A 57,671-nucleotide genomic window follows, 5' to 3' on the forward strand; every position below is an offset into this window, starting at 1 on the left:
AAAATATTGCAGTTAAATCTGGTGACTATACAGAATGTGCAGATGCTAATCTAGTAGTAATCACTGCGGGAATCAACCAAAAACCAGGGCAATCTCGTTTAGATTTAGTTCAAACAAATGCAAGTATCATGCGTGACATTGTGAGACAAATTATGGAGTCTGGATTTGATGGTGTTCTTGTAATTGCTTCAAATCCTGTTGACATTTTGACTTATATTGCTTGGCAAGCCTCAGGATTACCACATAACCGCGTGGTTGGTACTGGAACAACATTAGATACAACACGTTTTAGAAAAGAAATTGCATTAAAATTGGAGATTGATCCAAGAAGTGTTCATGGTTATGTTATGGGAGAACATGGGGATTCAGAAGTTGCTGCTTGGTCACATACAACGGTAGGCGGGAAACCCATTCTTGAAATCGTTGAAGTAGATCACAGATTAACTAAAGATGATCTAACAATTATTGCCGAAAAAGTTAAGAATGCTGCTTATGAAATCATTGATCGCAAAAAAGCGACCTACTATGGAATCGGGATGAGCACTACACGAATTGTAAAAGCAATTTTGAATAATGAACAAGCAGTATTACCAATTTCGGCTTATTTGGCAGGACAATATGGACAAAAAAATATTTTTACTGGAGTACCAGCTATCGTAGATGAAAATGGAGTTCGTGAAATTGTTGAGTTGGCTATCACTGACGAAGAACAACGATTGTTTAATCAGTCTGTATCTGAATTAAAAGAAGTATTAAGTACTGTCGAATAATTGTAAAAAACGGCATGAAGGAAGAGCAATCACTCTTCCTTTTTTTAATTATGGTATTCTTTCAAGAGCCCTTTTTGTAGAAGCTCTTGTTTATCTTTAAGATTCATTACATTTTTTTGAAAGTCCTGTGCGTACATAACTGAATATAGGGTATTCAATACATAATCAAATGCAATCTGCGAGGAAAAAGTAGCAACCTTTGCAAAATCATATTCATCTTGAGAAACGACTAAACTCATTGAGGCTTTTTTAGCCATTTCAGAATGTTCGTTTCCTGTAATAAGTAAAGAAGGGGTACCAACATGATTCAAGTAAGTGAGAATCCGTTCGTAATGATGAATTCGACCACTATAGCTGATAAAGATTGCACAATCGTTTTTCATCAGGTTAGCAGCATTCCATGAAGAATCACTGTACTCTTCAGCAAGGATCAAAAATTTATTGAGCTTGACTAACTTATTTTGAAATTTCCTTGCAGTAATCTGTGAGTCACCTTTTGCAAATAAAAAAATTCTATTTGCTCGATTCAGCATTGTAGCTATCCTATCCAATTCTTGTCCCTCAATTTGCAATTGTGCTTTTTTTATCGTTTGAACAGTAAGATCTGCCATTTTTTTCGCAATCAATTGCGCATTATCTTCATGTGAAAATGGAAAATTTGGATCAATCACATGATTGAACTGAGCAACTAATTGATGGACTTCACGTCCTAATTCAAATCGAAATTCTTTAAATCCAGTGTAACCCATTTTTTTACATAAACGAATGATCGCTGAGTGAGATGTATATGTAGCTTTTGCCAGTTCCTCAATTGTTAAATACACAGCTTCTTCAAAATTTAATCGGATATAATCTGCAATCCGTTTTTCTGTAGTAGTAAATGTCTCTTGTTTGGTTAATTTATCTTCAATCAACATGCCTCCAACCTCCTAACGTCTCTATCATCTTACTAACAAACGGCAATGTTGGCTACTGATTATCATAAATTGGTACTTTTTTTCAAAAAAAGGTTAATTTTTAGCTGAAATTAGGACATTTTTACCAAAATGCGTGTGTACTGAGACTTTAAACACAGTTTTCAGTATACTTGGCGTATCAACTATATAGGAGGATTATTTATGTTAACAATTGCTTATCTAGGAAATGGGAAGAGTACAAATCGTTATCATTTACCTTTTTCTAGAAAACTATCAGACAAAATCAGAATCAAAAAAATCTACTCGCCAAGTGAACCCGTTTGGGAAACTTTTGATGATATCGAATACACTGCAGAGCTAGATGAATTATGGAACGATTCTGAGATTCAGTTAGTCGTTATCACTACGCCTAGTCAATTTCATTATGAGTATGGAAAACTCGCATTAGAGCATGGCAAAAATGTTTTAGTTGAAAAACCTTTTGCAGAAACTTCAAAAGAGGCAAAAGAGCTCTTTTCTTTGGCTAAAGAAAAAGGTCTATTTATTCAGTGCTATCAGAATAGACGTTTTGATTCAGATTTTTTGACTGTACAAAAGGTAATTGAAAGTGGCAAGTTAGGAGATATTTTAGAAATTGAAATGCATTATGACTATTTCCGACCAGAAATCCCCGAAAACGCTACTACTTTTTCTACAGCAAACAGCTATCTTTATGGGCATGCTTGCCACACGGTCGATCAGGTTCTTTCTTACTTTGGTGAACCCGATGATATTCATTATGATGTTCGCCAACTGTTAGGAAAAGGTCGTATGAATGATTATTTTGATCTGGATTTTTTCTACGGATCAATGAAAATCTCAGTAAAATCAAGTTATTTCAGAATCAAAGAACGTCCTAGCTTTACTGTCTATGGGAAAAAAGGAATGTTTGTCAAACAAACGAAGGATCGTCAAGAAGAACATTTGAAAATGTTCTATATGCCAGACAACGCTGATTTTGGGATAGATTTGCCGGAACATTATGGTGTTTTAACCTACATGGATGACAATAATGTTTATCATGAAGAAAAGGTTATTTCAGAGATAGGCGATTATAGCCGTGTATATGCAGGTATTTACGAGACATTAATCAACGGTGAAGAAAAAATCGTTAAAGATGAAGAAACTATTTTACAAATGCAGATTTTAGAAGAAGGTATCCGTTCTATCCAAGAAAACGAAGAGAAAGTATAACAGCTTTATCCCAAAATCAAAATGAAAGTGATCCTTTTTGACAGTCCTTTTATTCTTAGGTAAGATAAATAAGAAAACATGAGAACTTTCTGGAGGGACAAATCTATGACTAATTATGATGGAGAAAAAGGAAAACGACTAAGAGGTTCAATGGCACCAAAAACAGATGATGAAGTAGCTTTAGCTGGTACTAATTCTGGCGAAACAGAAAATAAACAAGAAGCATTATCTGGCACTAACTCTGGAGAAGAAAAAACCGTTGCGTTATCTGGATCAAATGCAGTTGAAGATGACACAAAAGAGGAACCAAACAAACTCGAAGAAGCAGTTGAAGAGGTCATAGCCGACGTAAAAGAAAAATTTGAAGAATTGACATCCAAAGATAATCATTCTAAATAAACGAAAAAGACAAGGACTAAAATCGAGCGCCTTGTCTTTTTTCTTCGTTTCTTACGCTAATAATTAAATTTGATTTCTCTCGCGTTTTGCTAAATAGGGCATAACGAACCCTAAACCAATCAAAACAACAATCCCAACAATGTTGATGATTAATTCATGCCAAAAAAGTGATGAACCAAAAGCGGCATCCTGTGGTAAAACACCAAAAAGAGTGGCAATCATGGTGACAGCAAAACACCAGACACCAACAGTAACAGCAAATCGATCATTTTTGATAAACACGTAATCTGATTGGTATTTTTGACTATTTAAACGGATTTTGATAAAGGCAAAGAAAATCCAACAAGTCACACCTGGAGAGATAATTCCGTTCAAATTTAACAACCAATTAAAAATATCATTCATTTCCGGTAAGAAAACACCTAGTAGTAGAATAAAGGCACTTAATGAAGTCGTCAAAATATAGCCATTAATTGGTAGCCCGTCTTCATTTAATTTCGTTAATTTTTTAGGCATGAATTCTTTTCCTGTATCTGAGATAAGCATCCTTGTCATAGCATCAAGCAAAACAGCAAGAAGAGCACACATATAAATGATTTGTGTCACCGCAAAAATATACATCAGACTATTTCCCAAGTGGAAAAATTCACCCAAACGTTGAAAAGCATAATAAGAACCATTCATCTTCAGATTATTAGGTAGGTGGTGCGCATCAAAGAATACACCCAACGAAAAGGAACCGAAAACGGTCAAGAAAATGGTCATAACAGTTAACATAATCATTGCTTTAGGAAATTCTTTCTTCGGTTTACGCATTCGAGTAACAAAAGGTGCAACTAATTCTGCTCCATTAATTGCATAAATCAGTAACCCGATTGTTGTTAAATAATGTAAATCGAATTTTGGTAAAATTGTTTTAATATTCATTGGTTGTGTTTCAATATGTCCATTTGGCATAAAAAGGGAAGTGAAAGTCATAATAACGAATAGAATCGTCATCACGAACATAGCACCACCACCAATTGTACTTAGAACTTCTAAAGATTTCTTAAAATGTCTTTGCAAGAAGATAAATGTCAAAAAAATGACAAATGTCAATAAAGCAAATAACGAATTAGACATCTTGTCTTCCATTGAATCATCTCCGTTGATCAACCAACCAAAACCAACTACCACTGCGTTTGCCGTATCAACAACGTAGGGGATTGAAGCAGCCCAGTAAGTCCATGCTGTAAAATAGCCCAACTTATCACCACTTGTACCACGAACCCATGAACTCAAACCGCCACCTTCATGATTAAAGACAGACCCTAACTGACCAACCATCAATGAATAGGGAACAACGTATAGTGCTAACAAAATAACCCATGAAGTAATAACACCCATGCCTTGATTAGCAAAATTATAAATAATGTCATCAAATCCAATAACCGTAACAAAAGACATCAATGCCAACACGGGCCACGAAATAAAATTTTTCTTTTCTTCCATACAAACATAACCTCCAACAAGTATTATAATCTTATTTTTCTGAAAATAATATGAAAGACAATCGGTGTTTCACTTAAAATATAGCGAAAGAACACAAAGAGAACTAAAAAAACAATCAATTAGTTTAAAACTAACAAACTCTAGTAACTATTGGTAAGAATAATCTCAAAAATACTTATCAAAAATTTAGATGAAATCAAAAGTTTTTTCAGCATTGAGTAAAGTAACAATATACACAACAAGATTAACCATATAAAATAAAAAGTAATTCTTTTATAGAAACAAGATTACAATACAAAATTATTTTTAGTAGTTGTGTAAATATCAGAAATAATATAAAAATTCATGCAAAATAATTTTTAAATGTTGCATCTGTAATGAATTGCTAAAATTGATACCAAAACAGCAAATATTTGATTAAGAGAGTGGCTCATATTCTCACAATCTACTTTGTATAATATATATTATGTAAACTAAAATAAATTTAAAAATAAGTTCTCTCTATTGTACCTCTCTTTCTTACCAATTAAGTCATTATTCGTATCGATTGATGTTCTTTATCTTTTTATACGCAAAATACAGCAAAAATTATTTTTTTGTAACAATTATTCATCCGTAAAGGTAAATTAGCTTGGAACTAAATATTTTTCTGGAAAATCCACTCAAATCACGGGAATTCGTAGCTAATATTGACATTTATTCGTAAGATAAACACAAGATTCGCTCTACGTAGTTCACAAGTAGCTCATAAATAGGTTAAAACGCTTTGTATAATAGTGAATTTATTTATAAAGTTGTAAAACACATTTAACATATAAATAATATCTAAATTTGAACCTTTATCAATTTTTTTGAGCAATAAACAATCATTTCAGAGGAATCATAGATCAATGATTCCTCTGAAATGTCTAATAAAATTAAATCTTTTTTTAAAAAGTAGCTATCAATTGATGAAAAAGTTGCGTGACTACAGGTAAGAAATAAATTACGCCTGCAGCTCCAAGTACTAAAAATAGCTGCTTTTTTTGCTTTTTATGTTTCAACATACTTGTTGTTTCATGGAAAAAATATAAGATACTTTTTGCTAACGCTGTGACTGTCGATAAAACCAGAGTTGGTGAATAAGCTGTTTGCTTTTCTGGAGTGACAGTTAATAACTTTATCCCATAATTAGATAATTTAGTAATGAATGAATTTTCCGCAAAAATGGTACCTCTTATCTTTATTGGTTTATAAATATTTTGTTTTTCGAATTTTCACTTTTCGGAATAAATAAATTTATTTTGATCGTCATTCTTCTTCTGTCCTTACTTTGTTCATCCATGGAAATTCGAATCCGATTGTTAAGTCTTCCTTCAGCACCAGAACTGCATCAAACTTACCTTTTTTACCAGTAAATCCTTTAATTACTTTACTAGTCTTTCTTTTCGACAAAAGTTCACGAAGATTCGTCTTAGTTAGTTTCTTTTTAGCGACTATTGGCCATAATTTGAAGTCACATTCTGGATTGAGACAACTTGCTACCTTAGGGTACAACATCACAAGTCCATTTTGACACTTTGGACAACGACCTAATTGATCATTTTTCTTCTCCATCGCCTTGATTTGACGTGTACCAGTAATTTCCTTTGATAAATCAACTTGCTGAATTTGTTGAGGAACAGATTCTAGCAAATGTAAAATGAATTTTTTGATATTTTCCAAAAATACTTCTGGCGTTCCTTGATTCTCTCCAATTTTTCGTAAATACCCTTCCCAGCGTGCGGTCATCTCGGCGCTAGTCAAAAGAGGTTCACTTGCGACAGCTTTACATAAAGTTACACCTTTTGAAGTAACAAATAGTTCATTTTTCTTCACTTCAATATAGTGTCGTTGTTTTAAATTTTCGATAATATTTGCACGTGTTGCCTCAGTTCCAATTCCTTCTACTTCTTTCAATATTTCTTGTGCTTCGTTATCGTCCAACGTTTTCCCCGCTGTTTTCATAGCTGTAATCAGCGTTCCTTCATTGTATGGTTTGGGTGGTTGCGTTTCTTTTTCGAGACACTTCAGCTCTACTTCAACAAGATTGCCTTCTTGAAGCACTGGCAATTTTTGCAGATCTTTTTTCTTTTTCTTTCCAGTGTTTAAAATCGCTTGCCAACCTTGTTGGATAGGGACTTTACCAATACTTTTTAACTTCAATTCATTTACAGCTGTCAAAACAGTTGTTTCTTCATAAATATAGTTACTGGCAAACATGGCAATCGTTGTTTGTAAGACCTGCAAATAGACTGCTTGTTGAAGACGCGAAAGTTTACTAAAACGCTCTTTCGTTGGAATTGTTTTAGTCGGAATAATAGCATGATGTTCCTGCACTTTACTAGCATCAACGTAACGTTTCTTTGGAAATAGTTCAGGTGTGTCAATGGTTTCAACACCAAGAAATCCTTTATATTTTTCCAATTGTTGCACTAGGTAGTGATGCTCATTATCAGTGATATATGGCGAATCCGTTCTAGGATAGCTTAAAAACTTACTTTCATATAGCCCTTGAACCGCTTCTAGCGTTGCTTTTGCGCTAGCTTTCATCATCTGGTTCATTTTTGATTGCAAACTAGATAGCGAAAATAAACGTGGACTACGAAGTTGCTTTTCTTTTTTTATTACTTGGTTGATTTGTCCCTCTTGAACACCTAAATGCGCACCTAATTTTTGTAATTCTGCTGTCAAGGCTTCTGGTGTCTTGAAAGATTTTTTTGGTTCCATTTTTCCGATGAATTGTCCATTTTGATGCCGAATCTCTCCTTCACCTTCGAAATATGGTTCCCTTTTGAAATGATTGATTTCTTCTTGTAATTTAAAAATCATATATAACGTAGGCGTCTGTACTCTTCCTAATGAAAAGCTACCATCGATTCCTTTCTTTTGAAGCAATAGACTGTATAAAGGACTACCATTCATCCCAATTAACCAGTCGGCATTTTGCCTTGCTTTTGCTTCTTTATACTTTGGAAAATAGTATTCACCTGGTCTTAAATTTTTAAAGCCATCATAGATTGCTTCTTTTTCTAATGAATTAATCCATAGGCGAAGATATTTTTTTTCTTTAGAAAATGCTTTTGCTTGGCGAATGATTGACCAGGCGATTGCTTCTCCCTCCCGATCTCCATCAGTAGCGACAATAATAGTATCTGCAGATTGTAATTCCTTTTTGACAATTGCAAACTGCACTCTTTTATCCATAGGAACTTCATACTGGAAAGTCTCAGGGAAAATCGGTAAATTTTCTAATGACCATCTCGCCCAACGTTGCTCATATGCACCCGGTGGAACCATATCAACTAAATGACCAAATCCATAAGTAATCGTTACTTCACCTGTAAATAACGGATCTTTGATTTCATAATAACCATCCTGTTTTTTTCGTTGTTGAAAGGCTTCAGCATACGCTTTTGCTTGGGATGGTTTTTCTGCTAAAATAACTGTTTTCATGACTTCTCCTCCGTTATTCAAGCTAATTGCGACTTACCTATTATGGAACAAATTTTTGAATCTGACAACAAAAAAAACCTTATCTTATCAAGAGTCTGATAAGGCAAGGCGAAAGTATGTTTGTAATTGAATAAAAAAGAAAATCTATACATTTAGGACATAAACTCAACCAGTCTTTGATTCCAACTTTTTCATCAAAAAGCAATTATCTCTTACTCACACATAAATGGATTATCGTAAATCGTTGTTAAAGAAGGTAGCAACTTTACTTGATCGCTTGATGATATGTAACTTTGATTGCTGTATCGATACAATATTCTGTTTGTATACCACAGTCTAGTAACGTTGGTTTTTGTTAGCAATCCTACTCTAAAGGTTTCAGTTTGATCGTAACATACACCATGTAAATCGATAACTACTAATGGTTTCCATATCCCCCCTCCCCTTTGTTTTTTCTATAAACGATTTAGCCCAATGTCTGCAGCTGGTAATACGTATTCATACAAAGAGAAATCTTGATTATTATGCACGAGAATTTCCAACGGATTTAATTGTAACAAAGGCGCCAGTTGCCGTTCGAGCATGATTGGTGAATGAGTACTAGTGCTTCCAATATTCAATAAATCAATACACACATCAGGTGACAAATTAGAAGCAAGCTTAGGTATGTCTCGATTCAAGAAATAATCGACTAAAACGATGTCTCCTTGAACTGCATGAATCATGTCTTGATTTTTCGCTAGTTCTACATAAACAAACTTCAGCTTGTTCTTCAAACTACTTGTCTGAATGTTCCGATAAAGTTGCTTGGCAATATACTTTCCAGGTGATTGCTTATGGGTCACCAAAAAGATTGTTTTTTTATTTGACATAGGCTATCTCCTCTCTTTTTCAACACTATAAATCCATTTTCAGAAAAATTACATTTATTTTCACTAAGAAAGATCTATTTTTACTTATTATTAATAATTACAACAATTTTCTCCTGATCAGCTCCATAAAATTGCTTTAAGCTAATTTTAGGATAACTGTGTTAAAATTAATCAGAATGAAAAATGAGGTGAATCAATGATAAAGTTACTCATTGTTGAGGATGAAAAAGTTTTGTCTGACAACATCAAAGAAATTATTAACGATCTTGGAGAAGTCGTCCAAGTTTACGATGGTAGTGAAGGTCTCTTTGAATTGGAAAGTGGTATTTATGATTTAGTTATTCTTGATCTGATGATGCCTGAGATGAATGGATACGAAGTTTTAGCACAAGCAAGAAAAGCAAATATTCATACACCTGTCTTAATTTTAACCGCAAAAGATGGCTTAGAGGATAAAGTCGAAGGATTTGAAAAAGGTGCCGATGACTATTTAACTAAGCCTTTCTATCGCGAAGAGTTGATTATGCGTGTCAAAGCATTGTTAAAGCGTTCATTGGGGCTTTTCAATGAACATTCATTAGAGTACAAAGGTGTCATTTGTGATTTAAACCGTAACGAGGTCACTTTTGAAGGCAAAATTTTATCCATTCAAGGAAAAGAATTTGAACTCTTAACTTACTTTTTACAAAACAAGGGAATTATTTTAACAAAAGAACAGATTTTTGATCGAATTTGGGGATTTGATTCCGATACGACGCTAACTGTCGTTGAAGTTTATATGAGTAATCTGCGAAAACATTTGCGTGAAACGACTCTTGCAAAAGATATCAAGACACTCCGAAACGTTGGCTATATTTTACAGGAAGTGTAACAAAATGAAAAAAATAAAAGACAGATTTCCTAACAAGCAAAAAATTCGTTTCTTTTTAACTAACGTTACAGCTTTTGCTAGTATTTTTATTTTATTAGGTTTCATCACGCTTCAGTTACTTAACCAATCTGCCTATAGAGAAACTGATCTAAGTCTAAAACAAATCGATACAACGTCTCGTGCCGTTCAATTAGAAGTTTCTCGTTACGAACAAGGAAATCCCTTTTTGGAAAATTTCCCCGGCGGACAGCCCTTAAACGAACCAGATAACAATCGTTTCAATACCCAAGTGATTCTATGGTCTGCTTCTGGTGAAATTTTGAATAAAGCCGCTATTGGTGGTCGTTTAAATCAAATTCAAGGCTTGAAGTTAGATACAAAAAACCTTGATGTTATTCAAAGTATCGACTTATCTGAATCAGAAAAAGATCATTCTTTGGCATTTCGCTCTATTACACGCAAGGCTGAAGCAAATCAAAACGAAATTGCTTATATTCAAGTATTAGCAAATACCAATCAGATTAAAGATTCTCTAGCTACCTTTCAAACTGTTATGATTATTTGTATGATTGTCTTCTGGCTGATTTCAATTGGCATTAGTTATTATCTCTCTAACTTAAGTATGCGCCCTATTCTAGCTTCGTGGAAACAGCAAAAAGAGTTTGTTGAGAATGCGTCGCATGAGTTTCGCACACCCTTGTCTATTATCCAGAATAGTTTAGAACATTTATTTACAAAACCAAATCACACTGTTATCGAAGAGTCAGAAAGCATTGCTCAAGCTTTGGCAGAAACACGGCGACTTACCGGACTGACAACCGATTTGTTAACGATTGCGCGAAATGATTCGAATCAAAGACTTTTATCAAAAACAGCTGTAAATATCCAGCCGTTCATCGCCCAATTAGTCAAGCCATTTCAAGAAATGGCTGAAATGGATGGCAAACATTTCCAGATTGCGAATGAGTCCACAGCTACTGTCATCATGGATGAAAAGAAAATCCATCAAGTACTAGTTATCCTGCTTGATAATGCGTTAAAATATACCAGTTCAGGTGACTCTATTTTGATTGAATCACAAATAACCAGCAAAGAATGGCAAATTGACGTTACGAATACTGGACCAAGTATTTCCTCTGATGAAAAAGCAAGAATCTTTGAACGTTTTTATCGTGAAGATCGTTCTCGCTCAAAAGAAACTGGTGGCTATGGGTTGGGTTTGGCAATCGCCAAACAAATCATTGACCAACATAAAGGAAAGATTTCTGTTAAGGATTATGAACCACAAGGTGTCATTTTTACTGTTGAATTACCTCTAAAATAATCTAAAATAAAAAAATTCCGACAGAATCAATCGAGTTGATTCTATCGGGATTTTTATTTAGGTATTTTTGTCAGAATCACTCTCCCTCCACTAACGCTTTCTTATTTTTGATTTTTGTTTTAGGATAAGAGAAAGAATCAGTTATGATCCTTGATTTATCAGTCTCATTAGTGACACTTGAATCCATGATCATTTTATCTAGAGCTGAAAGGAGTACAATTATGGATAGTAAAACTAGAAAACAAGTACAAGAAAAGTTGAAACAACGATTACAATTATTACCACCTATTTTCGAGCAATTCTTACTTGAAAATCGAGGACATTTGTCTTTAAGTAGTCGTTACGAATATGCAAAAGATTTCCATTTATTTACGGACTTCCTCCAAAAATCTTATCCAGATCAGGAAATGAATGATGAATTTATCTTGCAATTAGAAAAACGAGATTACCTGAACTTTTTAGCTAGTATTTATCGTCATACACGCTCTTTCCAGACGGCAGCTGAGCAGCCTATCGAGCAGACATTCAGGAATAATTATCACGGTGTTTCAAGAAAGCAATACGCACTTAATCATTTTTTGAAGTTTTTATTTCAAAATGGGCAGTTAAAAAAAGAAATTTCATTATTAGGGACCAGTACTCCGGAAACTACTATACCTGCACCACGCTATGTTCCAGCAGAGTTGTTACTTGATTTTGAAACACTATTCATTCCATCTGCAGGATTTGATACAAGTCGAGAAGCTAGCTTTGAGAAGAAAAACCGACCACGCAATCTTGCAATCCTTGCACTACTGCTTTATTGTGGGCTCAAAATCCATGAAATTGTGGAATTGAAGAGAAAAGATCTCCTGCTAGAAAAACAGTTGATTCAACTTCATCGAAAAGAAAATCGCTTGAATCAAGTGCCACTTCCTAATGAAGCATTCAGCTTTCTAAAAGCATATCTCACCCTACATGAATTAGCTGCGGAAGATTTTGTATTTCAATCGTCACATGACCAACAAATCTCTCCCCGGACGATTCGGCAAATTTTAAGTAAAGTAACCGTTTACCAGAATCTTTCACCAGAATTGTGTCGAAAAACTTTTCGTTATTATACTGAACAGTATTTAGATGATCTTGACACAGTCAACTATTTATGTGGCAATCGCTACCTTAATCCACATGACTTTCACGAAGTCTACCAAAATATGTTAGGATTTTCCTATCATCAATTTGACTAATATACGTTTTTAAAATTGTTTTCTGGGAAAGAAAAAAATAGTAAAGCTTTTCTATCACTTTGATCATCTTTTATAGAAAGAAATATTTTGCGCTCTTTTTCACAAAATAATCTGTTATTTTCAAAACGTTTGTGCTACGATTATAGCGGAATTTGTTCCCCTTTTAACAAAAAAATGATGGAGTGTGACCTATGGAAACAATCGAGTATTCCCCACTTAATTTATTTACTAATTACCAAGAGGCAGCAAAAAAAACACCAGATGTTTCAATCATCATCGATGAACCATTAGCTGCTTTTCCTGAGCTTGGATTTAAAAGCACTTACAAAGAAAGCTATGAAACAATCTTAACGCGCGCCTATCAGTTGGCAGCAATGGGTGTTGGACTAGGCGACAAAATCATGCTGTATAAAAGTTCAGCATTCGACACTTATCTAATGGCAGTTGCTGCTTCTTATCTTGGTGCTGTACCTGTGATGACTTCTTATCATTTGCCGACAGCAACAATGGAAGTGTTTGTGGAACGCCTAGAAGATCCTTTTATCTTGTTTGACGAAGTTACTGCGGAACGCGTAGCGGGAATCTCAAATGGTTCAAAAGAAAAACAATTATCAGTAAAAGAGTTATTGAACCAATCAGCAACACCAGTTTCTCAACAAGAATTACCAAAAGATCAAATTGCCTATATGACACATACTTCTGGAACAACTGGTATTCCAAAATTAATTTGTCATTCAGCAAACTCTATGGGCTGGCGAACAAAATGGCAAAAAATGATTTTTACAAAGATTGCAGCAAAGGAATTAGTGGCTTTTCATATTTCTCCCGTCCACTCTCGCTTCAATATCGGAATTTCTTCCTTAATGGCTATGGGATTCCCAATGATGCCATTGGCTAACGCACAAGGAGAACATGTAGTGAAAATGCTAACTCAAAATCCACCGATTGCACTAGAAACGCATCCAAATAACTTCGTTCAATGGAGTTTCGTTGCAAAAGAAGTACCAGAAGCGTTTGCTGGTATTCGTTACTATCACTCAACTTTCGATGCAATCAATAACCAGACAATGGCAACTTTCCTTGACACCTCAAAGACAAAAGATGCCATCTTTTTACAAGTTTACGGACAAAGTGAATGTGGTCCAATGATTCTCAAAGCACATACTTTGGAATCCTTAAAGACAAATGATGCACGTGATATGGGTGTTGGGCTTGGTGACTTGACCAAAGCTCGAATCACGGATGATCAAGGGAACCTCTTACCTACTGGCACAGATGGCCACATTCAATTCTTATCAAAAGGTCGTGCATTGACTTACTATAAAGAAGATGCACGCTTCCAAGAAAATGTTTATGGCGACTGGTGGGACAGTGGTGATTACGGTGTGATGAATGAAGACGGACATCTTTTCTTGAAAGATCGTCAAGTAGACTTGATTGAAACAATCAATAGTACCTTAGCAATCGAAGATTATTTACTTGATTCGCTTGAGTTCCTAGCTGAAGTCGTAATCGTACGTGACAAAAATGATTCGCCACAACCAATCATTGCTTTAGCCCCTGGAAAAGAAATGGATTGGGACGCTTATTGGACACAAGTTCACGAACTGCCACGTTTGAATACACCGATTATTCGTGCCTTCGAAGACATTCCACGAACTGCAACAATGAAAGTCCAACGCCTTCAAATCGAACAAGAATTAAAAAACCAATAAAATAATTTTAAACAAACAAATACTTTTGATAACGATGCTTTTTCGTTGTCGAAAGTATTTTTATTTCCCTACGTTTTTCAAAATTGGCTGAGTTCCGAATCTGCCAATTGGCTGTTTTCATTTTATTTTACTTTCGCTATACTTGCTTTTATGGAGGAAATAAGATGAAAAGAGTATTAACAATTGGCGGATCTGACCCTTTCGCAGGCGGCGGAATTCAATCCGATTTAAAAACTTTTGAAAATTATCAACTTTTTGGTTTAAGTGCCCTAACCTGTGTAGGTTTTTTGGACGAACAAGGTACATTCCAATTAGAAAATTTATCGCCGAGACTACTAAAACAACAATTAGCTTCATTAACAAAAATGACAACACTTGATGGAATTAAGATTGGCTTACTTCACTCAGAAGAAGCTATCACGATTGTCCATGATTTTTTGATACAAAATTCAGAACTTCCAGTTGTCCTAGATCCTGTCCTTGCGTTTAAAGAAACTAAGACGACTGAAAATAAACGTTATATGGATAAAATGATTGCTGAACTCTTTCCTTTAGCAACTATTGTTACACCTAATTTAAAGGAAGCGGCTTTGTTGGCAAACCAAGATGAGTTACGATCATTGGATGACCTTCGCCGCGCGGCTAAAGTCATCCACGCTCTTGGAGCAAAACAAATCGTGATTAAAGGCGGGCAAGGTATTCAAGGTGACTTTGCGATCGATTTATTTTTTGATGGCGAAAATGAGCAATTATTCACTCGTAAAAAATTAACAAAACCAACTGTTAATGGTGCAGGTTGTACGTTTTCTTCTGCTATTTTAGCAAATTTGTGCCGAGGTGACGCTTTACCTACAGCAATTGCAACTAGTAAAGACTATGTCTATCACTGCATTGCCCATGGCGTTTTAATGAACGATGGTTCCGGTAGTGTTTGGTCCGGAGGAAAACGAGAGGAGGAATAACGATAAATGAACATCAGGCAAATAACAACCTATGCTATGCTGATTGCGCTAACTGTTGCGCTTTCTCTGACGATTCTCATTCCCGTTCCAGCAACGAATGGATTTATTACTCTATGTGAAGTTGGTATTTATACAGCAGCATCGTTATTTGGACCAATTGGTGGCTTAGTTGTTGGTGGTTCCAGCGGATTATTGATCGATTTGATTTCGGGCTACCCACAATGGGCGATCTTTTCCCTGCTCATTCATGGGTTACAAGGATTGATTGTGGGCTTGGTTGGTCGACAAACAACGTTTCGCTGGTTTCTTGGCCTATTCACTGGTAGTATGATCATGATCATTGGTTACTTGCTAGCGGGTTGGTTCTTGTATGGCTGGCCAGCAGGAGTCGCGTCAATTCCAGGAAATATGATCCAGAACTTATTTGGAATTGCACTGACTTACCCATTGGTTTCTGCCTTGAAACGATTTCAATTACGAAAACAACGTTAACCATAGCGAAAGAAGGATAAATGAAAATGGAATTAACAAAAGAAATGTTGGCAAAACAATTAACCGAAATGGTTACTGATATCTTGAATGAAGCAAACCTCAAAGCTGGGGATTTATTTGTATTAGGATGTAGCACTAGCGAAGTTGTTGGTGGGCACATTGGAAAAAACTCTAGTGCTGAAGTTGGTCAATGGATTGTCCAAACACTAAAAGAAATCCTTGATTCTAAAGAAATCTCACTAGCTGTCCAAGGTTGTGAACACTTAAATCGAGCACTAGTCGTGGAACGTAGCGTAGCCGAAAAGAAAGATTTTGAAATTGTGACCGTTGTTCCAGCTTTACACGCTGGTGGTGCTTGCTCCGTTGCTGCCTTCGAGCAATTTACTGATCCAGTTGAAGTCGAACATATTATTGCACAAGCAGGAATCGATATTGGTGATACCTCTATTGGGATGCACGTCAAACATGTTCAAGTTCCTGTCCGCCCTCGTTCGAATACCTTAGGTGGTGCACACGTTACTGCTTTACGTTCTCGTCCTAAATATATTGGTGGTCCACGTGCACAATATAATACAAATGAACGCTAAGTAAAGGAATCTTCTTTATTCCCACTTTTAGTTAAAATGATTTATAATCAAAAAAAGAGGTATGACAATATTTTGTCATACCTCTTTTTTTGATTATTAGTTGATTACTAGAGAGAATTTCGTTGATACATTCTAGCTTCATAAGGTCCAAATTCGCCCATAAGATCAAATCGATGTTCATCCAACTGATTGGTTAATACGACTGACCAATCTTCTGTTAATTTTTCAGTTGTTAGATCAAAAACTGCATTTTTTGCTGTCAAGTTTACCATAATTAAAAATTGTTCACTGGCTTCCACACGCTCGTAAATAAATAATTGTTTGTGTTCAGGTAAATACTCTTTGAAACGGCCCGTAACCAATGCAGTATGCTGTTTTCGTAGTTGAATCATTTGTTTATAAAACGATAAGAGTGAATTTGGTTCTTTTGTTTGTGCTTCGACATTGATCACATCTTTATTTGGATTAACAACTAGCCAGGGCTCCTGTGAAGAGAAACCAGCAAATTTTTCATCCGTCCATTGCATTGGTGTCCGACTATTATCTCTTGTTGTGCTACGAATGATTGCCAATGATTCTTCCGACGTGCAACCTTCTTGAAGCAATCGTTGATAAAGTTTTCTTGAATCAAGTGCATCTACTTGTTCAATTGACGCAAAAGCCATATTGGTCATCCCAATTTCTTGTCCTTGATAGATAAAAGGTGTCCCTTGTAAGAAAAAGTACATCATTCCTAGCGCTTTCGCAGACTCCAACCAATAATTCTGGTCATCACCAAAAGCAGAAACGCTTCGAGGTACGTCGTGGTTTTCCATATAGAGTGCATTCCACCCTTTTCCTGCTAAAGAATTCTGCCACTCAGTAAGTGCTTGCTTCAGTTTAACGACATCTAGTACACCTTGTTCTTCGTGGTTCCATAAAGAAATATGATCAAATTCAAAAATCATATCAAAATACCCAGATTTGCCAACCCATTGTGGGCCTTCCGCAGCAGATACGCCACTTGCCTCACCGACAGTCATGATGTCATATTCATCAAAAATCGTTTTTAGTTCAGTCAAATATTCCCCGATTCCTGCTACATTTTGAAAAGGTGAAAATGGATTAGCTGTTGCGGGAATAGCATAGTCTTCTTTTTTGATATGTGAAATAGCATCTAATCGAAAACCATCAATCCCTTTGTCTAACCACCAACGAATCATGGTAAATAGCTCTTCTCTCACTTTTGGATTTTCCCAATTCAAATCAGGTTGTTCCTTGGCAAAAACATGTAAATAAGATTGCTCAGTTTCCTCATCACGTGTCCAAGCAGAACCACCAAAAATAGACTGCCATTCATTCGGCGCTGACTCTGGGGTACTATCTGCCCATAAATAATAATCACGAAAAGGATTGTCTACTGATTTTTTTGATTCAATAAACCATTTATGTTGGTCAGATGTATGGTTGATAACCAAGTCCATAATCACTCGAATGCCCATTTGATGAGCTTCAGCCAATAGCAAATCAAATTCTGCCATTGTTCCAAATTTTGCTAAGATTTCTTGATAATTACTGATGTCGTAGCCATTGTCAACAAATGGAGAAGAGTAAATGGGATTGATCCAAATGAAGCCAATCCCTAACTCTTTTAAATAACTTAATTTTTCACGAATTCCATTAATATCACCAATCCCGTCTTGATTGCTGTCTTTGAAACTCGCGGGATAAATTTGATAGCCCACTTCTTGTTGCCACCACTGTACATTTTTTGTCATGCGGATACCCTCCTTTGCCATTTCATCAATTATAAACGAAATTGCTCCCTATAAGTCTTTGTTACCGTTAACAAAAAAGAATTAAGTACTTTTCCTTCAAAAAAACACTCGAAGTAACAAACATACGTTCATTACTTCGAGTGTTTTAGTGATAATTTATGTTCCTATAGATAACGAGTAATCAATTGGATCATCTGCTTAGGAAATTCCTGGAGATCTGTAATGTCAAGAAAACGACTTTCCCCATAAATTTCTTTGATTTCTTCTTTGTCTTGACCAATCGCTGCAGCAATGAAAATAATTCCTTGTCGATCATATTCTTTGATTACTTCTTGGATATCTTCTTTTGCTTTTTTTCCAGTATAATCTGGAAGTGCTTTTGGTTGCCCATCACTAATATTCAATAACAATTTGGTAGTTGCCGTTTGTTGGTTCAGTTTATCAGCAACTACTCTTAAAACTGCTCCGTCACGGTTGTTTTGGCGTGGTTTCATCGTTACCAATTTGTCATCTAACCATTGAAAACTATCAGTGAATTCTTTATAAGAAAAAATGGATGTTTTTTCACGTGCAGAAACATCTGCTGTATCACCATTGATCATCAGTGGAATATTAACACGTTTAGCAAATTCTGCAATCGCAATTGCGGCCTTCTTTGCTGCTTCTATTCGATCTTCTCGAATCATCGAACCTGACTCATCTAATCGGATAGCAACGGCTAGAGATGGTTGTTCATGGGGTGGATTTTTTTTGTCAAAATTACGCAAATCACCATATGCGATGCGACTAGCGTTAAAGCGTTGCCCTTCGTATTTACCTTTTTGATAACTTGTGCTTTCTTCGTTATCTAAAAGTTCTAATACTTGTCGACTCAACGAATCAACGACTGGAAAGACTTGGGCTCTGATTGCTCGCGCTTCATCGCTATTTATTTGGTACTTTGGTCGGTGAACAAGTAGTCCCTCTTTTTCATGCATTGTATCTTTCATGATTTGGCGGGCTTCTTTGTTCAATTCTTTCTTCATTTCCTTGTCATGGGCATCCATGTCAGCAGCAGACATTTCTGCAGACTCATCTTTCACACTTCTTTCTGTCTGATGTTTTCCTTCGACATCACTACTTCGTTCTTCTTCAATGTTAGCTAGATTATCAGATTCATTTGTCTCTTCTGGACTTTCCATATCAGCCATTTCTTCAACTTTTTCCAGTGCAGGTGTTTCTCGTTCTGCCAAAGTCAACTCTTCTGGGGCAAGTGCTTCAATCTGACGCTCTTTTGCTTCTGAACCACTGATTTTTCGCCCACGAACTGTTGGTTCAGCAGTCGTTTCGCCCCACTTTTTTGCTCGAAGCAAATCCCTTAGTTCAATTAATAATCCAGTATCGTCTAAAGCTTGGGATAAAATCGTTAATTCATCAGGATCAGTGGTCAATTTATATAAGACTTTTGGGTAGATTGATTGTAATACATCTTGACCTTGCTTCATCGTATTCACCCAGTAAAAGTACGAACGCATTCCGGCAACACCTTTGATTGCATTTGCTTTCGCTGTTTCATCTAACAATCGAATGATTTCTGCCATTTTAAGTAAAATGGGCGATTCTTGAATGCCTGTCTTCCCAACAGCACGTTCAACCATTACCTCAAGACTAGGGAGATCCATTTTTTCTGCATGTTGCATTCGATCCCGCAAGGATTCATTCAATGGTCGGTTTCCTTGATAATTTCGGTTAGTCGTAATCACAACTATACAGTCTGGATGTCGCCGGACAATACCTGTTGGTAGATTCAGCATTCCGTTTGATTCCAAAGCTGAGTTTAATGCTACTAGGACAGACGCATCCCGGATCACTGTTGGTTCTTGGATTTCAAGTAAGTAACCTTTTTCCATCGCACGAACGATTTCTGAAGGATAATACTTATAATGAATAGGTGTTGTTTCAGCCTTTGCTTCAATTTGTTGCACAAATTCAGCTAGTTTTTCCCGTGCAGAAAGTACATCTAATTGATAATGCGATTGGATTAAATGCAAAACAGCGTCAAAACTTTCAGTTTGAGAAATAGCTTCTAATAGCTCTTGGCTATCTGCATCGACAGATTCCACTACTGGTAATAACGCACCAAAAACATCAGATTTATCCATATCTGCAAAACATGTTACCTTTGTGTAAGGTAATTGCAAATCAGCAGATAACGCTTTGGCTAATTGTGTCTTACCGGAACCGGCATCACCTTCCAATAAAATATTCATGATTTTCATCTCAGGATCAAACCAGTTTTCGTTGATTTCTGTTGCAATTCTGATTTCTTCTGCACTCGTTCGGTGACTTTTTGGTTTTTGCCAAATCATCTGTTTTTCTAGACGTGAAAATACTCGATCTTGTGTAAGCGAGAACTCACTCATTGTTCAACCTCCTTTAACGAGTCGGTGATTTTAATAACCTAAATCATCTAACAAACGTTTTAAGATACGGAAACGTTCGCCAATTAGTTCACCATCTTTTTGTAAAGTATCATAGTAAAGAATAATGTCTTCATCAATCTTAGGATTTTTGGTATCGACTTCGACAGTCATTCGATTTCCTTGCAAGCCAATGATATCGACTACGGGATTTTCAGGATCATAGAATTTTTTATAACGATATGCATCTTGGAAATACAAGCTTCCTTGTGCTGCTAAAATCGCTAAATCTAAAATACGAGTAATTGGTAATTCTTCGGATTGACGTGACCATTTTTCGCCTGTATGACGCCAAACTTTTCCAGAAATATCGACTTTTCCGCGATCATTCCATTGTGCTAAACCAAGAGACAAGCCTTTTGCATCTGTATCTAAGGCATTACGGCCATCAACTTTATCATAATCTTCAACGACAAGAACAGGTTTATGCTTTAAATTTGTTGGGATTTCCATCAAAAACACTCCTTTATTATTAATGTTAGTAATTTACTAAATTACTAACGTAGTAAATTACTAACGGTCAATGCGATTATAATCCAATAAACAAAAAAATGCCAGCAAACAAATTTGTTTGCTGGCAAAAATGAACAAAATAAGAATTATTGCGCCGAAATTGCAAGTCCTACTGCTTTTTCTCCAAGATGTGTTCCAATTACCGGGCCAAAGTGACCAATCTCAATTTCTGCATCTGGGTATTTCTTTTGTAATTTTTCTTTTTCACTGATTGCAACATCTAAGTTATTTGCATGAATCACGTATAACTTAACTGGTCCTGTAATTTCAGCTTTTCGTTGACCAATGATATCTTCTGCACGGGCAAATGCTTTTTTGCTTGAACGGATTTTTTCAAACAAAACGATTTTTCCATCTGTAAATGTCAAGATCGGTTTTATTTTTAATAGTCCACCAATCAATGCTGCACCATTTGTTAAACGACCTCCGCGCACTAAATTGTTCAAATCATCAACTATCAAATAAGCATAGGTATTATCGCGAATATGATCGATATGTGATAAAATTTCTTCAAGTGATGTTCCCTGATCATTTAAATCTAAGGCAGATTCGACCATGTGTCCCATAGGCATGCTTGTAATTTTCGAATCGTACGGAATCACCGTTAATCCTTTCACATCTTCTTTCATTGCAAACAACGTGTTAACAAAGCCAGAAATACCAGAAGAAAGGTGAATGCTGATTACCGTGTCATACCCTTTCGCCTTTAATTCGTCATATAATGCCAAAACTTCTCCAACGACTGGCTGAGATGTCGTAGGGAAATCCTTACTGTTTTTTAAAAGACCGTAATATTCATCAGCCTCAATATCGATACCTTCATTATAAATCTTCCCATCTAAAATGACTGGGATCGGGATTACATATAAGTCGGGATGGTTCTTGATACGTTCCGGCAAATACGCCGTACTATCAGTAACAACTGCAAGTTTCATTTATCTATTTCCTCGTTTCAAAGAATTTTTCCAGACCCTATAACTATAGCATAATTTTGCTTGTAGATAAATCTAAAATCCAGTTCTATTAAAAAGACTGCTACAAAAAGCGAACTTTTTGTAGCAGCACATAGTTCAAGATAAAACGTAACTCTTCCTTCAGGCGTTACGTCGATGCAACAATGATTGGATACCACTTTTGCCAAACTGAGCTAAGATAAAGGTCAATCCGCCGATTCCTGTAATCAACACACAATAAATCACAGCGTTCGTCTTGCTTTCTAATGAGAGCTGCGTGTGTAATAAAAAGAAAACAGTCACACATACAAGCAACATTAGCGCTGTCGAACGAACCGTTTTAAAGAAGAAGTCTTTGATTTTGTATAACGGCGCAATTTGATATTCATGACACATGTACCAATAACCTCGGATAAATACGTATCCAAATGCCATTCCATTTGACAAACTCATTCCATAACCACCAAATAAAGCTAAGAAAATGACTTGGAAAAAAACTTTTAAAACAATTGCCTGTACTGTTAGCCGAATAGCAAACAAATGGTGATTTAATGATTGCAACATCGTTGATAAAATCGTAAATAATGAAAAGAACAGCGAAGCGAGTAATGCTAATTGGAAATACCCCACGCTTTCAGGATCGTAGCCAAAGAAAAGTGTATACAGCGGTCCTGCTAATAAAGACATTCCCGCAAGTGATGGCAGTAAAATCAAAATAGCGATTGAAAAACTGTCTCCAACTGTTTTTTCAATTTGTTTTCGATTTTCTTTTTTCAAAGTGCTTAATAATGGCAAACTACTGATTGCTACAGTTCCCACCATTGAAATCAAAATCAATGTCAACTTGTTTGGATTGACCGACGCACGACTAAATAAAAACTCCAGTTGTTGATCCGCAATATCTGGCCGGAAAAAATGTAACAATGGTTTCATCGTTACTTGATCAATCATCTGTACGATCGTAATAACTGAGCCGACAAAAATAAATGGGAGTGTCTCACGAATAATCGCGACCGACGCACGACGATTATCCTTTTTAAAATAGCGAGTAGATACCAAGAAATCCTTCAACCTAAAGTAATCTTTCTTTCGTCCCACTACATACATATGGAAAATTGCAGCTAGACCGCCGAAAAACGACGCAACAGTGCTGACTAAGACTGCTTCTAAAATCGTTCCATTCGTTAAAACACGCAAATAATACGTCCCAGCCAAAATAACCAAAACTCGAATTGCTTGTTCAATGATCAATGAAGTTCCATATGGACGCAAGTCATTCTTTCCTTGGAAATAGCCACGCATTGCACTTAACACTGGAATAGCAACTAAGGAAGGACATAAACTGCGAATCGCTAAGATTCCATTGTTCACATTGGCGATTGGACTGATTCCTGCCAGCGCTGGTGCAAATAAATACATCAAAACAGCTGAGGCAATCCCAATGACAAACATGATATTAATCGTACTACGAAAAATCACTCGACTTTCTTGCGCATCTCCTTCTTTTGTTGCGATAGCCACTTTTTTGGCGATTGCGTTAGGAAAACCGACTGTTCCCAGCATCAAGAATAATCCATAAGGTAAATAACCAACATTATAGAGGGTCGTTGCTAACATCCCGTCTTGATTATCCCCCATCATCATTAACCAAGGAATTAAGTACACAACACCTAAAACCTTACACAACAAATTGGCAAACGTTAACCAAAATGTGCCCTGCATCAATTTTTTATTCATCAAATCTTCCTCAACTATATATATTAGGATCTAAACATCTTTTACATTATAGCAAAAAAATAAGAACAAGTAATCCTAGCATTGCTTTTTCATCTCGCGTGCCTATTCTTATGCATAGACAAATTTTGAAAATGCCAAATAACTGTCCACTAAATGATTTTCTAGCTAGACTGATCCAACTATTATGCTATACTTTTCTCATAACGGATTTCATTCGTTATTTAGACAAATCAGTTGGCGGAAAACAGACTGTTTGTCTAGTTCAATATTCTTTGGAGACAGCCAGTGGTCGGTTGTCTCTTTTTTTTTTAACCTTTTATCTTTCAGATCGAATCTATCAAAGCCAACTCTCTTTCATTCGATTACTGAATTAAATGGTATCATTCATTCCGCAACTATCAAGTATGTTAAAGGAACCTTAACACTTTCTCTGCCTGTCACAATCCCAGATGAGAACCGTTATTCAATATAAATTTATTCAACGCTTTTTGCATCACACATTCGATTGGTTTATTTCACAAAAAAGTGTCTGGAACATCAATCAAAAGGATGATGTTCCAGACACTTTTTAAACTACATGGTGTTTCCAAAAGCAATTCTCTTGGAAATAAGCCAAGGCATTCCAAAAATAGTTGAAGCGATTTTCGAATGATTCTTCTTATTTCTCAGAGCTGATTGCTTTTATCTCAACCACTTTTTAAAAAATTATTTTTATTTTAAGATAAGTCTTCACCATTTGTTTCAATTACTTTTTGATACCAATAGAATGATTTTTTGCGACTGCGGTCTAACGTACCATTTCCTTCATCATCACGATCAACATAAATAAAACCGTAACGTTTACTCATCTCACCTGTTCCTGCACTAATCAAGTCAATACAGCCCCAAGGTGTATAACCAATCAAATCTACCCCATCGTCAATCGCTTTATCCATTTCATCGATATGTTGTTTGAAATAGTCAATGCGATAGTCATCATTGATTGCACCGTCCTCTTCTACTTGGTCAAATGCACCCAAGCCATTTTCTACAACCATAAGAGGGACTTCGTAACGAGAATAGATTTGATTCAAAGTGAATCGCAAGCCAACGGGATCAACTTGCCATCCCCAATCGCTCGCTTCCAAATATTCATTTGCGACACCACCAAACAAGTTTCCACCCGTAGTATCTTCACGGTCCTCAAGATTAGCAGCAATACAAGTACTCATGTAATAACTAAATGTATAGTAATCAACAGTCCCTTCTTTTAACAATGCTTGCTCTTCTTCAGTTATCTCTAATTGGATATTATTTTTTTCAAAATAGCGTTTCATATAATAAGGATACGCGCCTTTAACTTGGACATCACCACAGAAATAATTCAAACGATCATTCAACTGTTGCGTTCTTAGTACATCTTCTGGGCGGCATGTCTTAGGATACATTGTAATATACGCCAACATACACCCAATTCTAAACTCTGGATTGATTTTATGTCCGGCAATCACTGCTCTAGCAGATGCTAGAAAAACGTTGTGTAGTGCTTGATATTGTTCTGTTTCTGTATACTCACGGTTAAACAAGCCATTGATTTGCTTACCATGTTCTAATGTCCCAAAATTGATTTCATTGAATGTCAGCCAATACTTCACTTTGTCTTGGTAGCGTTCAAATAAAGTCATTGCGTAGCGTTCATAAAATGCAATTGTTCGTTTATCTAAAAAACCATCATAGCGTTTGCCTAATTGGAACGGTAATTCAAAATGAGAAATCGTCACTAAAGGTTCGATCCCATACTTGTGTAATTCATCAAATAAATCATCGTAAAATTGTAATCCTTCTTCATTTGGCGTTTCTTCATCACCATTTGGAAAAATTCGTGACCAAGCAATCGACAAACGATACACTTTAAAACCCATTTCTGCAAACAAGGCAATATCTTCTTGATAGCGATGATAGTGATCAATACCTGTATGACTTGGATAATAATACTTTTCCTCGTCAATGACTAAGTCGAATGTTCGACGTGTCCCTGCTGTTCGACTACCTGCTCGATTATGATCACTGATTGAATCTCCTTTACCAGCAACATTCCAAGCACCTTCACATTGATTGGCAGCTGTCGCGCCACCCCATAAAAAATTCTTTGGAAAACTCATCGATTTTTCTCCCTCATTTTTGGTTTAATTAGCAAGAATAGCGGTGGAAACCAATGTTCCTTGCTGTACTTCATTTTCATCCGTCATGATAATATCCGCATAATCAGGAGTATTCGTTACAATTATTGGAACTTGTGTACTATAGCCTTCCTCTTCAATCGCCTGAATATCGAAACGAACTAGCTTATCTCCTTTTTTAACCGTGTCACCTTGTTTCACAAATACTTCAAAATGTTTTCCTTCTAATTGGATCGTATCGATACCAATATGAATCAATAATTCCATGCCATCTTCAGAAATAATTCCAATTGCATGTTTTGTTGGGAACAAAGTCATAATCGTTCCGTCAAAAGGTGCGACAACTTCACCAACAGTCGGCTCAATCACTACACCTTTTCCCATAATTCCTTCTGAAAAAGCAGCATCCTTTGCTTGGCTCAACGGTAAAATATTTCCTGTGATTGGTGAAAAAATTTCTTGTTTTGCTACTTTTTTCTTTTGTACTGCAAATGAACCTTTTGCTTCTTCTTTACTCATCGCAATTGTTGGCTCATCATCTTTAAAGCCAATCGCCCAAGCTAAACCAAAGCCAGCAACTAATGCCACTGCATCTAAAACCATGCTATAAATCGCAAATTTAATATCGCCATCAGGAGAAATAGCACCTGTGTAACGGAAAATTCCTAGTCCACCCATTTGATATGCTTGTAACCCTAAAGCCATAGCCGTCCCACCTGTAAATGCACCAACGACACAAGATGCCCAGAATGGTTTCTTTTTAGGTAAAGTAATCCCATAGATTGCTGGCTCTGTTACACCAAAAATCCCCGAAATGAATGCAGGAACAGATAATTCTTTCAATTTGGCATTTTTTGTTTTTAACAAAACAGCTAAAACTGCTCCAGTTTGAGCAAAGGAAACACTACCACTTGGTGTCAATAAAGCTGTTGGTTGTCCTTGAGACAAAGCAATGATTGCAAATGGAATTAGCGCCCAATGAAGCCCAAACATGACCAGAATTTGCCAAGTAAAACCTAAAATCGCACCAAAGATAATCGGGTTAAAGGTTTGAATTGCAAGTAACCCATTTCCTAATGCTTCTGAAGCTGTGTTCATGATTGGACCAATCACAATAAACATTAAGGGAACGGTAATCAACGCAGTGAAAAACGGTACTAGAAATAGCTTAACAACATCAGGGATGATTTTTCGTAATTGTTTTTCAAGAAATGCGGCAAATGCCGTTGATGCAATGATTGGCATCACACTTGAACCATAACCAGCCGCTGGAAGTGAAAATGGGATACCAAAGAAATTCAAACCACCACTTTCAGCAAATTGACTGGTCAATGAACCATCAATAAATCCGGTGTATACCATACTTGCTGCAATCATCATTCCTAAAAACGGTGATCCACCAAAACGCTTCATTGCCGTGAAACCAATAAAAATCGGTAAAAGTAAAAATAATCCATCTCCCATGGCATTGACTACAGCATAAGTCGGTGTTGCTGCAAACTCTGCACCTAGAGCAAATGACAAGATTGCGGCAACCCCTTTTAACATACCGGCTGCAGATAATGGTGCTAGAATCGGTTGGAAAATACTTGAAATAATATCTATAAATTGATCGAATAAATTCCCTTTTGGCCCTGAATCTGTTTTCTCCTCTAATAATCCTAAAACCGCATCCACATCTTTGCGTACATCAGGAACATGATTGCCAATCACCACTTGGTATTGACCACCTGATTGCATAACCGTTACGACGCCATCCATGTTTTTCAACACATCTGTATTTGCTTTCCCTTCATCTTTTAACTTAAACCGTAAACGCGTAATACAGTTTGTTAATGAATTAACGTTTTCTTTTCCACCAACTTCTTTGACAATATCTTGTGCTAGTTGCTCATATTTTCCCATGATTTTTTCCTCCAAATTTAAATATATTTTTTAATCCAGAGGTCTCGCCAACTAAATGTAACGATCCAATTCTTTTTGCTGTAAGCCAAATTTACTCCTTTCATTTTATTTTAAGAGAAACTCTCTTACTTCGTTTTTTCGATGATTCTTGCAATATGAATAGTGATATACACTTGTTCATCTTTAGAGACTTGATATTTCCAACGCGTTGCCAACAATTCAACTACCTTTTTAGTTGCTTCAAAAGCCTCACGATACTTTTGGCTGACGAGCATAAATAGTTCATTTTCGACTCGTTCTTCGGTTGCTTCCCTTCCTCTTGCATTCAACACTCTCTCCGCAAAAAATCGTAGATGGGTAATGAAACGCTGAAAGTAAATATCGTTTTCCGTAAAGTTGATCTTCAATGTATATTTGATAACCGTTAGAATTTCTTCAATCATTTGTGTAAGGCTGACGGCTGACTCATTCGTGATGTCCAACTCAGCATTTACGATATGTAACGTTAAAAAACCAGACTCGTCATCGGATAGCTCGATACCCATTTTTTCATTGATGAATTGGATACCTCTTCGTGCAATAGCTAATTCCTCTGGGAAAAAATGTTTGATATCCCATAATAGAAAATTCTTCATTTGAATCCCTTTGCCTTCACGCTGGATCGCCGTGTATAAATGATCCGCAAAAGAAATAAAGCTTGTTTCATTAAATTCTTTGTTCAGCTTTTTCTTTGCGTAGTTCAAGATATCAAAAGCAATTATGATCACCTCTTCAGGAATTTCTGAAAGCATTTGTTCCACTCGTAACGACTCACTTTGATTCTTTATTTCAAATACTTTTTCAATACTCCCTGGATCAACCTTAAAACCAGGCTTTTTTTGAAATCCTAAACCATTGCCCATCAAAACGATTTCTTGTCCTTCATCGTTTAAAGCAACTACGACGTTGTTATTCAAAATCCGCAGAATTTTCAATTGACTCCCCCATCTCTTTCAGCCTCACCAATGCATAAAAAAAGACCCAAACGACACCACAAATAAATGTCGTTTAGGTTTAGCTTAACTGAATAATAACTATCCTAAAATAAAATTACCATTTTTAGTAAGCGCTGTCAATCTGATTTTCACAATTTTTTTTACACTTCCGTACGAAAAAACTGACACACTATTTCTTCTGCTACCATTGATAAACCAGAGAGATATTTTTTCATTTTGGCAACAAAAAAAGGGCTTGGACGCATTGATGTCCCACCCTTAACTTCGTTGTTTAAATCATTGATAATAAAAAAACGGCTGCTAAACCAGTTACTACAGATAACGCCATAGATCGCGTTTTATACGCTACACCTGCTACTAAGATCATAGCTAAGATCTTGATATTCCAAGCAAAATCTAAATGCTCATGTGTGATAAAAACATCTTTAAATGCCAACGCAGAGAACAACGCTACTGGAACGTACTTCATCCAATCACTAAACCAGGCAGGAACCTTTCTTTGTGTAAAGTAAAGCATCGGTACCACTCTGGGAATGTAAGCTGCTAGAAATAAACAAGCAACTAATAAAATCAAATAACCTTTACTCATGGTTTTGCGCCTCCTGATCTGGGAAGTTAAACAACGGCTCGTTTACTTGTTCCGCGCGATGTCGTAACTTTTTCTCTTTTTCTTTTTGGAAAGCTTTTTCCAAAAGTAATCCAGCGAAAGAAGCAATCACAGTTGCTACGATCAAGCCAAATGTATTTTGGAATAAAATCATAAAAGCAACCCCTAAGACACCGGAAAAAATACCAGTCAAAATCAATAAACCATTCTTCATTTGCATGATAAACATAAAAATAAACATCGCAGTTAACGCGAAATGAACTAAGTCAGCATCTACTCGAATCACTGAACCAAAAACATTTCCGATCACATTACTTCCTGCCCAAGCGGCCATAGAAAACCAATTGACATACATAGCTTTTTGCTTGTTCCAAGTTGGATCTGTTGAATATTTCAAGTAATTAACTGCATAGTTTTCATCATTTAGTGATTGTGAAAAGACAGCTAAAAATGGACGGCTTTCTTTCTTCATAAACACTGAAAGACTTGAGCCTAACAATGTATAACGTAATTCTAAGAAAAATACCATCAAGATGGTTGTTGCAAATGATGCATGTGTTGCTAACATTGAGGCAACTAAGAATTGCGCACCGCCGGAAAAAACCAAAATTGATAATAAACCGGTCAATAATGGATCAAATCCAACCTTCTGTAACAGAACACCACAGGCTAACCCAACCGGGATATAGCTAAAACAAAGCGGCATCACTGCATGAAAAGACTGAAGCCATGGCGCAGTTTTCTTTCTACTCATTAAAATGTCTCCTTTGATTACAACAAATAAACAGCGGACTCATTGTAACATAATTTCAATAAATTGTAGCCGTTTTATCTAAAAACAATATTAAATTTTTCTCATTTCAGCTTCAATTTATCTTTTTTCTTCATCCAAGCTTATTCACGGTGGTAATTAGGATCATACTTATCGGTTTCAATATAAATATAAATCTTCTTGTCAGGTAAACTTTTTCGGATCATTCGTTCAATATCGTTGACAATTGCATAAGCAAACTCTTCCTTGATGTCCAAAATGTCCACTTTCGCCGCAACCAAAATTTCAGTTGGTCCCATGTGAATTGTTTTAATATCAATTAACCGTTCTATTTCTGGTCGATCAAATGCTTTTTTGATTAACACTAAATCATGCGCAGTCACACTTTCACCAATAATCAGACTATAAAATTCCTTCGCAAGGAAAATAGCGGCACCCATCAATAGGAAACCAATTAACAGACCACTGATTGCGTCAAAAGCAGCAATGCCAGTCACCATAGTTAAAATTGTTCCCACCATAGCTAACACCAAACCAATTACTGCGCAAAAATCCTCTGTGAAAATAATCAAAATTTCGCTATGACGACTTTCACGTAAAAAGGCTAATAGTGATAGATTTTCTGTATTCAATTCTTTGATTTCTTTAAATGCAATCCGTAAAGAACTTCCTTCGATAATAATTCCGAATAACAAGATAACTAAAATAATCATCGGGTTTTCTACTTCGTGTGCAGGATGCAATAGTTTTTCAAAAGCTTCCATGACACCTAGTGCGCCCCCACCAAAAAAGAGCATCATTGCAACAATTGTACTGAAAAAATATTTTGCTCGACCTTCTCCAAACTGATGAAGGTCACTTTGACCAGCTGCAGCACGTTTATTACCAAATAATAGTAGTATTTGATTACTACAATCAACGATACTATGGATACTTTCATTCAACATTGCAGCACTTCCACTAATCGCATAACCAATAAATTTACTGATCGCAACTAAAATATTGGCACCCAATGCTGCTAAGACAGAAAACATGCCACTTTTTTTTAAATTTTCCACCTATGTTCCTCTTTTCTATAGATTCATTTTCCTTTGAGTCTACTCTTAGATTTTTGCTAAATTAAAGACAATTTTTTGTCCCGGTTTCAATTCAATTTCAGCGGCACCTTTAGTAGCAGATTCACCATCGATCGTAAACAACCAATACTTCTGTTGCGTTTGATCCTGTTTGTATCCTTCAATTTCGGTAATAAATCCTTTTTCTTCTTCAACTTTAAAAGTTTTTTGTAAAACTTCTAAAAGATTTTCGCCTGTTTCAAAAGTAACTTTCTGATTAGCGAATTCTTTCCCATTTTCTTGAAGAAGGATTGTTGCTTCTTGCCGTTGCACACTGGCGCTCAGTTGACTACTAGTTGTTTTTTCTATAGTGCTGCATCCACCTAATATTCCCAGACCTACAAGAACGACAACCAAACTATAAATAATCTTTTTCATTTTTTCCCCCAAATCGTTTTACTAGTCGCTGTACGATAGGAAAGAAAAGGACATAAAAAACGAAATTTCCTATTGCATGCGACGCATCAAATGAAATACCTTGTAGATAATAAACGAAAGGCTGAGGTAACTGATACAATACCGTATCAAAAATCGCCATTAGTCCTCCATAAATAAAACCTGCTAAAAAAAAGAAAATACCCTTCAACCAACCACTTGTTCTGAAATAACTCGACTGTCTACATAAAGTAAACAACAAGAAAATTCCCCCATAGCTAAGCCATTGACCTATTACCCACGGGCCTATGCCAAAATAAAAACTGCTGATTACTAGCGACAAACTCATGACAATCAATCCATCAACCATTCCCAAGTAAAAAACGACCATTAACAAGATTGCCGTCATAGGTTGGAAATTGGGAATAAATTGAAAAGCTACTCTACCTGCTACGCAAGCAGCACTGAGCATACTCAACTGTGCAAGTTTTCTGGCACTCATTTTTTCTCCTCTTCAATCTTAAAAATCAACACTTGAAACTGGCACAAACCGCGTGTTCCAGTTTGTGCCAGTTTCATTATTAACAACGTTCCAGTATTCAGACTTTTCGTACCATTAATGGAATTAGAAACTCATAGTTGATAAAGAAATCAATAACCGAACGATGATATTCACCAGAAGAAACAAACAATGCGGTTTGCTCTCCTTCTTTGGATACCGTCAATGATTGGCCTTTATCAAGTAAGACCTCATAAGCATCTTCACCTAATTTTTCCATATCATATTGTGGGTGCTCCATTGCAACGATAAAGATATCATCAAGAACTTGCTCCGTTAATTCGAACTCACTTTGTAAATTCAAACGTAAAACTTTGGTATTATCTAAAAGTGTCTCATTGACAGTGAACCCAAGCTGCCGAGCATGTTCCAATAATTGATTCAATTTATGATTAAAAATCGTCATTTGTCCGACTGAAAAGACACGCTCAACTGACCAATAACGAATAAGTGCTAAAACTTGGTCATCTTTCACGTCAATCGTCATTGTTTCTGGAGAAACTTTCAAGAGGTTGATCGCATCCACTTGATAACGTTCATCAATCGTTGGCAGTGCAAAAGAAAAAATCAAGTTGTCTGAATCATCTAACGCGTAATTAATTGAAAAATGACGTGTTTCCCATGTATCATAGGTTGTTCTTGACAATTCTAGACCAATGTCATTTAAAGGTTTCAAAAGCTCATAGGCAAAGTATTCAACCAAACTCGTTCGAGCAATCGGCGAAATTGGCTCATCAGCTAAAATATATTGTTGATACGCACCTAGCAACTCCGAAAATCCAGATTCAATGAATGCTTTACGCATTCTTAAATCAGCAAGCTGTACTTCAGCTTCATGAATCATTTGAACGATTTCTTGGTGGTCTTGTTCTTTTCCACTTAAGTAAGACTGATTATCAGCTAACGCTTGTTCTTTTTTTGCAAGCGTTGTGTCAGCGGTCATTTGAGGAACGATTTTTTCTTTTTCATGAATTTTTGTTCCTTCAACTGTGCCTTGCTCCTCTTCAGAATCTGATTCTGTTAAAAGCTCAGTCGTTGTTTCAGCAAGGACTGTTTCTTCCGTTGGATCAACTGTTGCTTCTTCGTTCTCGATTTCTGAAGGTTCGACTACCTTTTCTGCTTCTTCTTTTTCGTACTCACTCATTCTTCCAAACCTCCTTCATCAAGGATTGTTGTTTCAGGGTTTTCACTACCAAGGTAATTCATTAAAAACTGATGAATAGCTGGACCAAAGTTTTCTTTCCCACCAAAGTAACGCGTAATTTGGCGCTGTTCTTTTTGTACGATGGCAGCTTTTAGTTGATCTGCTTTTGCTTGTTGCATCATATCTTCTTTTTGTTTTTGAATTTTAGCTGGTTCGTCAATATAAGGTAGCCAACCTAGCTTTTCATTTTCATAAACTTGTTTTTCTTTTACCAATGCTTCAATTTCTTCATCAACTTTTTTTCGGTTTAAGAAACCTTTTGACTCTTCTAAAGCAGCTATCTTTTTATTGTATGCGCCAATTTCTTCATCCAGACGCTCAATTTCTGTTTGTGCAGTAATTACTTTTGCATCCAACTCATTTAGTTCATGGCTATAATCTACTACTTCACCTTGGGCATATTGCTCCCACTCAGCATCAATTTGCGGTAAAACAAAAATTTCCGGCAAACTAGCGTCAATTGCAATCGTTGGACGTTCATGGTAGTAGGTGCCAATTTTGTAATAACTTAAAGTTGGCGATAGTTCATCTACCAATTCCATAAAAGGAAATTGTTGCAGGAAACGATCTTGGATTTTTCTCATAAGTAATTGATCAATTTCATGGTTTTCATTTGAGCTTCGTTTTAACTCATCATTTAAATGACTATTGTATAGTCGATAAATTTCAGGAATATTTTCTTCACGTACAGCTTGTTCAAATGCCTGCAAGTCTCCTAGCAATTGAGATAAGTTTGTACTTGCTTTTTGTTTAATATCATCAAAAGATGACTCATCAGTATGTTTATCCATCTCTACCGTCTCAGGTTCATGATGTTCTTCTGTTAAAGAATCTTTCATATTTTTTACCTCCTTGCTTTCAATTGATAACTTAATAGTACCATTTTCTTCGAAAAATTGTTACAAAATGGGACACGGAAATAACGAGTCGCTCGCTCATTTAGATAAAATCTTAAAAAACAAAAAAACTGTAACAAAGGCGAGAGACCCATGTCACAGCTCTTAAAACAGCGTAAGAGAATGCACACTTGCGGCAACTCTTCTTATCTGCTTTCATCAATCAATGATTGTTTTTTTTGTTAGGCAGTTCGCGGGTTGTGAAATGAATGCGTTGTTGTTCGTCGCGAGTTAGTAATGTTTCTTCATTTAAATATGAAAGTCTAAGTTCGCCTAATTCAGGATTTTCTAGCATCTTTTCATACCCAGTAAAAATCGAACGGATATAATTTTTATAAGCATTTTTCTTTTTTTGTCTTTTTTTCATAGGACACCTTCCTTATCAAAAGTATCATACCAATGAATAGCTTCGTAGACAAGATAGAATCAAAAAATTGACGGAAACTTTTCTGTTTTTTTAATCTAACTATTTCTAGTTAAAATCACTGATTATTTAAAATCAACATGATTCTTTTCTTCAAATTTTCTCACGAAGGTTGACGAATCAGTAAAAAAATGAAAAAATGCTTTAGTACTTAAGGAGGGAATCTAGTGAAAAAAATCGGTTTTGACTCAGAAAAATATATTGAAGAACAATCTACTTATATTTTGGAGCGAGTAAATCACTATGACAAATTATATTTGGAATTTGGTGGAAAATTAGTTGACGACAAGCATGCAAAACGTGTCCTACCTGGTTTTGAAGAGGATGCTAAGATCAAATTGTTGCAAAAATTGAAAGATCAAGCAGAAATTTTGATTTGTGTCTACGCAGGCGATATTGAGCGCAACAAAATCCGTGGTGATTACGGAATCACTTACGATATGGATATTTTGCGTTTGATCGACGAATTACGCGGCTATGGTTTAATGATCAATAGTGTCGTTATCACTCGTTATAATGGCCAACCAGCAACGAAAGTTTTCATCAATAAACTTGAACGTCGTGATATCAAAGTTTACACACATTCAGAAATTGAAGATTACCCTGTTAACGTGGATAAAATTGTATCTGAAGAAGGTTTTGGTAAAAATGCTTATATTGAAACAACAAAACCAATCGTTGTGGTCACCGCACCCGGTCCCGGTAGTGGAAAATTAGCAACTTGTTTGAACCAACTTTACCATGAAAGTCAACAAGGACATGCTGCTGGTTATTCAAAATTTGAAACTTTCCCAGTTTGGAATGTACCACTAAAACATCCATTGAATATTGCTTATGAAGCTGCAACTGTTGACTTAAAAGATGTCAATATGATTGATTCCTTCCATTTTGATGCCTACAACAAAGTAGCGGTTAACTATAATCGTGATGTGGAGACCTTCCCTGTCATCAAACGTATCATTGAAAAAATCACCGGTAAAGAATCTGTTTATTTATCGCCTACTGATATGGGCGTGAATCGTGTCGGTTTTGGCATCACCGATGACGCAGTTGTTCAGGAAGCCTCTAAGCAAGAAATCATTCGTCGCTATTTCCAAACAAAATGTGACTTTAAAAAAGGACAAATTGATGAAGAAGCAGTGAACCGCATTAAATTAATCATGGAAGAAGTTGGACTACGACCTGAAGATCGTAAAGTGGTTACTCCTGCCCATGAATATGCCAAAACAATTCAAAACCCTTCAAAAGATCCAACTGCTGTAATTGCAATTGAACTGCCAGATAATGTAATTATTACTGGACGTACAGGGAAGTTGATGGATGCTTCCGCAGCTGTCATTTTGAATGCTGTAAAACATCTTGCACATATTGCGGATGATATTCCTTTACTTTCACCATTGATCTTAGAAACGATCCAAGGAATGAAGTCACAAGCTTTGCATTCTTCCATTGATAAATTAACGATCAACGAAGTCTTGATTGCTTTATCTATTAGCGCAGTGACAAATCCAATTGCACAAGTTGCTTATGAACAGCTTAGTGAATTAGATGGTGCCCAAGCGCATTCGACAGTTATGATGAACAAAAACGATGAGCAGACGCTGAAACAGTTAGGAATCGATTTAACTTGCGCGCCGGTTTATCCCTCTGAAAATCTTTATTATCAGTAATCAATTTTTGAATAAAACGTGTCAAAACCATATTGAACTTTTTTGTTCAATATGGTTTTTTATGCTTGAAGTCCCGCCTCTTTTTAAAAACTTTTTTTTAGAATCACATGGTTTTTATGTTGTATCCGCTTCACTCTAAAAAAACAATGAAATTTTAATTGAAAGGTTAGTATTTCGTTATGAAAACAGGTAAAATTAGACGGAATTTTGTTAGGAGTGATTTTTTGAGTTATGTATTAGGAATTGTCGGTTTAATACTAGTTTTAGCGATTGCGTTTTTCATTAGCAATAATAAAAAAGCAATCAAGTTGAAGCCTTTACTTGTTATGTTTGTGCTTCAATTAGTTTTTGGTTTTGTGCTTTTGCGAACTTCTGTGGGTCACGCAGTTGTTTCTGTTGCAGCAAAATTATTTGACCATTTATTAGCCTTCGCCGGTGAAGGTGTCAACTTTGTTTTTGCTGGTGTCGCAAATAAAGGAAGCTTTCCCTTCTTCTTAAATGTTTTGATGCCAATCGTCTTTATTTCAGCAATTATTGGAATTTTACGTTATATCAAAATCTTGCCTTTATTTATGAAAGCAGTTGGTCTTGGGTTAAGCAAAATCAATGGTATGGGGAAATTGGAATCGTATAACGGAGTTGCCTCTGCTATTTTAGGTCAATCTGAAGTATTTATTTCTATAAAAAAAGAACTACCTTTCTTATCTGAAAAACGTTTGTTTACAATGAGCGTTTCCGCAATGTCAACAGTTTCCATGTCGATCGTCGGTTCTTATATGGCCTTGATTGATTCTAAATATGTGATTACTGCGCTTGTTTTAAATTTGCTTGGCGGCTTCATCATGGCTTCGATCGTTAATCCTTATGAACTCGATCCTAAAGAAGACGAGTTGATTATTGAAGAAGATAAAAATCAAACATTTTTCCAAATGCTTGGTGAATATATTTTAGATGGGTTTCACGTTGCAGTGACTGTTGCAGCAATGCTGATTGGTTTTGTTGCTTTGATTGCAATGATCAATGCAATTTTTAACGGATTATTCGGCATTACGTTCCAAGAAATCCTTGGATACGTCTTTGCCCCACTTGCTTTTATCAGTGGGATTCCTTGGAATGAAGCAGTTGATGCTGGAAGTATCATGGCAACAAAATTAGTGACTAATGAATTTGTCGCCATGACTGAACTTTCAACTGGAAACTTTCATTTCACAGAAAGAACCACAGCTATTTTATCTGTTTTCTTAGTTTCATTTGCAAACTTTTCTTCTATTGGAATTATTTCTGGCGCGATGAAAGGATTGAATGAAGAAAAAGGAAACTTGGTCGCAAAGCATGGCTTGAAAATCTTGCTTACTGCAACATTAGTCAGCTTCCTTAGTGCGATTGTAACAGGTTTGTTAATTTAAAAAACAGACAAACAAGATGTATCAAACCAATTTAATTTATCTCATCGTGAAATTAAATTGACTCAAAAGAAAGAGACTGGGAGCAAAACTTTTCCCAGCCTCTTCTTTTCATTTTAAGCATCATTAGGTTATATTAATAACTAATAAGGAGGTAAAATATGACTCATTGTTATGTGATTATTGGTCCATCTGGTTCAGGGAAAACTTCATTAGCTGCTTCCGTTTTTCGTCCAGATCAAAAAATCATTACGCATACCAGCCGCCCAAAGCGCCCTGGCGAACTAAACGAAAAAGATTATTACTTTGTCTCTAAAAAAAAATTCCAAGAAATGATTTCGGATGGTGCATTTGCTGAATGGGATGAATATGCGGGAAATTATTATGGTTCTAGTAAAATGGAAATTGCGAATCGACTAAAAAAAGCTGATTGTTACGCCGTTCTAACAGCCTCGGGATTTTGGCGACTTCATGAACTATTTGGTGACCGTATTCGCCCCATCTTCATTTCAATTTCAAAAGAAACATTACAAAAACGTTTAAAAGAGCGAGGGGATTCACAAACTGAGCGTTCAAAAAGACTGGCACTTTTTGAACGTGACCAAGAAGAACTCCATCACCTAGCTAGTATCCCTACCCTTGCAATTATTTCAAATGACACAACTTTTGAATCAGCTCAGCAGCAACTCGAAAAAATTTTAGAAGAAAATACTTTAAGATAAGTTTTCTCAATCATTCTTTTGTTATTTACTACACAAAAAAGGAATCAGACACACACTTTGATTCCTTTTTTTACTTTTCTTCAAATGACAACATATGAATTCCTTTTAATTAATGATTTCCCCATTAAATCACCAACTGATAAGCCAGCCTCTCCCCATTTTCAAATGGAAATTCAATCATCCCTCGATAATGGAAGCCTGCTGCTAAAATTGTTTTTTTCATTGGCTCATTGGTCGGATACGTGTCGATTCGGATATCCTTGACTCCTTGGATGGCCGAAATTGTTACTAAATGCTTGAGCAAATTTTTTCCTAAGCCTTTTCCTCTAACTGCTGGATCAACTGCCACGCGATGAATAGACAAATAGACGGATGAGACTTCTTCCCACGAACCATCGATTGCTGTATAAACAGGATCAACACCAGAAACTAAAGCTGCTGTACCTACGATTTGTTCGTCATCAATCAACACAAAGCTTTCTTCTTTTTCACGATCCATCACAATCATGTCTTTGGTTGGCCCGTGGCCGTTTTGCCATTGTGGCAAGCCTTGTGTTGCCAAAAATTGTGTCGCTGCTTGAATGATCTCCATCACTTTATCGATGTCTTCAGGTCTTGTTTTTCTAAGGTACATTTTAATTGCCTCCCGTAACTTCCTTTTTTATTGATCTAATTCTTGTAAGCGATTGGTTTGTGTCACTTCTTTCAACCAGTTTGTTGGATGCTCTACTAGCCGACTCATTAGCTCTAAGTGATGTAGTAAGGTCCACTTTTTTAATACCCCTAATCCTGGAAATTTTTGCTTTTTTTCTAGTAACAAAAGCTCGATCATCCCTGAAGTAATCAGTAGTTGGTCTTGATTTCGCCAAACCCAACTTTTCATTTTCGCCGCTGCTTCAAAGAATTTGAGCGCTTGATCTTTTGCAGACTCATTACTATCAGAAATAAAATGTTTCACTCGGATATTCCCGTAAGCATCCACATAGGTTAAATGGATGGCTAATGCACGACTAGGATACCCTTTGTCAAAATAACGACTACCTTCAATTGTAAAATCAGCAAAGCCAACATAACCATCTTCTCGATGAAACAAGTAGTCATCGCTAAAAAAATCATCTGGCTTTTCGGCATAGTGTTCAACATATTTTTTCGTTTGAAAAGAGTCTCGTAAAATAATTTTATTTTCTGGTAACCAAATACGTAAGCGACTCTTATCAGGGATAATGAATTTCGTTTCGCTCTTTGCCAATTTTTTCCAGCTTGCTGGCTCTCTTAAATAGTATTGCCCATCGAAAATCAACCATTCAGGCGGCTTGCTCACAATCTCTTGAAAATTTTGTGGTGTCAAAATCACCCCATGTTGAATGGCACTTTTCTGTGTTTCCGTCCATGAATGTAGATGTTCTTGAAACAGCTTAAATTGGCCTACTTGTGGATTATCGATCAAGATGAGCGGGTGGTTTTTCTTTTGGAAAAGTTCAACAACGTTTTTAAGTGTCGCCGAATCTCTGACTGGTTCAATAATTGGCTGAACTTTAGCAGATAAAACATTACGATTTATCGCTTCTTTCAGGGCTAACAGATCAAATTGTTTTCCACGCAAATAAGGATAATACATAAGATCACTCCAATGGCTCAGTTGGCAAACGCCGAATTTGTTGTTGTTGTCGTAGATACTCATAATCTTGTTGCAAAGCAAGAACCTCTTCTTGTAATTCAGCCACAGCTTGATTGTTCAAGTCTTCCATGAAACGTTCATAATAACGTTCAGTTGAAAATGGATTTTGTTCATCTGAACGGTTTTTTAGTTCTTTATACAATTGTTCAGTCGGAAAATATCTCACTCCACGCTCCATTTGTTTCGCTTTTCGAACTTCTCTGAATAGTGAGGCCATGAAACGGTTAGTCAGTGCCGTTTCTGGTACTGTCAATTCTTTTTTCGTTGCTTTTTTGGCAATTGCAAAGGTTCCTGGTGCAGGCATCTCTTCCGTTGAAACGTAGGGTCGGTAAACAAAAATACCAATTTCTGCTGGAATCTCTGCCTTGACAGCTTCATAGAGTTCTTGAGGTAAAACAAAATAATTATAGTGCCCAACAAATGAAAGCTTTGCTGCCGAACGGAAATCTGCTTTTGTTACTTTTAATTCATAACAGCGCCATTCACGCGTCCCGTCTGCTTTTGTTAAACAGCATAACGTATCAACAATTCCTTGTTCTTCTGGCATCGTTACCTCTTCTACCACGATTCCTCCTTGCTCAAGACAATACTGGTAGAGTGATTGCTCCATATCAATTGTTAAGGATGTTTTCATCTTTCCACCTCCAATGGGAACGTATTTTCGCCTAATCATCTTGTTTATTTTACACAACGCTGATGAAAAATGCCAGTTATTTCTTATCAACTGGCAAATCAAAAAAAGAGTGCGACAGCAACTGCCACACTCCCCATGAGCTTTTCATTTACCATACCTGATTATCGAACAGCTACTGCCATCTTAGTGACATTAAAGGCATTTTCATAGGTACTCGCATTGATCCACTTTGCCCCAAATACTGGATCGACTACGTGGTACGCACCATCTTTAAATCCATCAACTAATACCACATGCCCATTCCAGACAGCTCGTCCCCAAGGCATTTGTTTAAACTGTGGTAACGCATAATTATAAGTGATCCAAGTCACAACAGGATTGCCATTTCTGATTTCATTTTTCATTCCATTTGTTCCTTGACCAGTAATATTCACCGCATTTCCACCAACTTTTTTTGCCCATTGAACAACTGGATCAGCCATCATTCCTTGATACGTGCCAGAAACATTGTGGCGCCATTCACCTGAATAACCATGATAGGGGTTATTGTCGTTTGCGCGTGGCATTGAGTTAACAAATGTCAGCAACTCTTGATTCGTTACGCCTTTGTAACGCAACGCTTGTAGCAATGAAGCCCCTTCGCACAGCATCGTGTCTCCTTGCCAGACAACTGGCACATTCAATACTTTTTCGTCACTTGGGGCTGGAGATGGTGTACTATTTGGCAGTGCATACCAACCTGTGCCCTCGATTTTCCAACCTTGTTTACTAATAATGCTCGTTTCATTTTGATCCAATGTGTAATGGTGCCAATTCACTTTTTTACTATATAAACGAGTCACAGGAACACCGCCACTGCCTTTATAGGAATAGAAAGCAATGCCCTCATACGTCCAACCAGTATGGGAAATCTTATCTCTTTCGCCTGCGTCAATCGTGTAGAAGTGTTCCCCATTGTAGCGATTGTATAAGCGATAAACTGGTGAGCCACTTGTCGGTGCTTGCCATGCAACACCTTCATAATTCCAACCAACACGTTTTAAATTATCTCTTTCGCCAGTGCTACGCGTATACAAATGCTCCCCACTGTATTTATTAAACAGGCGATACATGGGAATGCTACCTACACTAGTTGTTGCTATTTCTTCTGCTTGTATGCATTCTGTTTGTAACCCGATTACTAAAAATAAGCCCAATCCTAACAATGTGACTCCTCTTTTTTTCACGTTTATCCCTCAGTTCATTCAATTATTTGTACAAAAAATTGTAGCATGAAATATTGCATGACAAAATTTCATTCAAAAAAACTCTTTTTTTCTCATTCTTGCATAATACTTGTACTAAAGATGACTCCTATCAATAAAATTATCTAATAGGAAGAATGAAATAGCAATTAAAAAAAAGCTAGGATTATTTTCTATCCTAACTTTCTTTATTATCTATTCACTTTCATTGGATTAAACGATTCGCATAATGCTTTTCCAATAGTTGCTGGACTTTCTCGATCCCAATACAAATCAACCAATAAACCAAAGCAACTAAAATATACAACGAAAAATAGTCAAATGTCCGACCACCAATGATTTTTGCTTTTTGAAAAATTTCTGGAACGGTAATCGTCGCTGCCAAAGAAGTCCCTTTTACCAAATCCATTGCCACGTTACTTAGTGCAGGGATAGAAATGCGAAAAGCTTGTGGCAGTATGATGTAGCGTAAAACCCCTAAAAAAGAAAAACCACCCGCCAAGCCAGCATCCCATTGTCCTTGAGGCACGCCAGCTAACGAGCCACGATAAATTTCTCCAAGAAAAGCACTACTTGTAATCGTAAAACAAATGATTGATGCTGCCACTGCACTCAGTTGATAAGGTAAGCCGAAATACAATAAAAAGAGTAACACTAACGCAGGAACTCCTCGAAAAAAAGAAAGATAAAAACGAACGAACCAGCGAATAGGTCGCCAGCGAACGAGCCCAAGTATTGTTAATACGATCCCAATGACATTTCCTAATAAGAAAGAAAGAACCCCGATACCTAACGTATATGTTAGCCCTTGTAAAACAAAGGGAATGGACTGCCACATTAGAAGAAAATCAATTGTGGGAAAATACATTAGTCACTCACCGTCTCAGCGATTTCTTCTTTTGGTTTCACTGATACATCTGTTTGGAAATAGCCTTCCGAAATTTTTTTCAATGTACCATCATCTTTCATTTCTTTAAGTGTTTTGTTCACTTTTTCTTCTAAAGCATCATGCCCTTTTTTAAACAAAAAACCACTACTGTTCGCATTGAAATACACGTTCTCCAAAATCTTAACTGGAATATCCGGCAAAGCAGCTACAGACATCTTTTGTAAATAGTAATCATTTAAGATCACATCAGTGCGTCCATTTGCAACATCTGTTAGATATTGATCATTTGTCGCATTATCATAGGTAACTAATTCTGCGCCATACTTTTCCGCTAATTTCATATAACTAGTGTTAGGTTCGCCAGCAGCTTTCTTGCCTTTTAAATCTTCTAAAGAAGCAATCCCAGAATCATCTTTTTGACGTACAATCATGCTGTCAAAAGAGTATTTGATTGGATCAGATAAAGAGAATTTTTTTTCACGTTCTTTTGTGATACCAAAATCATTCGCCGCAAAGTCAACTGATTGCTTAGATACAGCAGTGATTTGACCATCAACATTATACTCTTTAAATGAAATATCAACGCCTAAACGTTTAGCTACTTCTTTTGCTACATCAACATCATAACCAACTAATTGATTATCATCGTTATAATAAGATGCTGGAAACAATGTTCCTGAAGTTGCAACAACCATCTTTTTCTTGTCTTCTACTTGTTTTAAGCTATTATCTTCTACTATTTTAGAACTTCCTTGCCCACAAGCTGTTAAAGCGAATAAACCACTAACTACAATAATTGCAAAAACTGACTTTTTCATTTTTTCCTCCTACTAATCACACACTATTGAACATTTTTCGGCAAATAAAATTTTTGATTTTCTTCAAATAACTTTCCTATAGTAAATAAAAGATCTTCACGACCTTTAGCTGCCATAAACTGAATTCCTAACGGCAATCCTTCAACCGTTAGATGTGTTGGCAAACTAATAGCTGGCTGTCCAGTCAAATTCGCTAGCTGAGTATACGGAGTAATTTGCAAACTTTCCTCAAACATTTCCGTAACAATCTCAAAAGCTTGTTTCTCTGACAGTTCAGAGACTTGACTCATTTTCTCGCGAATCACGTCACTTTGTAAATCTCTGGCTATTTCTGGAGCTGAGAAAGCGGTCGTTGGTGAAAGAAACAGATCATAGTTTTGGAATAGTTCTTCCATTGTTACCGCTGCGCGATCCCAAACATGCAACGATTCGATGTAAGTAGCTGCAGCAATTTTTTTCCCATACTCTAATAGCGTCCACGAAATTGGTTCCAATTCTTCCTGTCTGACAGAACGCTTCAGATTTTCCTCAATCGAAGTAATCATTGCCGCAGTTTCAGCAGCATTCATTTGATAATACGAACTGATCAAGTGGCGACCATCCAAAGGATAAGTAATTTCTACTACGTCATGACCTTTCTCAACTAAAAAATCAACCGCATTTTTTACCGCTTGTTTTGCTTCTTCACTAATTTTTGAACCAATCGGTGAAGCAGAACAGACTGCTATTCGTAATGTTTTTTTATCTGGATGGGTTTGCCATTCTGCTGGTGATGCTTGATAAGGCGCACCTGAAGCTGTTCCACGTAATCCATAAAACAAGGCTTCTGTATCTCGCATCGAAATCGTTAAGCCAAAGTCAATTGCAGCACCTTGCCAGCCACGCCATGCGTAGGGTCCCACAGGCATCGTTCCCCTTGAAGGTTTCAAACCAATCAGACCACAAAACGAAGCTGGGATTCGAATAGACCCTCCACCATCACTTGCTCCCGCCATAGGAACAATACCAGCTGCGACAGCCGCCGCTGCACCACCACTTGAACCACCAGGTGAATGAGCAACATTCCACGGATTTTTTGCTGGACCATAAAGTACAGGATCTGTAATATTTTTGAATCCAAATTCGGGTGAATTTGTTTGTCCAAGTGGCAACAAACCAAGCGATTCAATTTGTCGAACATAGTTTGAATTCATTGAAGCACGATGATCTTTGAACAAAATAGAACCTGATGTTGCTAACCAACCTTTTTTCTCCTGCCCTAACATTTTTAACGGAAAAGGCACTCCCGCCAACAACGAATCAGTTTTTTTTGAAGGCAAATCAGTAGTGGCAAATGTCACAAAAGCATTCAATTCAGGATTTAATTTTTTGGCCTTTTTCGCTGTTTCCTCAAGAAACTCTTGTTGACTGAATTGCTTCTCTTTCAATGCCTGAGATAGATAGACCGCATCTTTCATTTTAGACCCTCCTTTTTTTCCAAATCATTCTCCCATAAGTTTCTATACAAAACAATGAATACGCTTGCACATTTATACACAAACTTTTAAACAATAAAAAAGTTGGACGTCACTTTTATCTGCGACTAAGCCCAACTTTTATTCGTAACTATTTTGACTTATTTTACTCTTCTCATATTTATTTCTTTCACTTTAGCTAGATCAACTTTTGGTTTTCGGTCTGTTGTCAATAAACCATTCACCTCTTGCTCAACATCAGTCAACTGCGTATAACAGTAACCTGTAATAAATGGTAAGTCCTGAATCGCCTGATGGATCGCATCAAAGCGCGTCAGAAATTGTTCTTCATCTCTTACTTGATGTCCATAACCCCAATCCTCTGCCTTTTCAGTTGTAAAAGCAATACCGCCAAATTCAGAAATAATAATCGGCTGGTCTTGGTAATGATATCCATCAGCGAAGGCATAAAAATCTTGATTAAACTGGTATTCATTGGTTACAAAATCCTTTTTATTTTCATAACGCATTTTGAAACGTTCCCCATATTCTTCATAATCGTGTAATGTCAAAATATCAGAGATCGTATGAACCCAGCCATCATTTGTGATTACTGGTCGTTGCTTATCAAATGATTTCGTCAAATAATAGATGCTTTCAGTAAAGTGCTGCTGTCGTTGATCGTGTTCGATTCCTTTGATTCCCCAAGACTCGTTAAACGGTACCCAAGTAATAATTGATGGATGATTATAATTTTGACGGATGATCGCTTGCCACTCATCGACAAAGCGCTCCATGGCTTGATCATTAAACAGATAAGTGGATGCCATCTCAGACCAAACTAACAAACCTTTTTCATCACATAGATATAAAAATCGTTCATCTTCGATCTTTTGGTGTTTTCTTAACCCGTTGTAACCCATTTCTATAATCCAATCAAGATCTACTTCCAGCGCTTCAAGCGAAGGTGGTGTGATTCCTGATTCTTTCCAATAGCCCTGATCCAAAATCAATCGTTGATAAAGCTGATGATGATTCAACAAAACTTGTCCTTTTTTAATAGAAATATCACGCATCCCAAAGTAGCTAGATACTTCATCCAATAATTCACCTGATTCAGTGAAAAGACGGAAAGTAACATCGTATAAATGTGGTGATTCTGGTGACCAGACTTTCGTCCCCCAGCAACCATCTTCTTTGAGCTTTGTTTGCAATGAAATCGGATTGAGTGAATGAGTCAGTAATCCTCGATATGAACTAACGGATTGTCCAGCAAATGAAACGTCCGCTTCAAATAAGTAACTTTGTTTTGGATAAGTCGCCCCTTCTTTAACAAGTGGCTCAAAAATTATCTGATCATTTATTAAATCAGGCGTCATTTTAACTGACGCCAATCGGATGTCTGACTGCTGTTCCTCTAACCAAACTGATTTCCAAATTCCCGTTGTTTGTACATACCAGCAACCAAAGTTATCTGTTAACCATCGTTGCTTTCCTCGTGGCTGGTCTTCCGCAAGTGAATCTTCCACACGAATCACCAAATGATTTTCACCGGGCAAAGCTTCCGTTAAATCAAATTCAAAACGTTCATACGCTCCTTGATGTGTCCCGATTTGTTTGCCATTCAACCAAATTTGGCTAAAATAATCAACACCCTCAAATAGTAAGGTGTATTTTTTCTGTTCCTCCAAAACGATTTTCTTCTCATACCATACAACGGAATGATGGGAAGGATCATTGATTCCACTCAATTCTGTTTCATAAGTAAAAGGAACTGTAATTGGAACTGTATTGGGGACCCCTTGATACCATTGTTGTTTTATCCCTTGATTCTCGTCATCAAATTGAAATGCCCAAGTGCCATCGAGTAAAGTCCAATTTTTTCGAATGAATTGCGGACGTGGATGCTCTCGTCGAAGATTATTCATATTCTGCCTCTTTTCTCCATTGATTTTTGATAAAAACCCGTTCTGGATGATACTGATTGTTGATTTCCTTGATTTGTTCTAAAGGAACTTTCGCTTGTCGGTCATAGGTAAGCAAGCCGTTTATTTCTTGTTCTACATCTGTTAATTGCGTATAACAATAACCCCACAATGCTTTAGACTCATAAACTGCTCGCATTATCCGACCATAATCAGCAAGAAATTGTGTGTCATCATTTACAGAGGTATAGCCCCACCCTCCTTGACTTTGGACTTGATAGCCGATTCCTCCGAATTCAGTTAACAAAATCGGTTGGTTCTGATACGTAAATCCTTGAGCAAAAATTGCCCATTTTCCTGGTGGATGATTAATTAGTCCCTCAACACTTGCTAAACTTCGTTTGAAGTGATTGTACTTTTCCGTTTCATTTTCCTCACCATGATTATAATTGTGAATCGCACAAATATCCGTTTCGGTCATTTCCCAACCATCGTTAGAAATAACTAATCGAGTTGCATCTAACGCATGTAAAAAGTTGTAGATACTTTTAGAAAAGCTTTGTTGCTGTGTGTTCAGATGAATCTCGGGAACACCCCAGCTTTCATTTAACGGAACCCATGTTACGATTGATGGATGATTATAATCGCGCTCAATAATTTCTATCCACTCTTTTGTCAGCCTAGAAACTGCATCTAAAGTATAAACAGGTGCAGCCGCACATTCTCCCCAAACAATGAACCCTAACTGATCCGCCCAATATAGAAACCGTGGATCTTCCACTTTTTGATGCTTCCGACAACCGTTGAATCCCATTGCCTTCGCCAATTCGATATCCTTGATGAAGGCTTCATCATTGGGAGCTGTTAGTAATCCCATAGGCCAATAGCCTTGATCCAATACTAGCTTTTGATAATAGGGTTGATTATTTAAGAAAATCATTCCATTTTCAACATGAATCTTACGCATACCAAAATAACTTGTTACTCGATCTAATACTTCTTCGCCTTCAACTAATTCAAAACGAATATCAAATAGATTTGGGTTTTCAGGTGACCAAGTCCATCCTTGGTCATGAAAGTTGGTCCGAAAAATATTTTGATTATAAATATCGATCCAACGTTTGGTAAAAGTTGAAAAGAGGGTCAGCTGATCTTCGCAAATCACGACACCTTTAAATGTAATTTGGTAGCGCAAGGTTTGACCTACAGCCGCAGCAGACACGGTTAGTGCAAAACAGACATTTCCTTGGTCAATATCTGGTGTTAATTCAACTTTTTCAAGATGTTTTTCTGATACCTCTTCTAACCAGACTGTTTGCCAGATCCCTGTACTATTTGTATACCAGATTCCCCTAGATTCGGGTTCCCAAAATTGTTTGCCTCTAGGAATCGTTTCATCCTCATGAGGATCCCAAGCGCGAACAACTAAGTTTTGCTCTCCTGTTATTAAAAAGTCAGTAATATCAAATGAAAAGGATGTTTGTCCACCAGTATGATTTCCTACATAACAACCATTGACGTAAACATCTGCTCGATAATCCACTGCGCCAAAATGTAAGAAATATTTTTTTAATTCCTGTTTTTCCCAGGAAAATGTTCGCTGATACCAAACAACATCATGAACCTGACGTTGTTTGATTCCACTCAACTCTGATTGATAAACAAATGGTACTTCAATTTTTTGATTCAGTTTTTCAGGTTTACAATACCACCTTTCTTTTATTCCAACATTTTCATCATCAAAAGCAAATGACCAGACCCCGTTCAAATTGACAAACTGTTCACGGACAAATTGCGGACGAGGATACTCTTCACGCATCATATTTTTAACTCCCAACTAAGATTTTTGAAGGTTCAATTTAATTCCCTTATTTCTAGCAAGTAAAATAATTCCTGCTGTCATTCCTAACGCTAGACTAATGATGTCTAAAATCAAATAAGAAAATAATCCTTGAACTAATAAATACACACCTATTTTTATATTCACCTGATTGTCTTTTACATATCGTTGGCTAATGACCAAATTTGCCAAACCTAAACCTATCAATAACGTACCAAATGTGCAGACAAACAAGAAAACATTTCCAAACAATGCATCAATTGCATGCAATTGTGCTAAATTACTTTCGACCATACCAGAAAAGATTTGCTGCTGATAGAAGCCATAGATTCCAATTGTTAACACGCCGTCAAGGATTTGCCAGATTCCCATGATTCGAATCAATTGTCGTTCTCTTTTTCGTTCCATTTTTTCCTATCCTTTCACACCAGCTGATAAAGACATCGACTGTAAAAAATATTTTTGAGCAAATAGGTATAAAACAAAAGTCGGAATAATTGCCACTAACGCGCCAGCCATCAACAAAGTCGGTTGTGCTTGATACATACCTTGTAAAAGTTGTAATCCTGAAGTAATCGGCATTTTTTCGATATCATTAAATACGATGGATGGCCACAAAAAGTCATTCCAAGAACCCGTGAAGGCAAATAACGCTACTACTAATAACACTGGTTTGATCAAAGGTAAAATAATTCTACGGAAAATCGTCCACTCGCTCGCACCATCAATCTGTGCAGCTTCATCAAAATCTTTTGGAATATTATCCATGAACTGTTTCACTAAAAAAATATTGAATACACCAGCTGCTCCAGGCACAATCATCGCAAGTGGCGTATTGACCCAGCCTAAAATATCAACGATCTTGTATAACGGAATCAAATTCACCACACTTGGAAACATCATCGTTGCTAACAAAAAGGAAAAAAGTCCATTTTTCCCTCTAAAACTTAAACGGCTGTAGGCAAATGCCGAAAATGAGACGACTACTAAAACTAATAGAGTATGTGACACAGAGATGAATAATGAATTAAAGAACCACTTAACCAATGGTGTGCTTGAATTGTTCACTAAAAGTTCTGTGTAGTTCGTCAATACCCATTCAATTGGTAATAACTTAAACCCTGCTGTCATTAGTTCCATTTCTGATTTAAACGATGTTAACACGCCGTACAGTAATGGAATCATCCAGATAACTCCCATCACGAGTAAAAAGCAACATGCGATTACTTTAGACATTGACTTTTTCTTCATCTTGTCTCCCCCTACTCTTTTCGCAACAATTTAAATTGGATAGCAGAAACTACCATGATACAAAGACCTAAGATGACTGCCATAGCAGATGCCATCCCAGCAATTGATTGCCCTGAACCAAAAGCATTTTGTTGGATGTACATCAATAAGACCCGCGTTGAATTATTGGGTCCTCCCCCCGTCAACATTAATGGTTGTCCATAAACATTAAACTGTGCAATCGTTGTCATTACTACGGTATATAAAATCTGTCCTCTAATTGCTGGCAAAGTAATCTTAAAAAATTTTTGTAATGTCGTAGCGCCATCAATATCGGCTGCTTCATAAAAATCCTTTGAAATGCCATTTAATGCTGCTTGATAGATAATCATATTCCCCCCGATCGTCCACCAAACCGTTATAACCACTAACGCGATCCAAGCATAGGGCTGTGTTCCGGTCCAAGGAATGTCCGATTGTAAAATCGTATTGATTGGGCCATAATTGACATTAAAAATTAATGTCCAGATGATCACTACGGCAGAAATAGCAAAAAGTGAAGGTAAATAAAACAGTGATTGAAATATTTTTGCTAATTTGGGTTTCGTATTTAATGCTGCTGCTAAAATCAACGGAACAAGAATACAGAAGGGCACCGAAAATAGCACAAATAGAAATGTATTTTTTAATCCAATCCGTAACTGTTCATAAAAAGTAGACTGTTCATTAAACAAGAGATCTTGGTAATTAGCTAAACCTACAAAAGTTGGTGAGTTGAACAAATCCCAATCTGTCAAAGAAATGTACAAACCAAAAATCACTGGTAACAAGAAAAAAATTGTAAAAATCGTCAAATGTGGGGCCAAAAATACCCAAGGCAACCATCTCTTTTTCTTGGTCACCTTGTCTGTAGCTGACATCGTTTCTGTAGAAGTCATCATACCTGCACAATCCTTTCCTAAATCAAGATACGTTGTGATTAAAAGTTATTTATTGGAACTATCTTTGGCAATTTTATCGACAACTTCCTTTTGCATTCCTTTTGTGAAATCAGCTACTGACTGTTTCCCAAAGACTGTATCAAAACCATGCGCATCAATATATTCTGAAACGTAACCATTGTATTTGTAATCAAAGATCGAAAGTGTTGCTTGTTGTTCAGGTGTTTCAATAAAGAATGATTGTGGCATTTTTTGATATTCTTCATTCTCTAAAATTGCTAATGTCGCTGGGTTTTGGCCGGCTTTCGCCCATTCAAGGGAATTCGTCCGTAACCAATTGATGAATTCCATGATTCCTTTGGTCTTCTCAGCAGAACGATCTTTATTCTTGAACATAACAAATTGATGTGAAGATGCCCAATTCACTATTTTGCTTGCATCATCTGTTAGTTGTGGTGAATTAGTCAATCCCCAGTCAAATTTTGCATCTTTGATATTATTTTGTAGCCAAATGCCTTCTGGGAAAAAGAGGAGTTTCCCAGCTAAGTATAATTGTGTTGGATCTTCCCCATCTTTTGTTGTCACCCCAGCTTGATATAAATCTGCCCATGCATTCATTGCTTCCTTCGCAGCTGGTGTATCTAAGGTAGGAGCAGTTCCATCTTCCGTTAATTCGCCACCTGCTTGTTTGAATGTTGATAAATAATTGGGTTTCATCCAAGTAACAGCTACACCTCGAATATCATCAGCCTTTGCTTTTTCACCTGCCTCTTTGATTTCATCAAAGGTTAGGATATTGTCATCCAGCGCATTAGGCGCATATTTTTCAAGCAACTCTTTATTGTAATAAGTTCCCCAGTTATGAATATCAAGTGGCAAGCTATAACGAGTCCCATCCAGTTCACCTAAGTTCCATGCCTCAGTTACATAATTTTCAGCTTTGATTTCAGGAAAATCAGCCAAAATATCATCATAATTTTCTAGCATGTCATTGTCTTTATATTGTTTGATCCGTTCTGCGTGAACAATGTTTAGATCTGGGATATTTTTTCCTGAGTTAACAACAGTTGGAATTTTGGTATACATATCTGTTTCTTTTAATGAGACATTTTTGATTTTATATTCAGGATCAGTTTTGTTGTACTCATCAATCATTGCCTTAACATTTGAACTATCTGCTCCTGTAAATGGATTCCAAAAAACGATTTCTTTTTCACTGGTTGATCCTGTACTTTCAGTGTTGCCACATGCTGTTAATGCCATCAAACAAGCACCCGTTACCAATGCCATACCTAATAATTTTTTCATTTTCCTGTCCCTCTCTCAATTTTACTAAATAGTTAATTTCCAACGATAATCATTTTTCAAGTAATTAACTTTTTAGTATTTTTTTATTTTGAACAAATAGTACATTGTTAAATTAGCATCGTATGTAAGCGCAGTCAACATTATTTTGTCAACGTTTATCAAAAACAACTATACAGTTAAACGGATGTTAGGATATAATCATATTGAGAGTCAGGCTGTTAACTTTTTAGTTAAATAGGAGATGAAAAATTATGGAACTTTCTTTAGATAAACGTTCTTTACCTGTTTTTGAATGTCTCGCTAGTGCTACTCGCTTAGAAATTTTAACATTTATCGGAAGTGAGAAAAAAAGCGTTGGAGAAATTGCAAAACATTTGGAAATTAGTAATGCAATCACCACTAGACATATTCAAAAAATGGAAGATGCTGGTTTGATCCATTCTGAGCGTGGCGTCGGTGCCAATCGAAACAAAAAAATGGTCTACCTAAAAGTTGACGATATCAATATTCGTTTCCCAGAAAAAATTTACCAGGAATTTCAACGTTATTCTACTAACCTGAAACTGGGACATTTTACTGATTTTTCCGTCAAACCAACTTGTGGATTAGCTACTACTGAAGATGTTGTGGGTAAAGCGGATGATCCAAAATATTTTATGGATGCAAAACGTGTAGATGCCGCATTATTATGGTTCAGCAGCGGATTTGTTGAGTATAAGATCCCAAATTTATTACAAGAAAACGAAACACCTGAAATGCTTGAAATCAGTTTTGAAATTGCTTCAGAATTCCCATTGTCAAATAACGTTTGGCCAAGTGATATCTCCATCTATGTTAATGATGTCAAAGTTGCCATCTACACTGTTCCTGGAAATTTTTCAGATATTCGTGGACGTTATACACCAGAATGGTGGAATGATAGCTTTAGTCAATATGGTCTTTTGAAGCATCTTCGTATCAATAAATTAGATACGGGAATCGATGGCGAGGCTTATTCAGATATCACAATCGGGGATTTGAAACTGCATGAGCTACCTTTTATCAAATTACGTTTTTCCGTTGAAGACGATGCTAAGCATCAAGGAGGATTGACCCTGTTCGGCACTGGTTTTGGCAATCATAAGCAAGATATTTTGATTACTACTTATTATTTGAAAAAATAGATGAAGAAATTAAGTTTGAAGGCCAAGATAAACTCAAAAATGTCCTTTTTCTTCTTTAACAAAAGAAGCTGACCAATATAGAAATGAATATTCAGCAAGTTCAAACTTAAAATAAGATTCACCTACTTTCTCAAATGATTTTCATTCGTCTTTTCTTTTAAAACTAGATCAAAAACACAAAAAAGACTGGAATTTATTTTGTTCCAGTCTCCTTTTGATTTTTATTCGTTGATTATATTCATTGTGAAGAAAAAAACATTTTGACCAACAGAAAATACTCTTTGCTTTTTTTGAATTGATGCTATAATTGTCTATACTATCTCTGCCAAATGTATTGTTATTTTCAGATTTTATAATGCGCTTATAAATGAAGTATTTCTCTTTTAAAATTGTGTAAAGCAGGTGTTGATTTTGAATCTTTTGAATTTATTGGATAAAAATAGTCGTATTCAAATCTCAATGGTCCACTTTTTAATGGACTATAACACAAAAACAAATATCACAGCAATGATAGAAGAACTATCATTAACTCGCTTTCTTTTTGAAACAAATATCAAAGAAGTCAGCAACATCCTTGATCAACTAGATATCGGATTATCCCTTAAATACGACAAAACGCAAGATCATATCACCCTGCAAAAAGACAATCACACTAGCTTAGACAAATTTTATTATTATTATCTGGAAGATTCTGTTGGATACCAAATCTTGATTTACCTTTATCGTCATCCTAATTATTCAATTGTTGAATTAAGTCGCAGTGTTTCTTTAAGCGAAGCAGCTATCTATCGACAGTTAAAAAAGTTAAACAATGAAATCAAAGAATTTGATATCCAGATACGTAAAGGAACGATCATTGGTGACGAGTTACAAATTTGTTATTTCTTTTTCCAGTTATTTTGGGTGGCTGTGCCACTAGACCAATTAGAAAAGAGAACAAACGACCATAGTAGTCTACGATTTGTTGATTATTTAGAAATGAAGTTAGAACAGAATTTCACAAGTGAAGCGAAGCTAAAACTATATCTTTGGATTCGTATTCTTAAAACGCGAATTGTGAAACAGCCGACTATCGATTCCAATCCAACAATACAGATGCTATTTGATTTTCAAAAAGAGGATTCGATTTACGAAATCATCAGAGATGCCTACTTTCTTTCCCTTAGCCATTCTGCTGTTTTTGGTTCAGCACATAACGCAATTTATCTCTATTTATTTATTTCGTCTATGTCGATTTTGCCCCCTAATTCAAAAACACTGAGTGACGATCACTATTGGCCGACAAACAATCCACAAATCATTTTGTTGAATGAATTGGTCGTGGATAAGGTTCGTACTGCTTATCAAATCGATTCCAAAAATATCGATGAAACGTTCATTATCAATTGGAAATATTATTTAACCCAAGTGCATGGATCACTTTTATATTTTAAAGGAAATATTAGCTTTCTCGATGAAAAAATTCTTTCTGAAAGACTGATAAAAGCAACGGTATTTATCCCTAATTTTGAACTTACACAACAAATTCTTGATGAAGCTGAACAGTTAGTAAATCAACCGTTGCTCTATGAAACAAAGGAATTAGTCACACGTATTTATCTCTATTTTATCAATCAAATGAAACGCTTTTCGACAAGTCAAATTACCATTGGCGTTCACTCTAGCGATGATTATCTTCACAGTAATATCATGGTCGAAACTGTTAAAACAGAATTTGACAATCATTTTTTTATTACCTGTGAAATCGCTGAACGCGGGAAAAATTACGATATTTTGATTACTAATTCGACCCTCTCTCTTTGCGACTTCCATTACAAAGACCTTTATATTACAAATGATTTCAAAACGAATATGGACGTTGATGCGTTACGCGTGTTGCTAATGAAACATTCTCCACAAAAAAAATTAACAAAAAAAAGCGATTAAAACAACAAAAAGCGTGAGACAGCTACTGTCTCACGCTTTTTGTTGTTTTTAAGAAATGGTCCGTAATTTCCCTTGAAATTCGCTAATTGATTGATACCCTTTTGTTTCCATAATTTCTGCCAATTCTTTGATGATTCTAGTAAAGATTTCTGGTCCTTCCTTGTGCAACTGCGTTCCAATTTGGAGCATGCTTGCACCACATAATAAGTGCTCAAAGGCATCTTGACCGTTACAAATCCCACCAGTTCCAATAATTTGGATTTCAGGTTTTAATCGTGTATAAAAAGCACGTACATTTGCTAAAGCTGTCGGCTTGATATACTCGCCCCCAATTCCACCAAAACCATCCTTCGGTTTGATTACTACTGTATCACTTTGAGGATCAATATATAATCCGTTTCCTACACTATTGACGGCATTCACATAAGTCAACGGAAATTGATTCAAGATATCTGCCATCGCATCGAAATGAGCAAAATCAAAATATGGTGGTAATTTCACGCCCAAAGGTTTAGTAAAAATGGCAAATGCTTGTTTAAGTGTTTCAAAAGTTGCATCAAAATCATAAGCAAGTTGTGGTTTTCCTGGAACATTAGGACAAGAAAGGTTTAATTCTGTAATTCCACGAAAATCACTTTTTTCGATCATTTCTAACATTTCTAAGTTCTCTGCTACACTCATTCCTGCAATTGAGAAAAATAACGGAGCAGCAGCCGGATTTTCTTTTTCATATTGAAGTGCGTAATCTAAATAATAAGCAAAACCTAAGTTAGGTAACCCCATCGAATTGATACTTCCTAACGCTACATCATAGTAACGTGGTTCGGGATTTCCTGCACGCTCTGGAATCGTACAACTCTTAGTAATCATCGCACCAGCATCTGAGCTTGCTAGTTCATGCATTTCTTGCACCGTTATACAATGAACACCAGACGCATTCATAAACGGATTAGCAAAAGTATGGTTGGCAAAGGTCATTTCTAAATTCAAGATAATCGCTCCTTCAAAGGCATTTTATCTAGTTTAGCATTTTCAACTAGAAAATCAATAAAAAAACTTAGGTTTTTTCAAACTAACTAAGTAATGTTCGTCTTTTAAAAGAATAAAGTTTACTTTGACAAGGATATTGTTAATCCCACTAATGATGAGCACTCGTCTTCACGCAACCAACCTTATTTGTTTCAATACATATCAATATGTAACAGATGAAGAAAAAGAGTCTCCATAGATAAAAATATTCTATCCACATTTTAGACGTTTTCACTTACCATAAAACCTATCTTTTTACACAAAAAAGACTGGAACACTGTCCAGTCTCTTTTCTACATTCAATCACTCAACTACTTTTCTTAACTAATTTTTTTAAGAATGATTTCTTTTTTTCTTTCAAAAAAATATCTTTTTCTAACATTTTATATAAAATAACGGCGCATGCTTCAGAAATAAAGATCAATACAGCTAAAGGTAAATAAGTATTGCTTCCCATGATTCCTACTAACGGCGTAAAAACCATTCCGATTGCATACATTCCTAATCCAAGTACGGAAGAGGCAATCCCAGCATGCTCGCCTTGTCTTTCCATAGCCATTGTTGTTACCACTGCATTTACTAAGCCCAGTGTCGATACAACTAGCAACAAACCAAGCAAAGCAAGCCACAAATGATTGGTATGGATACCACTAATAATAACCAAAATACTACCTAGAAAACCAAGACCCACGCCCCAACCTAACTGACGGAAGCTACTCATTTTCTTCGACAACACACCAGCAAGTTCTGCTGCAACCACGATCCCGATTCCATTGATTCCATAAATCAAACTAAACATTTTATCTGACAAACCAAAAACATTTTGTAACATAAAGGAAGGACCAGAGATATAACAGAACATCGCCGCATAAACAAACCCTTGGATCAGCACGAACATCATAAATGGTCGATCACTAAATACTGCTTGCCATCCTGCTTTCTGTTCGACTTTTTCAGTTACCACTTGAACTTCATGTGTCTCCTTAAACCCGATTAGAATACCTAAAAATAATAACAAACCAACTACTGCAAGA

The 57,671-nt window shown here is 36.3% G+C and carries 51 protein-coding genes (2 of these 51 cut by a window edge); 15 read left to right on the top strand and 36 right to left on the bottom strand.

The features are described 5' to 3' along the window. Positions 1-770, top strand: partial view of an L-lactate dehydrogenase gene (locus AC4BD1_RS06340; RefSeq protein WP_206907943.1) — the 3' portion only. 175 nt of this gene lie to the left of the window's left edge; only the last 770 of its 945 coding nucleotides appear in the window; its start codon lies beyond the left edge, outside the window; the stop codon is at positions 768-770. A gap of 44 nt (positions 771-814) precedes the next feature. Here AC4BD1_RS06340 and AC4BD1_RS06345 read toward each other — a convergent pair whose 3' ends face one another. Beyond that, a complete protein-coding gene (locus AC4BD1_RS06345) occupies positions 815-1,687 on the bottom strand; it encodes a MurR/RpiR family transcriptional regulator (RefSeq protein WP_490466081.1) in 873 nt (290 codons plus the stop codon). A gap of 201 nt (positions 1,688-1,888) precedes the next feature. On the opposite strand from AC4BD1_RS06345, the gene AC4BD1_RS06350 reads away from it, so the two are divergent. Further along, on the top strand, positions 1,889-2,920 hold the full coding sequence (locus AC4BD1_RS06350; RefSeq protein ID WP_206907947.1) for a Gfo/Idh/MocA family oxidoreductase: 1,032 nt from the start codon (positions 1,889-1,891) through the stop codon (positions 2,918-2,920). 105 nt (positions 2,921-3,025) lie between these two features. Continuing rightward, a complete protein-coding gene (locus AC4BD1_RS06355; protein ID WP_490485335.1) occupies positions 3,026-3,319 on the top strand; it encodes an rRNA processing protein in 294 nt (97 codons plus the stop codon). A gap of 63 nt (positions 3,320-3,382) precedes the next feature. Here the strand turns inward: AC4BD1_RS06355 and AC4BD1_RS06360 are convergent, their stop codons facing one another. The 4 genes from AC4BD1_RS06360 to AC4BD1_RS06375 form a co-directional block, all read right to left on the bottom strand. Next, positions 3,383-4,810, bottom strand: a complete 1,428-nt coding sequence (locus tag AC4BD1_RS06360; protein ID WP_206907950.1) for an amino acid permease — start codon at positions 4,808-4,810, stop codon at positions 3,383-3,385. 929 nt (positions 4,811-5,739) lie between these two features. Further along, entirely contained in the window at positions 5,740-6,030 is a 291-nt protein-coding gene (locus tag AC4BD1_RS06365) for a hypothetical protein (RefSeq protein WP_490486021.1), read from the bottom strand. Positions 6,031-6,100: 70 nt separating this feature from the next. Beyond that, on the bottom strand, positions 6,101-8,284 hold the full coding sequence (locus AC4BD1_RS06370) for a type IA DNA topoisomerase (RefSeq protein ID WP_490485336.1): 2,184 nt from the start codon (positions 8,282-8,284) through the stop codon (positions 6,101-6,103). Between the two features lie 455 nt (positions 8,285-8,739). Further along, the gene (locus AC4BD1_RS06375) at positions 8,740-9,156 is read right to left on the bottom strand and encodes a hypothetical protein (protein ID WP_206907953.1); all 417 of its coding nucleotides are present in this window, start codon (positions 9,154-9,156) and stop codon (positions 8,740-8,742) included. A 196-nt stretch (positions 9,157-9,352) separates the two neighbouring features. Here AC4BD1_RS06375 and AC4BD1_RS06380 point away from each other — a divergent pair, with 196 nt between their 5' ends. The 7 genes from AC4BD1_RS06380 to AC4BD1_RS06410 all read left to right on the top strand — a co-directional run bounded on the left by AC4BD1_RS06380 (position 9,353) and on the right by AC4BD1_RS06410 (position 16,333). Next, positions 9,353-10,027, top strand: coding sequence for a response regulator transcription factor (locus AC4BD1_RS06380; protein ID WP_206907955.1), 675 nt, complete (start codon positions 9,353-9,355; stop codon positions 10,025-10,027). Between the two features lie 13 nt (positions 10,028-10,040). Beyond that, a complete protein-coding gene (locus AC4BD1_RS06385) occupies positions 10,041-11,351 on the top strand; it encodes a sensor histidine kinase (protein WP_490467297.1) in 1,311 nt (436 codons plus the stop codon). 221 nt (positions 11,352-11,572) lie between these two features. Further along, positions 11,573-12,577: a tyrosine-type recombinase/integrase gene (locus AC4BD1_RS06390; RefSeq protein ID WP_490485337.1), complete on the top strand. Its 1,005-nt coding sequence runs from the start codon at positions 11,573-11,575 to the stop codon at positions 12,575-12,577. Between the two features lie 191 nt (positions 12,578-12,768). Continuing rightward, complete coding sequence (locus AC4BD1_RS06395; protein WP_206907961.1) at positions 12,769-14,292, top strand: AMP-binding protein; 1,524 nt, start codon at positions 12,769-12,771, stop codon at positions 14,290-14,292. Positions 14,293-14,456: 164 nt separating this feature from the next. Continuing rightward, positions 14,457-15,254 carry a bifunctional hydroxymethylpyrimidine kinase/phosphomethylpyrimidine kinase gene (locus AC4BD1_RS06400; RefSeq protein WP_206907962.1) on the top strand — a complete coding sequence of 266 codons (798 nt, stop codon included), beginning with the start codon at positions 14,457-14,459 and terminating at the stop codon, positions 15,252-15,254. A gap of 6 nt (positions 15,255-15,260) precedes the next feature. Further along, complete coding sequence (locus AC4BD1_RS06405) at positions 15,261-15,746, top strand: ECF transporter S component (protein WP_490466085.1); 486 nt, start codon at positions 15,261-15,263, stop codon at positions 15,744-15,746. Positions 15,747-15,772: 26 nt separating this feature from the next. Beyond that, the gene (locus AC4BD1_RS06410) at positions 15,773-16,333 is read left to right on the top strand and encodes a TIGR01440 family protein (RefSeq protein WP_206907967.1); all 561 of its coding nucleotides are present in this window, start codon (positions 15,773-15,775) and stop codon (positions 16,331-16,333) included. A gap of 107 nt (positions 16,334-16,440) precedes the next feature. Here the strand turns inward: AC4BD1_RS06410 and AC4BD1_RS06415 are convergent, their stop codons facing one another. The 16 genes from AC4BD1_RS06415 to AC4BD1_RS06490 all read right to left on the bottom strand — a co-directional run bounded on the left by AC4BD1_RS06415 (position 16,441) and on the right by AC4BD1_RS06490 (position 34,706). Continuing rightward, positions 16,441-18,090: an alpha-glucosidase gene (locus AC4BD1_RS06415; protein ID WP_490466086.1), complete on the bottom strand. Its 1,650-nt coding sequence runs from the start codon at positions 18,088-18,090 to the stop codon at positions 16,441-16,443. 164 nt (positions 18,091-18,254) lie between these two features. After that, on the bottom strand, positions 18,255-20,492 hold the full coding sequence (locus AC4BD1_RS06420; RefSeq protein WP_490485338.1) for an AAA family ATPase: 2,238 nt from the start codon (positions 20,490-20,492) through the stop codon (positions 18,255-18,257). Between the two features lie 30 nt (positions 20,493-20,522). After that, the gene (locus tag AC4BD1_RS06425; protein ID WP_206897996.1) at positions 20,523-21,002 is read right to left on the bottom strand and encodes a DUF6530 family protein; all 480 of its coding nucleotides are present in this window, start codon (positions 21,000-21,002) and stop codon (positions 20,523-20,525) included. 146 nt (positions 21,003-21,148) lie between these two features. Further along, positions 21,149-21,997, bottom strand: a complete 849-nt coding sequence (locus AC4BD1_RS06430) for a DegV family protein (protein ID WP_206907971.1) — start codon at positions 21,995-21,997, stop codon at positions 21,149-21,151. Between the two features lie 159 nt (positions 21,998-22,156). Further along, positions 22,157-23,752, bottom strand: a complete 1,596-nt coding sequence (locus AC4BD1_RS06435) for a polysaccharide biosynthesis protein (RefSeq protein ID WP_206907972.1) — start codon at positions 23,750-23,752, stop codon at positions 22,157-22,159. Positions 23,753-24,468: 716 nt separating this feature from the next. Next, the gene (locus AC4BD1_RS06440; protein WP_490466089.1) at positions 24,469-25,893 is read right to left on the bottom strand and encodes a glycoside hydrolase family 1 protein; all 1,425 of its coding nucleotides are present in this window, start codon (positions 25,891-25,893) and stop codon (positions 24,469-24,471) included. 24 nt (positions 25,894-25,917) lie between these two features. Further along, on the bottom strand, positions 25,918-27,816 hold the full coding sequence (locus AC4BD1_RS06445) for a beta-glucoside-specific PTS transporter subunit IIABC (RefSeq protein ID WP_490485339.1): 1,899 nt from the start codon (positions 27,814-27,816) through the stop codon (positions 25,918-25,920). A gap of 125 nt (positions 27,817-27,941) precedes the next feature. Continuing rightward, positions 27,942-28,790 (bottom strand): BglG family transcription antiterminator LicT, encoded by an 849-nt coding sequence (gene licT, locus AC4BD1_RS06450; RefSeq protein WP_206907987.1) that lies wholly within the window; start codon positions 28,788-28,790, stop codon positions 27,942-27,944. A 292-nt stretch (positions 28,791-29,082) separates the two neighbouring features. Continuing rightward, positions 29,083-29,400, bottom strand: coding sequence for an AzlD domain-containing protein (locus AC4BD1_RS06455; protein ID WP_206898002.1), 318 nt, complete (start codon positions 29,398-29,400; stop codon positions 29,083-29,085). Continuing rightward, positions 29,393-30,172, bottom strand: coding sequence for an AzlC family ABC transporter permease (locus AC4BD1_RS06460; RefSeq protein ID WP_206907989.1), 780 nt, complete (start codon positions 30,170-30,172; stop codon positions 29,393-29,395). Before AC4BD1_RS06460 ends, AC4BD1_RS06455 begins: the two co-directional genes overlap by 8 nt. A gap of 140 nt (positions 30,173-30,312) precedes the next feature. Then, entirely contained in the window at positions 30,313-31,248 is a 936-nt protein-coding gene (locus AC4BD1_RS06465; RefSeq protein WP_490466091.1) for a cation diffusion facilitator family transporter, read from the bottom strand. A 45-nt stretch (positions 31,249-31,293) separates the two neighbouring features. Continuing rightward, entirely contained in the window at positions 31,294-31,683 is a 390-nt protein-coding gene (locus AC4BD1_RS06470; RefSeq protein ID WP_490466092.1) for a DUF4430 domain-containing protein, read from the bottom strand. Further along, a complete protein-coding gene (locus tag AC4BD1_RS06475; RefSeq protein WP_490466093.1) occupies positions 31,664-32,182 on the bottom strand; it encodes a hypothetical protein in 519 nt (172 codons plus the stop codon). Before AC4BD1_RS06475 ends, AC4BD1_RS06470 begins: the two co-directional genes overlap by 20 nt. A 97-nt stretch (positions 32,183-32,279) precedes the next feature. Further along, on the bottom strand, positions 32,280-33,383 hold the full coding sequence (locus AC4BD1_RS06480; protein WP_490466094.1) for a hypothetical protein: 1,104 nt from the start codon (positions 33,381-33,383) through the stop codon (positions 32,280-32,282). Next, positions 33,380-34,282, bottom strand: a complete 903-nt coding sequence (locus AC4BD1_RS06485) for a viral A-type inclusion protein (RefSeq protein WP_206908001.1) — start codon at positions 34,280-34,282, stop codon at positions 33,380-33,382. Before AC4BD1_RS06485 ends, AC4BD1_RS06480 begins: the two co-directional genes overlap by 4 nt. A gap of 220 nt (positions 34,283-34,502) precedes the next feature. Then, the gene (locus AC4BD1_RS06490; RefSeq protein WP_490485340.1) at positions 34,503-34,706 is read right to left on the bottom strand and encodes a hypothetical protein; all 204 of its coding nucleotides are present in this window, start codon (positions 34,704-34,706) and stop codon (positions 34,503-34,505) included. A gap of 224 nt (positions 34,707-34,930) precedes the next feature. On the opposite strand from AC4BD1_RS06490, the gene AC4BD1_RS06495 reads away from it, so the two are divergent. The 3 genes from AC4BD1_RS06495 to AC4BD1_RS06505 all read left to right on the top strand — a co-directional run bounded on the left by AC4BD1_RS06495 (position 34,931) and on the right by AC4BD1_RS06505 (position 38,558). After that, complete coding sequence (locus tag AC4BD1_RS06495) at positions 34,931-36,433, top strand: DUF1846 domain-containing protein (RefSeq protein WP_206908004.1); 1,503 nt, start codon at positions 34,931-34,933, stop codon at positions 36,431-36,433. A gap of 224 nt (positions 36,434-36,657) precedes the next feature. Then, the gene (locus AC4BD1_RS06500; RefSeq protein ID WP_206908006.1) at positions 36,658-37,839 is read left to right on the top strand and encodes a NupC/NupG family nucleoside CNT transporter; all 1,182 of its coding nucleotides are present in this window, start codon (positions 36,658-36,660) and stop codon (positions 37,837-37,839) included. A gap of 158 nt (positions 37,840-37,997) precedes the next feature. Beyond that, complete coding sequence (locus AC4BD1_RS06505; protein ID WP_490485341.1) at positions 37,998-38,558, top strand: guanylate kinase; 561 nt, start codon at positions 37,998-38,000, stop codon at positions 38,556-38,558. Between the two features lie 124 nt (positions 38,559-38,682). Here AC4BD1_RS06505 and AC4BD1_RS06510 read toward each other — a convergent pair whose 3' ends face one another. The 13 genes from AC4BD1_RS06510 to AC4BD1_RS06570 all read right to left on the bottom strand — a co-directional run bounded on the left by AC4BD1_RS06510 (position 38,683) and on the right by AC4BD1_RS06570 (position 52,519). Continuing rightward, the gene (locus AC4BD1_RS06510) at positions 38,683-39,192 is read right to left on the bottom strand and encodes a GNAT family N-acetyltransferase (protein WP_490485342.1); all 510 of its coding nucleotides are present in this window, start codon (positions 39,190-39,192) and stop codon (positions 38,683-38,685) included. 27 nt (positions 39,193-39,219) lie between these two features. Beyond that, complete coding sequence (locus tag AC4BD1_RS06515) at positions 39,220-40,176, bottom strand: sce7725 family protein (RefSeq protein WP_490485343.1); 957 nt, start codon at positions 40,174-40,176, stop codon at positions 39,220-39,222. Between the two features lie 4 nt (positions 40,177-40,180). Continuing rightward, complete coding sequence (locus AC4BD1_RS06520; RefSeq protein ID WP_490485344.1) at positions 40,181-40,870, bottom strand: hypothetical protein; 690 nt, start codon at positions 40,868-40,870, stop codon at positions 40,181-40,183. Between the two features lie 161 nt (positions 40,871-41,031). Continuing rightward, positions 41,032-42,096, bottom strand: coding sequence for a C39 family peptidase (locus AC4BD1_RS06525; protein WP_490485345.1), 1,065 nt, complete (start codon positions 42,094-42,096; stop codon positions 41,032-41,034). A gap of 223 nt (positions 42,097-42,319) precedes the next feature. Further along, the gene (locus AC4BD1_RS06530; RefSeq protein WP_206908016.1) at positions 42,320-42,982 is read right to left on the bottom strand and encodes an amino acid ABC transporter permease; all 663 of its coding nucleotides are present in this window, start codon (positions 42,980-42,982) and stop codon (positions 42,320-42,322) included. Continuing rightward, positions 42,982-43,821, bottom strand: coding sequence for a transporter substrate-binding domain-containing protein (locus AC4BD1_RS06535; RefSeq protein WP_490485346.1), 840 nt, complete (start codon positions 43,819-43,821; stop codon positions 42,982-42,984). Before AC4BD1_RS06535 ends, AC4BD1_RS06530 begins: the two co-directional genes overlap by 1 nt. 23 nt (positions 43,822-43,844) lie before the next feature. After that, positions 43,845-45,278, bottom strand: a complete 1,434-nt coding sequence (locus AC4BD1_RS06540; protein ID WP_490485347.1) for an amidase — start codon at positions 45,276-45,278, stop codon at positions 43,845-43,847. Between the two features lie 158 nt (positions 45,279-45,436). Next, on the bottom strand, positions 45,437-47,203 hold the full coding sequence (locus AC4BD1_RS06545) for a glycoside hydrolase family 2 protein (protein WP_206908022.1): 1,767 nt from the start codon (positions 47,201-47,203) through the stop codon (positions 45,437-45,439). Beyond that, the gene (locus AC4BD1_RS06550; RefSeq protein ID WP_490485348.1) at positions 47,196-49,022 is read right to left on the bottom strand and encodes a glycoside hydrolase family 2 protein; all 1,827 of its coding nucleotides are present in this window, start codon (positions 49,020-49,022) and stop codon (positions 47,196-47,198) included. The genes AC4BD1_RS06545 and AC4BD1_RS06550 overlap by 8 nt, the downstream gene beginning before the upstream one ends. Positions 49,023-49,037: 15 nt before the next feature. After that, the gene (locus tag AC4BD1_RS06555) at positions 49,038-49,448 is read right to left on the bottom strand and encodes a hypothetical protein (protein ID WP_206908026.1); all 411 of its coding nucleotides are present in this window, start codon (positions 49,446-49,448) and stop codon (positions 49,038-49,040) included. Positions 49,449-49,454: 6 nt separating this feature from the next. Then, positions 49,455-50,291, bottom strand: a complete 837-nt coding sequence (locus AC4BD1_RS06560; RefSeq protein ID WP_206908027.1) for a carbohydrate ABC transporter permease — start codon at positions 50,289-50,291, stop codon at positions 49,455-49,457. 11 nt (positions 50,292-50,302) lie between these two features. Next, complete coding sequence (locus AC4BD1_RS06565; RefSeq protein ID WP_490486022.1) at positions 50,303-51,208, bottom strand: carbohydrate ABC transporter permease; 906 nt, start codon at positions 51,206-51,208, stop codon at positions 50,303-50,305. A 48-nt stretch (positions 51,209-51,256) separates the two neighbouring features. Then, the gene (locus tag AC4BD1_RS06570; RefSeq protein ID WP_490466103.1) at positions 51,257-52,519 is read right to left on the bottom strand and encodes an extracellular solute-binding protein; all 1,263 of its coding nucleotides are present in this window, start codon (positions 52,517-52,519) and stop codon (positions 51,257-51,259) included. Positions 52,520-52,770: 251 nt separating this feature from the next. Here AC4BD1_RS06570 and AC4BD1_RS06575 point away from each other — a divergent pair, with 251 nt between their 5' ends. Together AC4BD1_RS06575 and AC4BD1_RS06580 are read left to right on the top strand one after the other, a co-directional pair. Beyond that, complete coding sequence (locus AC4BD1_RS06575; protein WP_490466104.1) at positions 52,771-53,682, top strand: ArsR/SmtB family transcription factor; 912 nt, start codon at positions 52,771-52,773, stop codon at positions 53,680-53,682. A 411-nt stretch (positions 53,683-54,093) separates the two neighbouring features. After that, the gene (locus AC4BD1_RS06580; protein WP_490485349.1) at positions 54,094-55,608 is read left to right on the top strand and encodes a helix-turn-helix domain-containing protein; all 1,515 of its coding nucleotides are present in this window, start codon (positions 54,094-54,096) and stop codon (positions 55,606-55,608) included. A gap of 48 nt (positions 55,609-55,656) precedes the next feature. On the opposite strand, the gene AC4BD1_RS06585 is transcribed toward AC4BD1_RS06580, so the two are convergent. Next, the gene (locus AC4BD1_RS06585; RefSeq protein ID WP_206908040.1) at positions 55,657-56,598 is read right to left on the bottom strand and encodes a dihydroorotate oxidase; all 942 of its coding nucleotides are present in this window, start codon (positions 56,596-56,598) and stop codon (positions 55,657-55,659) included. A gap of 346 nt (positions 56,599-56,944) precedes the next feature. Next, positions 56,945-57,671: the 3' portion of a multidrug effflux MFS transporter gene (locus AC4BD1_RS06590; protein WP_490485350.1), read on the bottom strand. The gene runs 506 nt beyond the window's last position; the window shows 727 of its 1,233 coding nt (coding positions 507-1,233); the start codon falls outside the window, past its right edge; the stop codon is at positions 56,945-56,947.

It is taken from the genome of Enterococcus sp. DJ147D b, assembly GCF_058216655.1.

Coding starts and splice junctions, on each gene's coding strand:
- AC4BD1_RS06370 (WP_490485336.1), bottom strand. CDS start 8,284: ATGAAAACAGTTATTTTAGCAGAAAAACCATCCCAAGCAAAAGCGTAT.
- AC4BD1_RS06430 (WP_206907971.1), bottom strand. CDS start 21,997: ATGAAACTTGCAGTTGTTACTGATAGTACGGCGTATTTGCCGGAACGT.
- AC4BD1_RS06395 (WP_206907961.1), top strand. CDS start 12,769: ATGGAAACAATCGAGTATTCCCCACTTAATTTATTTACTAATTACCAA.
- AC4BD1_RS06360 (WP_206907950.1), bottom strand. CDS start 4,810: ATGGAAGAAAAGAAAAATTTTATTTCGTGGCCCGTGTTGGCATTGATG.
- AC4BD1_RS06425 (WP_206897996.1), bottom strand. CDS start 21,002: ATGGAAATCCCAACAAATTTAAAGCATAAACCTGTTCTTGTCGTTGAA.
- AC4BD1_RS06560 (WP_206908027.1), bottom strand. CDS start 50,291: ATGAAGAAAAAGTCAATGTCTAAAGTAATCGCATGTTGCTTTTTACTC.
- AC4BD1_RS06390 (WP_490485337.1), top strand. CDS start 11,573: ATGGATAGTAAAACTAGAAAACAAGTACAAGAAAAGTTGAAACAACGA.
- AC4BD1_RS06405 (WP_490466085.1), top strand. CDS start 15,261: ATGAACATCAGGCAAATAACAACCTATGCTATGCTGATTGCGCTAACT.
- AC4BD1_RS06515 (WP_490485343.1), bottom strand. CDS start 40,176: ATGTATTATCCTTATTTGCGTGGAAAACAATTTGATCTGTTAGCCCTG.
- AC4BD1_RS06555 (WP_206908026.1), bottom strand. CDS start 49,448: ATGGAACGAAAAAGAGAACGACAATTGATTCGAATCATGGGAATCTGG.
- AC4BD1_RS06445 (WP_490485339.1), bottom strand. CDS start 27,816: ATGGGAAAATATGAGCAACTAGCACAAGATATTGTCAAAGAAGTTGGT.
- AC4BD1_RS06535 (WP_490485346.1), bottom strand. CDS start 43,821: ATGAAAAAGTCAGTTTTTGCAATTATTGTAGTTAGTGGTTTATTCGCT.
- AC4BD1_RS06520 (WP_490485344.1), bottom strand. CDS start 40,870: ATGAAAACATCCTTAACAATTGATATGGAGCAATCACTCTACCAGTAT.
- AC4BD1_RS06410 (WP_206907967.1), top strand. CDS start 15,773: ATGGAATTAACAAAAGAAATGTTGGCAAAACAATTAACCGAAATGGTT.
- AC4BD1_RS06415 (WP_490466086.1), bottom strand. CDS start 18,090: ATGACAAAAAATGTACAGTGGTGGCAACAAGAAGTGGGCTATCAAATT.
- AC4BD1_RS06475 (WP_490466093.1), bottom strand. CDS start 32,182: ATGAGTGCCAGAAAACTTGCACAGTTGAGTATGCTCAGTGCTGCTTGC.
- AC4BD1_RS06485 (WP_206908001.1), bottom strand. CDS start 34,282: ATGAAAGATTCTTTAACAGAAGAACATCATGAACCTGAGACGGTAGAG.
- AC4BD1_RS06510 (WP_490485342.1), bottom strand. CDS start 39,192: ATGTACCTTAGAAAAACAAGACCTGAAGACATCGATAAAGTGATGGAG.
- AC4BD1_RS06570 (WP_490466103.1), bottom strand. CDS start 52,519: ATGAAAAAATTATTAGGTATGGCATTGGTAACGGGTGCTTGTTTGATG.
- AC4BD1_RS06470 (WP_490466092.1), bottom strand. CDS start 31,683: ATGAAAAAGATTATTTATAGTTTGGTTGTCGTTCTTGTAGGTCTGGGA.
- AC4BD1_RS06490 (WP_490485340.1), bottom strand. CDS start 34,706: ATGAAAAAAAGACAAAAAAAGAAAAATGCTTATAAAAATTATATCCGT.
- AC4BD1_RS06545 (WP_206908022.1), bottom strand. CDS start 47,203: ATGAATAATCTTCGACGAGAGCATCCACGTCCGCAATTCATTCGAAAA.
- AC4BD1_RS06420 (WP_490485338.1), bottom strand. CDS start 20,492: ATGAGTGAGTTCTCGCTTACACAAGATCGAGTATTTTCACGTCTAGAA.
- AC4BD1_RS06400 (WP_206907962.1), top strand. CDS start 14,457: ATGAAAAGAGTATTAACAATTGGCGGATCTGACCCTTTCGCAGGCGGC.
- AC4BD1_RS06565 (WP_490486022.1), bottom strand. CDS start 51,208: ATGACTTCTACAGAAACGATGTCAGCTACAGACAAGGTGACCAAGAAA.
- AC4BD1_RS06455 (WP_206898002.1), bottom strand. CDS start 29,400: ATGAGTAAAGGTTATTTGATTTTATTAGTTGCTTGTTTATTTCTAGCA.
- AC4BD1_RS06550 (WP_490485348.1), bottom strand. CDS start 49,022: ATGATGCGTGAAGAGTATCCTCGTCCGCAATTTGTCCGTGAACAGTTT.
- AC4BD1_RS06355 (WP_490485335.1), top strand. CDS start 3,026: ATGACTAATTATGATGGAGAAAAAGGAAAACGACTAAGAGGTTCAATG.
- AC4BD1_RS06380 (WP_206907955.1), top strand. CDS start 9,353: ATGATAAAGTTACTCATTGTTGAGGATGAAAAAGTTTTGTCTGACAAC.
- AC4BD1_RS06505 (WP_490485341.1), top strand. CDS start 37,998: ATGACTCATTGTTATGTGATTATTGGTCCATCTGGTTCAGGGAAAACT.
- AC4BD1_RS06440 (WP_490466089.1), bottom strand. CDS start 25,893: ATGAGTTTTCCAAAGAATTTTTTATGGGGTGGCGCGACAGCTGCCAAT.
- AC4BD1_RS06345 (WP_490466081.1), bottom strand. CDS start 1,687: ATGTTGATTGAAGATAAATTAACCAAACAAGAGACATTTACTACTACA.
- AC4BD1_RS06530 (WP_206908016.1), bottom strand. CDS start 42,982: ATGTATTTTCCCACAATTGATTTTCTTCTAATGTGGCAGTCCATTCCC.
- AC4BD1_RS06540 (WP_490485347.1), bottom strand. CDS start 45,278: ATGAAAGATGCGGTCTATCTATCTCAGGCATTGAAAGAGAAGCAATTC.
- AC4BD1_RS06375 (WP_206907953.1), bottom strand. CDS start 9,156: ATGTCAAATAAAAAAACAATCTTTTTGGTGACCCATAAGCAATCACCT.
- AC4BD1_RS06435 (WP_206907972.1), bottom strand. CDS start 23,752: ATGAATAAAAAATTGATGCAGGGCACATTTTGGTTAACGTTTGCCAAT.
- AC4BD1_RS06575 (WP_490466104.1), top strand. CDS start 52,771: ATGGAACTTTCTTTAGATAAACGTTCTTTACCTGTTTTTGAATGTCTC.
- AC4BD1_RS06460 (WP_206907989.1), bottom strand. CDS start 30,172: ATGAGTAGAAAGAAAACTGCGCCATGGCTTCAGTCTTTTCATGCAGTG.
- AC4BD1_RS06480 (WP_490466094.1), bottom strand. CDS start 33,383: ATGAGTGAGTACGAAAAAGAAGAAGCAGAAAAGGTAGTCGAACCTTCA.
- AC4BD1_RS06350 (WP_206907947.1), top strand. CDS start 1,889: ATGTTAACAATTGCTTATCTAGGAAATGGGAAGAGTACAAATCGTTAT.